Raw genomic sequence first — 57671 nt, forward strand, 5'->3', positions numbered from 1 at the left:
GCCCTGATTTTGCGGAATAATGATTTGCGCAGTCAATTGAATTTGGTTGTTCTCCGCCTTGTCGAATACAAGCGCCGTAACGAGAGCGAGATCGTTCAGCTCCGTACGGTCCCAGCAGCCGGGCAGCAGCGACAACAACGCGCTGAAGATCGCGAGCCTGATCAACGATTTCATGGGGCTTGCTCCCCCTTACCGGTTCTTTGGGGTTTGCGCAGAACGGCCGCAATAAGGAGAACGAGCGGAATGACGACCAAAAACGCCGGCAGGTAGAAAGGGATTGCGTATCTGATAACGGATGCCATGACCGGGAAGCTCGGCAAATCGAACAGGCTGAACGCAACGATCAGAATGCCGATCGGTAAAACCGTGGGACGGTAATCCGATAAAGTAAAGCATTGTGCGAAAGAAAGGACGGTCGCATAAAAAAACATGCTGATTTTCACAAAATTGCCGACGACCCACATGGCTAACAGTACTGCCTCCAGATTTTCGAAGAAATCGCCAAGCCGGATATAGCGGAAAGCGATCAGCATGGGGGAAGTTTTATTGCCTGTATCGATACCAAACACAGAATAAGTCATCAAATTCACATACGTCATACTTAACACAATGACGATGAGCGAAATAAGGCCCCATTTTTTTCCTTGATCCGGACAAGTCAGGGTAGGGAGCAAAAAGGTCATTAAAAAGAACTCCGAAAGCCAAGCCTGCGGTGTGGCCGTCCCCTTCAGCACAGGAACGAATCCGCGATGAAGAACGGGAAGCAGGTTTCCTGTGTCGAGGTCGGGGATGAGAAGCAAAAGAAAAAATAGAGGCAAAATAAAGATTGGCGTGAAGATCACCGCGCTTCTGGCCAACATTTCCACTCCGCCTCGCACGGCTAATGCGGCGAGCAGGACGATCGAGGCAATGATGAGTATAATCGGGGTTTTGAACAGAAAATTTCCTTTCACGAATTCGGCATACTCCCGGGAAATGAAGCCGGTGACATGCATAAAAAACAGAAAGTATGCGATGCCGAGCATTTTTCCGGGTATTTTCCCGACGATATGCTCGCTGGACTCGATTATCGTTTGTTTCGGGTAAAGCTCGTGGAGCCGGGTCGTCACAAAAATGGCGAGAAAACCCGATAACGAGGCGACAATACCCGTCAGCCAAAGATCGTTGTTGGCATATTGGGCCGTGATGGTCGGAAGTGCAAGGAATCCCGTTGCCAAGACAGTCGGATACATCATAATCGCCATTTGGAAGGCCGAAATTCGCCCTTTCTCCAACATCGCCTTTCACCACTTTTCGGATTATGAGTCATCTCCCCGCGCTGGTCCAGGCTTTTGCCCGGTTGGCTGCCGGTATTTGTTATACTTCCCCGTCAAACGGGGACGCGTATCCAGTTTCCACCAAGGAGCCCGGACCAAAACATCCTTCAATTCGGACATATGGGGAGTGGCTATGGTCGACAAGTAAGGAACGCCGAACGAACGCAAGCTGCACAGATGGAGCACGAGGATGATAATGCCCATCATGACGCCGAGCAAACCGAGCGACCCCCCCAATAGGATGAGCGGAAAACGAAGTAGCCGTACGGCGATCCCGGCGATATAACGCGGAATCATGAAGGAAGCGATGCCGGTGATGGCAACCACGATCACCATCGGCGCCGACACAAGGCCGGCTTGAACCGCCGCTTGGCCGATGACGAGCGCACCGACGATGCTGACTGCGGCACCTACCTGCTTGGGCAAGCGCACGCCCGCTTCCCGCAGCGCCTCGAAGGCGATCTCCATAATGAGCGCTTCGATCAGCGCCGGAAACGGCACCGCTTCCCGCGAGCTCGCCATGCTGATCAGCAGGGAGCCCGGGACCATTTCCTGATGATACGTAAGTATCGCCACATACAGCGAAGGCAGCAGCAGGGAAATCAAAATAAAGCTGTAACGGAGCCACCGAAGAACGGTGGAAACGAGAAACCGTTGATAATAATCTTCATGCGACTGAAATAAAGTGAAAAGCGTGATGGGAGCGATTAAGGCAAACGGCGACCCCTCCGTCAAAATGGCAATCCGCCCCTCAAGCAAACAGCTGCAAACGACGTCGGGCCGTTCGGTGTTCAGCAGCTGCGGAAACGGCGAGTACCCCTGGTCCTCGATCAGCTCCTCGATATACCCGCTTTCCATGATGCCGTCGATCCGTATGCGGCTCAGCCGGGTTCTGGCTTCCTCCACCAGCGTTTTGTCCGTGAGTCCTTCAATGTACACGAGAACGACATTGGTGCGCGTGTATTCGCCGAGTTTTACCGCTTCCATTCTCAGCAGGTGGCTTTTGATGATACGGCGGATTTGCGACGTATTGACGCGCAGCGTTTCGGTAAAGCCTTCGCGCGGTCCCCTGATTCCCGTCTCCGCCACAGGCTCTTCAATCGACCGTTTTTCCCATTTCGTGAGGCCCAAAGCGGCGCCGCATGCTTCGTTATCCCACAGCAGAACCGGGTACCCGTTCGAAAGATGCTCAAGGCATTCCGCAAACGTGGTGAATTCCTTCGTTTGGGAGACGAAAATGCACGCGGCGGCAAGTTGCCCGATGCCGTCGACTACGCCGAGGTCTTCCCGCATGAGCGGAGCGATGACATACTCTTCAATTCCGGACGTATCGGACAAGCCTTCGATATAGACGAGCAGGGCGTTCACGGTGCCGCCGACGAGAAAAGAGCGGTAGACGACATCCGAACAATTGGGATATAGCGAGCGGAGCATTTGCTCATTTTGCTGCAAATCCGGGAAAAGGTTTTGCTGTAGGTCAATCATTGGGATAAGTTCCCTTCGACAAGTTCGATACTTTGTAGAGTAAACGTTCCTTTCCTTTTTATGCATGGAGCCGGCCGAAATTTAGGATCGAGGAGGGAGGCGCTTGTATGACATACTGGATTGACAACTCAACTCGCTGCGCATATTATTGAAACTATGTTTCGTATATAAAACAACCTAAAAGCGGAGGAATACAAGATGCCTTACGCACAAGCGGGAGACCTGTCGATCTATTACGAAATTAGCGGGAACGGATTTCCTCTGCTGCTGCTTCATGGCATGAGCAACAATTCCCAGTCCTGGGTGCAGCAGCTTGCCGAATTGCAGCATCATTTTACCGTCATAGCCTGGGACGCTCCCGGTTACGGCCGGAGCTCGGACCCGAAGGAACAATTCCGCAGCTTTGAGCAGTTCGCTGACGTCTTGAAAGCGTTTATCGACAAACTTGGATACAAAGCTATCTACCTGCTTGGCCATTCGATGGGCGCCGCCATTGCCATTGAGTTAAGCAGCCGGTACCCGGAGCTGGTGAAAGCGCTTATTCTGGCCGATGCCACGCGAGGGGCTTCCGCTTTAAGCGCAGAAGAGAACGAGCGAAGGCTGCAAAACAGGCTGAAGAACATCGGTACGCTGACTCCGGCGGAAATCGCCGACAGACGGATCGGCGACATGCTGGCACCGCAAGCAGCGGAGGAGGTTCGGGAACGGGCGAAGTCCATCATGGCCCAAATTCGGCCCGCCGGGTATAAATCGGTTGCCTATTCGCTGTCGAACGCCTATCAGACCGAGCTTTTGCCGCGCATCTCCATGCCTGCGTTGCTCATCTACGGGGAACTGGACAAAGTAACTCCGGTTAGCGACGGGCTCATTTTCCATCGCCAAATAGCCCATTCCCTGTTTCGCATCGTTCCTAACGCCGGCCATTTGTGCTATCAGGAAGATCCGAAAACGTTCAACGGGTTCGTTATCGAATTTCTGACGGGAAAGCAATCGTGACGGGTTGCGGCAGCCGCTTCCTCTTGGTTAGCGTTTAAAATATTGGTATGATAAAGGTGCTTTTGCGGTTTTATTCATGTTCATTCATTTCCGAAATAAGGACGTGACGGTCGTTGTGACAACGGAAAAAGACCGGTATTCCTCCAACGCTTTAATACGGGGGCTGGAAATACTGAAAATGTTCAGTGCCGAGGAGCCGACGCTCTCGCTGAACGAAATCGCCAGCAAGCTTGGCGTGAACCGGACGGTGCCTTTCCGTTTGCTGAGCACGCTGCAAAGCTTCGGGTACGTGCATAAGGACGAGCAAACGAAACGGTATCAGCTCGCTCCCAAAGTGCTGGAGCTCGGCTTTTCGTACTTGCACTCGCTTCAGCTGCCGGAAATCGCCCAGCCGTATTTGGAGCAGCTGCGCGACGATACGGGGGCATCGGTATATTTGTCCATTCTCGACGGGGCGGAGGTCGTTTATGTCGGCCATGCCCGGATTGTCGGGTTTAAGGGGATATTCGTGAATACCGGAATGCGTTTTCCGGCCCATGCGACCGCAAACGGCAAGCTGCTGCTGGCGTTTCAGCCGCCAGACAAGCTGAGGAGCATATTACGCGGCGCGGAATTGAAGCCTTATACGCAGCAAACGAAGACGCTGATCGCCGATTTGGAAGCCGAGCTGCGTCTCATCAGGGAGCGCGGCTACGCGATGACGAACAGCGAATTCCAGCAAGGCATCAGCTCGATTGCGGCCCCGATCTTTAACCAAAGCGGAGCGGTGATGGCAGCGGTCAACGTCGTTGCCGCGGAAACATTTTTCGATGACGCGTTTATTCGCGAAAAGGCTTTGCCCAGGCTGCTGGACACGACCGGCAAGCTGTCGGGATTTATGGGCTTCGGCCATCAATAAAACGATATGAGGACCAGGATAAGCGGCTGCTTATATCCTGGTTTTTCTTTTTGCTATAAATTTGTTATCGCTTACATATTGACACGTTCGTTGCAGTGGATTTACAATTGATACATATACGAAACATTGTTTTGTATATAAAACATAATACTGATGCTGAAAGGTGGACACTTCGATGTCTGTACAGAAAATGACGGCTGAAGAATTCGAAAAAACATATGTGGCACGACTGAGCAACCGCAAGCTGGACTGGAACGTTCTGAAATTCCAGGAGGAGATCGACCCGCGCTACAAGCGCGCGCAAATGCGTTACATCGGCCGCGGTGCAACCGCTAACAACGATGCGAACGTCATCCAGGCGGACCATTTTACGCTCAGCACGATGGTGCTGCCGCAAGGCTGCATTGGGCCGCTTCATCTGCATGACGACGTCGAGGAAGTGTTCTTCGTTATCAAAGGAAAAATTAACGCTATGGTGGAGCTGAACGGCGAGACGGTCGAAATCCCGCTCGGCGAAAGAGACTGCATCAGCTGTCCGCCGGGCGTGCAGCGCGGCGTCAAAAACGTAGGCGACGAAGAAGCGCTCATGCTCGTTATGCTGGGAGCAAGCAAGCCGAACCTTCCGACTTACCCGCCGGGAAGCGCGCTGGAAGAGCTGCGAATCAAGCGGGCGAAAGAGCGCGAAGCGATTATCAAAAATTCATAACCTCGAACTATTCCCTATATGGAGGTCCGCAAGACCTCCATCTTTCACAAAGAGCCGCGGCGTTCCGCCGCTTGGCCCGAGATTTCGCAAAAAGAAGGCGGTGTTGCACGTGATTGGCATCACTCATTTGAGACATATAGCATTACGCACCCCCGTGCTGAAGGAGCAGGCCGATTTCTACGAGCAAGTATGGGGGCTTGACAAAGTGGACGAAACGGAAGACGCCGTCTGCTTTCGCGGAGCGGGCCCGGAGCATCACATTTTGAGCCTGCACCGCGACGATTCGGTAGGCCTGCACCATCTATCGTTCGGCATGGTGGATAAGCAAGCGGTCGACCGGGCCGCGGAGCTTCTTGCCGCGAAGGGCGTGCGCATCGTAACGCCTCCGCAATATTTGGACGAAGCGGGCAAAGGCTACGGGCTTCGCTTCGCCGATCCGGAGAACCGGGTCATCGAACTGTCGTGCTGGGTCGAGATTCATACTTCCGAATGGAAGCGCAAAAACATGAATCCGGTCTATTTGAACCATGTCGTCCTCAATACCGTCGATATCGACCGGGCGGTTGAATTTTATACCGGCGTGCTCGGCTTCAAGGTGTCGGACTGGAGCGAGCATCAGATGGTGTTTATCCGCTGCAACAAGCGCCACCACTCGATTTCCTTTAACCAGGCGGCGCATACGTCCGTCAACCATATCGCTTATGAAGTGGGTACTGTCGACGAATTGATGCGCGGGATCAGCAACGTCAGAAAAGCCGGGCTGAAAGAAATTTGGGGTCCGGGCAGACACGGTCCCGGCAACAACGTGTTCTGCTATTTTCAAGATCCTGCGGGCTATGTGATGGAGTACACGTGTTATTTGGACACGATCGAGGACGAATCGAAATGGGAAGCGAAAGTGTGGAAGCGCGTTCCCCATCTGATGGACCGCTGGATGGTCGCAGGTCCTCCGTCGCCGGAAACCCGCGCTGCGATGGCGGGAAAACCGGACCCGGGCTGGGCGTAAAAACGGCTCCGGCATACAAGCAATCGGCCGGAGCGAGAAAAGGAGTCGTTTTGCGATGGATTTGGGATTGCAAAATAAAACGGCCGTCATTATGGGCGGAACTTCGGGCGTCGGCCTCAAGGCGGCGGAAATGTTTTTGCAGGAAGGAGCCAAGGTCGCGGTATGCGGACGGAGTCCGGAACGGATGGAGAACGCCCGCCGCCATTTGCTCGCTTTCGGCCCGGAAGAGCGCATTTTCGCCCAAACGTGCGACGTTACGAAAAAAGCCCGATGTAAACGCATTCGTCGAAGCGGCGGCCGGTGCCCTGGGCGGCATCGATATTTTGATCAACGCGGCGGGACAAAGCGTGATGGGTTACTTTTTCGACATTACCGACGAGCAGTGGCAGGAGCAAATCGATCTGAAATATTTTTCCGTGATTCACGCGGTTCGCGCCGCCTATCCTTATTTGAAGCAAGCGGGCGGCGGCCGAATTGTCAACATTAACGCTACTCTCGCGAAAGAGCCGGAGCGCCACATGGTGGCAACCGCCGCGACAAGAGCGGGGTTGCTGAACTTGAGCAAGACGCTGGCCCACGAGCTGGCGCCCGACAACATTTTGGTCAATTCGGTCAGCCTGGGGCTGATTCGGACGGATCAATGGGAACGCAGACGGAAGAAGAACGCTCCCGATATGGCCCCCGCCGAGTATTACGCCGATCTGGCGCAGAAGCGGAATATTCCGCTCGGCCGAGTCGGGGAGGCGGAGGAAGTGGCTTCGGTTATTTTGTTCCTGTCCTCGGCGCGGGCCAGTTATGTGTCGGGCAGTACGGTCGAAGTAGCCGGAGGCATCGGCAAAGCGTTGTAAAGCTATGGAGAAGGAAGGAACCATAATGACCACGCAACAAGAGCAGGCAGTGTTTACTACAGCGGATGCGGTCGTAAGGGAGCTGGTGCGCGCCGGAGTCGGCATCGCTTTCGGCATCGTCAGCATTCACAATATGCCGATTTACGATGCGATTCTCCGCGAAGGCAGCATCCATCTCGTTTGCGCCAGAGGGGAAAGCGGCGCGGTAAATATGGCCGACGGCTATGCCAGAGCGACGGGGAAGCTCGGCGTCGTCATTACGAGCACGGGAACCGGAGCGGGCAATGCGGCAGGTTCGCTTGTCGAAGCTTGGGCCGCGGGAGTTCCGCTCCTGCATGTGACGGGGGAAGTGGCGTCTCCGTACCTGGGAACGGGAAGAGGCTACATTCATGAAATGAAGGATCAGCTTGCGATGATGGAAGGCTGCTGCAAACGGGCTTATCGTTTGACGAGGCCGGATCAGGCCGCCGCCGTCACGCGCAAAGCGATCGGCGAAGCGCTGAGCGCGCCGTCCGGACCGGTGACGCTGGAAATTCCGATCGATTACCAGTCGGCGATCATTCCGGACAGCCGGGTGGAACAGATGAGCGTTCCCGTTTCCGTACAGGATAAAGCGCTTCCGAAGCTGCCTGCCGGACTTTTGGACCGAATCGCCGCCGCGAAACGGCCGGTTATTTGGGCCGGCGGCGGGGTCATTTCGGCCGGGGCGTCCGCCGAAATCAAGCAGCTTGCCGAAACGCTCGGCGCTGCCGTCATCACGAGCCAATCGGGCAAAGGCTCGATCCCGGAAGATCATCCGCAATGCATCGGCCATTTTGCCGCGATGGAACTCACGAAGCAGCTGCTGCAAAAGTCCGATTTGCTGATCAGCGTCGGCGTCCGGTTCAGGGGAAACGAAACGTCCAACTGGAAAGTGACGGTGCCGGAGATGCACGTTTCCATCGATGCCGACTGGCATGCGGTCAACCGGAACTACGGCGCGGCGTACGGGCTTGTCGGAGATGCCAAGGAGATTTTGCAAGCTGTGCTGCAGTCGCTTGAAGCATACAGCTTGAAGCCGGACGCCGCTTACTTGGCCGAAGTGAAAGCTGTGCGTGACGAGCTGCGCGCCCATTTGCGGGCAACGCTCGGCCCTTACGAGCAAATGCTTGACGGCATGCGAAGCGTCCTCCCCCGCAATGCGATTCTCGTGCGCGACGTAACGGTGCAAGCCAACGTGTGGGGAAGCCGGCTGTTCGACATTTACGAGCCGCGCACGTCCATTCATGCTTCCGGCGGCGGCATCGGGCAAGGCTTGCCGACAGCGATCGGAGCGCAAGCGGGCGACAGGGACAGGGTAGTTGTGCTGATGGCCGGCGACGGCGGATTTATGGTCAACGTCGGCGAAATGGCGGCTGCCGTCCAGGAAAATTTGCCGATTATCGTCGTTCTGTTTGACGATGCCGGCTACGGCGTGCTGCGCAACATTCAGGAAGCGGCTTACGGCCGGCAAGTCGCCGTCGATTTGCTCAGCCCGGATTTCGTGAAGCTGAGCGAGGCGATGGGGTTTGACGCGGTCCGAATCGGATCGCCCGAAGCTTTCGTCGCCGAGCTGAAGAAAGCTGTCGCGGCAAGAAGGCCTTCGATGATCGTCGTCGATATGAATGCGGTCGGACCGATGGCGAAGCCGTTCGGCGGCCCTCCGGGAGCTGCCGAGTCGTTCAAACCGAAAAAATTGTCATAAAAAGGAGGGCGCGCCATGACTACAGGATGGCCGGACGTTTCCGCGCGTTACTTGATCGGCGGACAATGGCGCAAAGCGTCCGATGCGGCAACAGTCCATAACCCGGCTAGCACGCGCGAGATTGTCGGCGAAGTTGCGCTATGCACGAAGCAGGACGTAGCGGAGGCGATCGACAGCGCGGCCGATGCGTTCGCATCGTGGTCCCGCTCGGAGCTTGCCGACCGGGCGAACCGGATGAGCGCCGCAGCCCGCGAGCTGCAGGCGGTTGTCGAGCAAAACGTGCCGCTCTTTGTCCGCGAGAACGGCAAAGTGCTGGTGGAAGCGAAAAAAGACTTGCTCCGCTGCGTGCAAATTATGGCGGGGGGAGCCGAAGAGCTGCTGGAGTGGTGGCATCCGGAGAAGCTGGAGAGCGGAGCGCAAAAAGTACAAATCCGCAAACGGCCGCGCGGCGTTACGGCGGTCATCACCCCTTGGAATTCGCCGCTCATTTTGACCTTCAAGCGGGTCGTACCGGCAGTGCTTGCCGGCAATACGGTTATCGTCAAGCCGGCGACGAACTGCCCGCTTACCGTCATGACGTTTCTGCAAATTGTCGCGGCGCATTTTCCGCCCGGCGTCATCAATATCGTGACCGGCTCCGGCAGCATGATCGGCGGCATGCTGTGCACCGATCCGCGAGTGCGGACGATTGCGTTCGTCGGCGGCACGGAAACCGGCAAAGAAATTATGCGACTGTCGGCCGGAACGGTGAAAAAGCTGTACATGGAGCTTGGCGGCAACGATCCCGCGCTTGTGCTGGATGACGCCGTCCTCGATGCGGACACCGTGCAGCGCCTGCGCTTCGGCATACTGCGAGCGGCCGGACAAGTATGCTCCGCGGTAAAACGCGTCTACGTTCACGAATCGCGATACGAAGAGCTCGTAGACAAGCTGGCCAAGGAATTTGGCCGGGTTGTCGTCGGCAACGGAATACAGCCCGACGCGACGATGGGGCCGCTCAACAACAAATCGCAATTCGACTTCGTCCGGTCTTTGGTGGAGCGTGCGCAGCAAAGCGGCGCCCAAGTGATCCGAGCAGGACGGAAGCTGAATCCGGAGACGTGGGAAGACGGCTACTTCATGGAGCCGGCCATCGTTACCGGCGCGGACCAGGGCAGCGAAATCGTGAAGGAGGAGCAGTTCGGCCCCGTCATTCCGGTCATCCCGTTCTCCGATGCGGACGAAGCGGTTGCCCTTGCCAACGATACCGAATTCGGGCTGCGCGCCTCCGTCTGGACGGCGGACGAGGCCCGCGCTGCGGAGCTTGCGGACCGGCTCGAGGCAGGCGCGGTGTTCCACAATAACCATACGATTTTTCAGGATCTCCATCTCGATTTCCCGGGCCTGAAGGAGAGCGGGCTCAGCAGAGAAACGCGCCACTGTGCGCTGGAGCTGTTTACGGATACGTACGGTTTTGCGAATTAAGACCGCGAAGCAACGAAGGGAGGGAATTCGGATGAATATCGGGTTAATCGGGTGCGGGAATATCGGCAAATTTTTGCTGGAAAGCCTCAATGCAAGCGCCGTCATTCCGGGAAGCCGAATAGCGGCTGTGTACGACCCGAGAAGCGATTTGTCCGCAGACAGCGTGCAGCGCTTCGGCGTCCGCCAGTACCGCGAGTTTGACGACTTTATTCGCCACGACATGGACCTGGTCGTCGAAGCGGCCAACATTCAGGCTGTGCGGCAATATGCGGCGGCGATTTTGAAGCATGGCAAAAATCTGGTGCTCATCAGCGTCGGGGCGTTGGCGGACCGCCATTTCTACGACAGCCTGAACGAAGTTTGCCGCAGCACCGGAAAGCAAATCTATTTGCCGTCCGGCGCTATCGGCGGCTTGGACGTGCTGAAGGCGGCTGCTTCGATGGGGCAGCTCGATTCCGTTACCATTACGACCCGCAAGCCTCCGAAAGCGCTAACCGAAGAGACGATCGACAGCGAAACCGTGCTGTTCGACGGCTCGGCCGGCGAGGCGATCGCGCTATTTCCGAAAAACATCAACGTCTCGATTATTTTGGCGCTCGCGGGCCTCGGTCCCGACAAAACGAATGTGAAAATTATCGCCGATCCGAATGTGGAGAAAAACAACCACTCGATCGAAGCGACAGGTTCATTCGGCAAGCTGCATCTGCACGTGGAGAACGACCCGATGCCGAGCAATCCGAAAACGAGCTATTTGGCGGCGCTAAGCATTTTGTCCACGTTAAAAAACCAAAGCCAAGCGATTCATATCGGCTGACTGAGAGAAGAGACAAGACTCGATCGGATAAGATTGGTGATACCTACTCATAACTAATGTGAAGGGATGTTCCTATGGTGAACGTACAAAAGCGGTGGGTATATATTGCATTGCCGATCTTTACTTTCTGGTTTTTTGGACAAATCGACAAATTGGGACTTTCCGTTATCCAGACCGATCCGGGCTTTTTGAAAGATTTGGGGCTGACGGGCGCCAACAAGAATGCGCTGCTAGGATTGCTAACGCTTATATTTACGATAGCCTATTCGATTTCCAACCTGTTTTGGGGCTTTGTCATCGACAAGCTGGGCGCGAGGAAAACCGCCATTCTCGGCTTGATCGTCTGGTCGCTGACGATGATCATGGGCGCCTTGCCACCTCGTATCACCTCTTTTTAACCAGCCGCATTATTCTCGGCTTGGGCGAAGGCATGATGATTCCGATCTCCAGCAAGTTTATTTCCAACTGGTTTAACAGCCGCGAGTTCGGCCGCGCTCAGGCGGCATGGGTTTCCGGCAACTACCTCGGCCCGGCTGTAGGCGCGATCATATTGACCTATGTCACCGCTGCGTTCAGCTGGCACGTATCGTTCTATATGCTCGCAGCGTTCAACCTGCTGATTACGATTCCGATGTTCATCTTCCTTGCGCGCAACAAGCCGGAGGACCATCCGAACCTGAGCCGGGAAGAACTCGCTTACATCCGCAGCAGCGAACCGAAGTCAGACAAGGAAGGCGCGGTTTCCTTCGTGCAGGACTTCCGCTATTGGATCGTATTTGTCGGCATGCTCGCCGCTTCCTTCCTGTTTTTCGGGATCAGCATTTGGCTGCCGACTTACCTGGTGCAGGCGAAACATTTTACGCGCGACGCGATGGCCGGCATTACTTCGCTTTCGTGGGTATTTGCTCTCTGCTTCGTCCTCGTTTGCGGCTTTTTGTCAGATAAGACGAGAAGGCCGGGGCTGCTCGCAGCCATTTTGTTCGGTCTGTGCGTTCTGTTTTTGTCGGCCGCTTATGTTGCGGCCAATCCGGTTATCGCCGGTTTCGCCCTCGGTCTCGCGATGGGGACGCAGGGCGGCGTATTCCATCTGAGCAACTTGTTTGTCGTCAAATTTTCGACGAAGGAAACGGCGGGGCGCGCGGCTGGACTTATGGGCTTCACCAATCTGCTCGGCGGCTTTTCGAGCTATATTATGGGCTGGATGAGAGATATCGCGGGAGGCGATTTTACTCCGTCGATTATTATGCTCATTGCTGTATCGGCGGTCGGATTGGTTGCTTACTTGACCACGCTGAAAAAAGAAGCCGCAGAAGCCCGTCAGGCATAATGCGGTAAAGTGCAAGGAGGGAATTGGGATGAGAAACAAGGAGCTGTCGCTCGGGGAAATGACCCGTGAAGAGGCGGTTGCTTATTTGAACGAAACGATGCGCCCGGAGGAAGGCGTCGTTCCGGCCTATATTTTGGGGGATCCGGCCATTTATAAGCTGGAGCACGAAAAAAGTGTTCATGACAACGTGGCTGCTCCTCGGGCACGAATCGGAAATTCCGAATGCAGGCGACTATATGACGCGGGACTTGGCGGGGTATTCCGTTATTGTGTCGCGGGATGACAGCGGAAACATGAACGCTTTCTATAATATGTGCACTCATCGCGGCATGAAGCTATGCCGTGCGGATAAAGGGAACAAGGGCAGATTCACCTGCCCTTATCACGGATTTACGTTCAAAAACACCGGCGAACTGATCGGGGTGCCGATGCAGAAAGAGATTTATGGCGGCCAGCTGGACACGGCCCGCTTGTCGCTGCATAAGGTCACGATCGGCACGTACAAAGGGCTCATATTCGGCACGTGGAACGAAACGCCGGAGCCGCTCGAACAGTTCCTCGGCGATTTCAAATGGTACCTCGATCTGGCGGTCGGGAGAGCCGAAATGGAAGTGATGGGCCCTCCTCAACGGTTTGTCGTCCATTCCCATTGGAAAATAGGCTCCGACAATTTCGTCGGCGACTCCTATCATACGATGGTGACTCACGGCTCGATCGCCGAGCTTGGCATGGTGCCGAACGCGACGTATTCGAAAAAAGGCTACCAGGTTTACACGTCTCACGGGCACGGCTGCAATATCGGCTATCCGAATCCCGACTTCGCCTTTCCCGAGGAGCTGAGGGACGAGTACAAGGCGAATTTGTCCCCGGAGCAATACGAGCTTCTCGGCAGCCTGAAAAACCTGATCGGCACCGTTTTCCCGAACTTATCGTTCCTGGTCTCGCATACGAAGGTGAAAGGGCAGCTCATCTCCAACACATCCATCCGTCTGTGGCGGCCGATTTCCCACGACAAGATGGAAGTCATCACCTGGCTCCTCGTAGAGAAGCGGGCGAGCGAAGATTGGAAGCGCCGTTCGCGGGAAGCGTTCGTGTTTACGTTCAGCCCGTCCGGCATTTTCGAGCAAGACGACACCGAAGTGTTTACCGACATTACGGCGGCGGCTGCAGGATCGCTTCCTTTCAAGAAAAACTTCACCTACAACTATACGATGGGCCTGCACCGGGAACCGGAAACGGATTTTCCGGGGCCGGGAACCGTCTATGCGGATAAATTCAGCGAAGCGAGCCAGCGCAATTTTTACCGCTACTGGCTCGATTTAATGAGCGAGCCGGAAGGAGGCGCCGGCAAATGAACGAAGAACGGATGATCGCGACGTTCATGTTCGAGCAGTGGCTGTACAAAGAAGCGGAGCTGCTCGACGCCATCGACTTTGACGGCTGGTTCGCGCTGCTGCACCCCGACATTCAATACAGGATGCCGGTTCGCGTCAATAAAGAAGGGATCGAGCGCCCCGACTATTCGACCGACATGTATGCGTTTCAGGACGATACGCATACGCTGAAATGCGCGTCGAGCGTCTGAAGTCGGACTATGCGTGGGCGGAAATTCCGCGTCCCGCACCCGCCGGTTTGTCAGCAATGTGCGGGTCGAAGAATATGTTCCGGGCGAAAAAGCGCAAGTCAAAAGCTACCTGATGATTTACCGCAACCGGACAAACGACATTCACCACGATATCATCTCCGGGGAAAGAAGAGACGAGTTCGCCTGCGTGAACGGCGAGTGGAAGCTGCTGAAGCGGTTTTTTATTATCGATCAAACGACGATCAATACGAGAAACTTGGCGATTTTCGTCTAGGAAGCGGGGGCTGGAATATGGGACAGCTGCTGGGAAAGTCCGTCTATTTGACCGGCGGAGCGACCGGAATAGGCCGGGCCGTGGCCGATGCTTTTGTCGCCGAAGGGGCCCGGCTGACCGTGCTTGACCGTTCCGTCGAACAGCTTCGCGAATTGGCGGATCGTTACGGAGACTCGGTGCAATGCATCGAAGGGGACGTTACTTGGTATGAAAATCACGTTCGTGCGGTCCGTACAGCGGTAGATGCGTACGGAAAGCTGGACGTTTTGGTAGCCAACGCGGGCGTGTTCGACGGATTCGCCAAATTTGCCGACGTTACGCCGGAGGCGTTGACGGACGCGTTCGACATCCTTATGAACGTTAACGTAAAAGGCTACTTTTATGCGGCGAAAGCTTCCGTCGAGGAGCTGCGGAAAACCGGGGGCAACATGATATTTACCGTCTCCGGAGCCGGGTTTTATCCCGATGGCGGGGGAGTCTGGTATACGGCCAGCAAGCATGCGCAAATCGGTTTGCTGCGACAGCTCGCCTTCGAACTCGCTCCCGACGTGCGGGTCAACGCCGTTTCGCCAGGCGGCACGCTAACGGCGCTGAAGGTTATTCCGCCGCTTCAGCCGTTCGTGAAGACGGTCGACAACGAAACGAAAGCGCAAAATGTGAAGCGCCGCAATCCGATGCGCATGGTCATGGAGCCGGAAGATCATGTCGCGGCTTACGTGCTGCTCGCTTCGGACAAGTCGAAAGCAATTACCGGCGAAGTGATTTCCAGCGACGGCGGTCTATCCGTCAGGGGGCTCGGTTAGGCGGAGCGGGCCGGATCCGATTGAACCGGACCGGGCAAAAGGAGGGAGCCATGAAAGCTCTATACGGTACGAACGAAATTAACCAAATCGCTTTTGTCGTACGCGATATCGAGCAAGCGGCGGAAAGCTTCGCCAAGCTGCTCGGCATCCCGAAGCCGGACTGCTTTTTAACCGGAGCGAGCGATATTTCCCGGGTAATCTATAACGGCAAGCGTTCCGAGGCGCGGAACAAGCTCATATTCATCCATACGCCCGGCGTACAGATCGAGCTGATCGAGCCGGACGAAGCGCCAAGCACGATGCGCGATTTTTTGGACGAACGGGGCGAAGGCATCCATCATATCGCATTGGAGGTCGACCGGATCAAGCGGCAAGTCGAGCTGTCTGGAGATCGTGGCTACCCGGTCGTTCAGACCGGCGAATTTACGTCCAGCAAAGGCCGCTACGCCTATGTCGATACGTTTGGCCGCTGCAAAACGATGCTGGAGCTGCTGGAGAGGGAAGAACCGCAAGCGGTGACAGCTGCGGCGGAAGGAGAGCGCGAAGGGCGGGAGCCGCTGCTCGGCACCGGCGTTGTCAAGCAAATCGCCTTCGTTGTGCGCGATCTGGAAGCGACGATCGATGCTTACTGCGAGCTGCTCGGCGCAGAAAAGCCGCGAATTATAGAAGCCGGAGCGCCCGAGGTCACGCAGGTCGTATTCCGCGGCGAGCCGACCGACGGCAAATCGCGCTATGCGTTTATCGATACGCCGCTCGTCCAAATCGAGCTGATCGAGCCGGACCCTGCTTCGCCGAGCACGTGGCTCGAGCATTTGGAACGGCACGGGGAGGGCGTGCATCATATTTCGTTTGTCGTGCACAACCTGGACGAAAAAGCGGCCATGCTGGAGAACATGGGCTTTCCCGTCATTCAGAAGGGAAACTTTTGGAACGGGAGAGGAAAATACGCATACATGGATACGGTCTCGGAATGGAAAGTCATCATCGAGCTGTTGGAGAAATATGACGGCTAGCGGAAGGGGAATATCATGAAAGGCCAAACAAGCGGCAGCTACACGATTATTTTAAGGTTGGAGATTGAACCGGCCGTTCCTTTCATTCGCATCGCCAACGCCGTTCACGAAACGGGCGGCGAAATAGCGGCTGTAGATATTGTCAGCAAAAGCAAAAATATGACGGTCCGCGATATTACGGTTTCCGTATCGAATGCAGAGAACGAAGCGGAATTGATCGAAAGCGTTAGCAAAATACCGGGAATCGGCGTTGTCAACGTATCCGATCGCACCTTTCTCATGCATTTGGGAGGCAAGCTGGAAGTCCATTCGAAAGTGCCGATCAAAAACAGGGACGATCTTTCCCATGTGTATACGCCCGGCGTAGCCCGCGTCTGCATGGCGCTGCACGAAGACCCCGCCAAAGCGTATTCGCTGACGATCAAGCGGAATACGGTGGCAGTCGTGACCGACGGCACGGCCGTGCTCGGCCTGGGGGATATCGGGCCGATTGCGGCGATGCCTGTCATGGAAGGGAAGGCGATGCTTTTTAAAGAAATGGCGGGCATCGATTCTTTTCCGATTTGTTTAAATACGAAAAATACGGAAGAAATCATCGCGATCGTCAAATCGATCGCTCCGGTATTCGGAGGAATTAACCTGGAGGATATTTCCTCGCCCCGCTGCTTCGAAATTGAAGAGCGGTTGAAGCGGGAGCTGTATATCCCGGTTTTTCATGACGACCAGCACGGAACGGCTGTGGTGATGCTGGCTGGACTCATCAATGCGTTAAAAATCGTCGGCAAAAACATGTCGGACATTAAAGTCGTCTTCAGCGGCATCGGCGCGGCAGGCGTAGCTTGCACGAAAATGCTGCTGGCTGCGGGCGTCAAGCATATCGTCGGGGCAACGAGGTCCGTAGGCATCGTGCACCGGGGCGCAGCTTACGACAATCCGATGTTTCAATGGTATGCGCAGCATTCCAATCCGGACAATGTGACGGGCAGCCTGTCCGATGCTATCGATGGCGCGGACGTGTTTATCGGCTTGTCCGGCCCGAACGTCATTACGGTAGAAGATTTGAAGAAAATGGCGCGCGATCCTATCGTGTTCGCCATGGCCAATCCGACCCCCGAAATTTTGCCGGAAGTAGCTGAACCGTACGTGCGCGTAATGGCGACGGGAAGATCCGATTATCCGAATCAGCTCAATAACGTGCTGTGCTTCCCGGGGATTTTCAGAGGCGCATTGGATTGCCAAGCGACGGCAATTAACGAGGAGATGAAGCTTGCTGCCGCTTATGCGATCGCGTCGATCGTCGGGGAAGACGAACTGAACGAGCAGTATATTATCCCGAGCGTTTTCAATAACCGGGTTGTCGAGACCGTCAGGAAAAAAGTCATTGAGGCCGCGATGAAATCGGGTGTCGCGCGCAAAATTCCGCACGGTTTCGCTTGAACGAATCATGGCGGTGCCTGCAGGCACCGCCATTTTTTGCCGTTCTGACTCATCTTGAGCTCGGAAGCTTTCTGGCGAGCGAATCGTCTTCTGCGAGAAAAGGCCAAGCCGGATATGCGATGGGGGGCCGGCTCACTTCATCTGGCCACGCCAATTTGCCGTCGCTCAAGACGATGCCTCTCGCTTCGAGATTGTCCTGCGGCTCGACAGAACGGAGCCATTGTGCGGACCGTTGTTCCGTTATTTCTCCAGAGAGAGTCTAGACGCGTGTTGCGCGGACATTGGTTCCGTTATTTACACTTGAATCTATCGTCTTGTTCCGTTTTTTCGGCAGTTCTGCTTTATTTCTTTCTACGATTCTTTCGTTTCGAAGATGCACACGTTCTTAAAGTCGGCAAGCCGAGAGAGAATATCGAGAAGCTGGCTGCGCATTTCCGGCGGCAACGGCTCGAGCAGCTTCTCTTTCACGCGTTTTGCGGCTGCGCGCGCTTGTTCGACGAGGGGCGGAGCGGCGTCGGTCAGCTTCACGAGCGTGGCGCGGCGATCTTTCGGATCGGGCATTCGTACGAGCAAATGTTCTTTTTCTAGCGCGTCCACGAACTGGGTCACCGTAATCGCCTTGATGCCCATAATTGCGGCCAAATCGCTCATTCTGATTTGGCCCGCTTCGGAAACGGCGAGCAGCAGCCGCAGCCGCGGACCGGTTAAATAGGCAGGGATGTCCATGGATGAGAGGCGCGTCTCGAACTCGCGTTTTACATAATGGGCGGTGCGAATGAGCGCATCCAGCACATCGACGTCCGAGGATCCGGAATCGTTATGGGAAAGCGGCGGATTAGACATAATATTTCCTCCTTGACGTCCAGGTATTTAGTAAGTATACTTACTATCAGTAACAATTTATTAAGTATACGTATAATAATTTTGCTTCGTAATTTTATTGTACAACACGGTCCGCTCGAAGTGAAGCAATGACGGACCAACCGCCAAATCCAATACGTGGGGAGGATTGTCCATGCCTGCGCAAGCAAACAAAATCAACTTTGTTGTTGCAGGATTGATGCTCGGAATACTCATGTCGTCGATGGACAATACGATCGTCGCTACATCGATGGGGACGATCGTATCGGACCTCGGAGGTTTGGGGCAATTCGTTTGGGTGACTTCGGCTTACATGGTGACGACGATGGCGGGCACGCCGGTATTCGGCAAGCTGTCCGACATGTACGGCCGCAAACGTTTTTTCGTGTTCGGCCTCCTCTTATTTTTGATAGGGTCCATCTTGTGCGGGCTCTCGTCAAGCATAGCTCAGCTCAGCATGTTTCGGGCGATTCAGGGCATCGGCGGCGGAGCCATTATGCCCATCGCGCTCACGATATTGTTCGATCTGTTTCCTCAGGAACAACGCGGGAAAATATCGGGAATAACCGGGGCCGTATTCGGCGCTTCCAGCATTTTCGGTCCGCTCTTGGGCGCCGTCATTTCGGACCATCTCGGATGGCACTGGATTTTTTACGTCAATGTGCCGATCGGCGCGGTCTCGTGTTTGCTTATCGTTTTGTTCTATCGAGAGTCGGTCGCGCATTCCAGGCAAAAGATCGATTGGTGGGGGGCGGCTACGCTGATCGGGTCGATCGTCTGCCTCATGTTCGCACTGGAGCTTGGCGGCGGCGAGTACGCCTGGAATTCCGGCGCGATGATCGGCCTGTTCCTGTTATTCGCGATTTTGTTCGCCGGCTTTGTGTTCGCGGAAACGAAAGCGGAAGCGCCGATCGTTTCGTTCCGCATGTTCGGCAACCGCCTGTACGCGGCCAGCAACGCAGCGGCATTTTTTTACGGGTCCGGCTTTGTGATTGCTACCGTGTATATTCCCATTTTTATACAGGGGGTATTCGGGGGATCGGCGACCAATTCGGGCATGATTTTGATGCCGATGCTCATAGCCGGCGTCGTGTTCAGCCAAATCGGAGGAAGGCTGACGGCGAAAACAAGCTACCGAAACATTATGATCGGCTCCGCGGTGTTGTTCAGTGCCGGAATGTTCTCGTTCAGCACGTTATCGCCCGCTTCGTCGCGTTTCCTGACAACGATGTTCATGATTGTCACCGGGATGGGAGTCGGTATGTCCATGTCCGTGCTGACTCAATCGGCCATTCACCACTTCGAAATGCGGCAGCGCGGCGCCGCGACTTCGTCTGTCGTATTCCTGCGCTCGCTGGGCATGACGATAGGAATTACCGTTTTTGGCATTGTACAGCGGAACAGCTTTGCGGGCAAGCTGGCAGAGGCGTTCGGGACCGCCGCGGGTATCCCGGATGGCGCCGCTCTCGACCCCCGCTCGGCATTGACGCCGGAGAAGCGCGTGCAAATACCGCCGCAAGCGTTGGACAAAATCGTCGACGCCCTCGCTTCCTCGATTGCCCACACGTTCCTGTGGGCGCTTGTTCCGGCGGCGCTTGCAACCGTCTCCGTCCTCCTCATGTCCGGGGACCGGGCGTCAGCGGCAACAAGGAAGGCAAGCAAAATGGAGATTACATCTGCAGAGAATCAGTCTTCGTAAGCTGTCGGTAAATCAATTTGCTGCGAGTCCCTGTACCCCTTTCGAAGCAAAAAGCCCTCGTTCCGGCACCGGCCGGAAGCGAGGGCTTCGTATTATTTTATGGACGCTAACGCTTCCCTCAGAAAACGCCCGGTATGGGACGATGCTCTATCGGGCGATCGTCGGCCGAAGCGCATAGCGTTACTGTGGCGAACCGAGCGCATGGCGAAAACCGTCCCGCCACGAACGATATCGCGGCTTCCAGCCGTGCTGCAGCGCTTTGCCGTTCAGAGCGCCTCGTTCCCACCTGTCGAATTGTTGTTTGACTGCCGGTGCAGGAGCGCCTAAGGCATCTGCATAGACCGGAAGCCACTCGGTTCCGGCAGCCGGTTCGTCATCGACGATGTTGAAGCAGCCGGACGGCCAATGCAGTGCAAGCAATGCAGCGTGAGCGGCGTCATCGATATGCACGAAGGAACTGACCCCTGGTGTCGCAGCCAGCTGCTGCTGACGCACTTGCTCCGCCATAAAGCCGTCTGGAGCGTACCAGGTGCCGGCTCCGTAAAATAGGCCATAACGAAGAATCACATACTCCGGCATTTCGGCAACAGCGCTTTCCAAAGCATGCACGCCTTCAATCGTCGATTTCCTCGGCAGAGGAGCTTCCAGATCAAGCGGACAGTCTTCAGCTGCCGGTCCTTCGCCCGGCGCATAGGCGAACGATATACTTTGCGCAATCATTTTGCTCACGCCGGCTGCCCGTGAAGCGTCGACGAGATTGCGCGTGCCTTCCTGGCGGATTCTCGTATTGTCAGCGAAGTTTCTTGTGCCCAGCGAGGTGAGCTGATGAATCACGGCGTCCGGCCTGGCTTCGCGGATAGCCGTGAATACGGCCTCGCGATCAAAAACATCCAGAATTACGGGCTGCGCTCCGCTGTTTTTCAGCTCGGCCGCATACTCGGGGTTTCGGGTGAATCCGACTACTTCATGTCCAGCCTGGACCAATAATGGGATAAGAGCTCGGCCGATCGCTCCGCTCGCTCCGGCTACTGCAAGTTTCATTTCGCTTCAACCTCCGGCGGATGACTATTTGCGTTACAGGTATGCTTATCAGGTCATTATAAGACACCGATGGATATACTGTAAACACTTGCCAAAGAGCGCTGAGGAGGCTGCCGGCGTCGGCCAACATATATGCGTGACGGTCGTGGGCTGCGAGCGGATTCCGGCGGGATATTTCAAAGTGATGAGCGGATCGGGAGAAAGTGGTTAGGTGGAGGACATTTTTACGGGATGGCACATAGCCGAATGAATTGCGAAAAGTTAATAGTTTTTAATAGTCAGACTTTCCAAGCTTTTGAATTCGTAGCCTTGTTGCCGGGCATCGTCAATAATTTTGCCTAGAGCTTCCGCATTATCTTTGGAGACGGTATGGAGCATGATAACGGCACCTGGGTGAAGCTGTCCAATCACACTTTTGTAAGCATAATTCCATCCTTTTTGATCATTAAGATCCCAATCTTTATAAGCAACAGACCATAATACACATGTATATCCTTCTTCCTTGCTTACCTCCAACAATCGATCGCTGAATATCCCTGCAGGCGGGCGCATAAAACGCATTTCCTTTTGGTTAGTCAAGCTTGCAACTTCTTCCTTTAACCTGTTCAGCTCCAATTTTATTTTTTCGTTTGAAATTCGGGTCATATTCGGATGGCTCCACGAGTGGTTCCCGATTAAATGCCCTTCGTTAACCATTCGCCGGGCTAATTCCGGTTGGCTCCTTACATAATGTCCGGTAACAAAAAAAGCAGCTTTAACCTGCTTTTCCTTTAATACATCCAATACTTCGTCCGTATATCCGTTTTCATAACCGTTGTCGAAGGTGAGGTAGAGCTCCTTTTTACTGATATCTCCCAAAAAAATGGCCCCATGTTTCTGTACAATGTCTTTAAACCCTTCTTGGTCAATAGAAGGAAACGATCCGTTTTTACTTAGTTTGAAGCCAAAATGATACGGTCTCTCCTGGTCTTTCGCTTTGGCAATGGCGGGGAACAACGCGATCGTAAGAATAAGCAATGCAATTAACATATCGAACCGTTTCATGGATGAATCCCTCCACAATAAGAATCCCCTAGAGACTGTAGGTAATTTACCCTTGAGAAAATTCATATATGCAGCGAGTCATGTGGAGTAGCTTTCCAAATCGTAAATGGATCCTTGTTCCATTTATTGGAATATATTTTACTTTTAACAATTGCCCAAATTCCAAGCTCCTTAATAAATGGCCTTACATCCGTTCTGAATTGCACGGCGTATCTTTTCGGCCAGTTTACATCAAACAATAGCAATATAGGTGCGTGGTTATCCCCTAAATAAAGGTATACATCTTGAATAACCACATTCATCATATCGTTTTCGACCCTAATGGGGTAAGTTGGAATCCTTAAACAATATTCGCCCTCTTTAAAATTCAATTCCGAAAGGTCCCCTCTATAAAAGCAACTGATGGAAGAAATCCATTGGAGTGTTTCTTTTTGTATCGCCTGTGAATTATTTATGGACCATATGGGCTTTCCGCGCTCCATATCGAATAAATCAACGTCACCGAATTCCGGTGCAGCCCATGCGTAATGGTATACGAAAGTAAAAAACGCGAACGTCAATGCGATTACTGTTTTTTCCAATGATCGAACAGCCCCCAATAATAGATATCACCTCTCTCGACCCATAAAAGAGAATCATTCACGAAGTCGGTTTTGCCGGTATGACATCGCCGTTCGCATCCAAATCCGCATTGATTTCCTCAGGCAATACCTTGGAAGCGCTTGGCACGTTGCGCTGTTTGTATACAATATGGTCCGAGGACGATATCGTAACCGTCAACTTCCCTCTGGAAACAAAAGTACGGATCACAATCGGCTGATTGTACTTATTCGTAAAACTGAAATCAGGCCCACCCCAACTAACCGTTGCATCCCGTCCCGGAGGGACATACGGCACCCTCCGGCTGTGGGAATAGCGCGCTCCTATCTGTAAGCCAGCGTGATCCACAGCATTGAATAACGTCGAAGATACTTGGCAAATTCCCCCGCCGATACCTTCTGAAAATTCCCCCTTCACGATGACGGGAGCACGTCTGTAACCTTTGTCGACCGTGCGCATCCCGACCACACGGTTAAAGGAAAATGTTTCACCCGGGAATAAGACGTAAGAGTTAATCGCATCGGCGGCAAGCTTAATGTTATGATACCGGCTCTCGTTTCCTCCGTTAAAATAAGTTACATAGTACCCGATGGTGCGCTCGCAAATTTGGACCAACAGCTCGCTGTCTACCTTCGAATAAATCGGTGATACAGGTACTTCCAGCCGGGATGTAGTGCTGCCGTAAAAAAAGCCGTAAAACTTTTCTGTAAAGGCTTTGCGATTCAATTGCGCTCCTGCGCGTTCCGGCAAAATGTTTCCCCCGCTTTCAACCCGCGCATTAAACGGCTTCCTATACACTTTTTTGGCCAAGCCGTCCATAAGCTGATTCAATTTTACAGTGTCGACAATAGGGGGACTAATGAGAGGGATCGCATAATCAGCCCGGTTAACCTCGATCATATTTGCTCCTTGCTGCTCCTGCCGTATCGGTTCGGATTGCCCGGCTAGTCCCAGCAATAGCCATAACCCCGCGAATTTCCATAAGCTGCTCATATTCTGGCGTCCCCCCCAAAAATATTGTGAACACTGCCTGCATGGTTTATCCAGATAAAACAAAGCAATCACGATGCGATTCCGTGATAGATTCGGATATATGGAAATCCGTCGAAATATAGCAATCGAAAAGAAATCGCGGCTCATTTGTTAAGCTAATATGGGCTTACCGGAAATTAAGAATGAAGGAGCTCGATAGCGATGACGAACAACATTTCCAAAAGCCGGCTATGGACGGCCCGAATCATGAGAGGACTTGTCATTTTGTTTATGCTGTTTGACAGCATATCCAAATTTTTAAAGCCCGCTGCTGTTGTGGAGGGGACCGTAGGTCTCGGTTATGCCGAGCATCATATTAGCTGGATTGGGGCACTCGGTCTGCTTGCCACCATTCTTTACGCCATCCCTCGCACATCTGTGTTAGGTGCCGTATTGCTGACCGGATTTTTCGGCGGGGCGATCGCTGCGAATTTACGTTTGGACCTCCCGCTTTTTTCCCATATCCTGTTTCCGGTCTATATGGCTGTTTTAGCTTGGGGAGGCATTTGGCTGAGGGACGAAAACGTGCGCAAGTACATTCCGTTAAAGCGAGGATAGAACATGGCAAGAACCGGTGTCCGGGGTTCTTACCATGTTCGCAGCTCTTTCAAGCATTCTGCGGCGGCGGCCAGGTCCTGTTTCAGAAGCTCTCTTTTGTTTTCGTCGCGGAAGACGGCGGACGGATGGTAAGTCGGCATGATGCGGATCCCGTCCTTTTCCAGCCACGCGCCGCGGATTTCCGTAATTTTCGCTTTTCTGTCCACAATGGCCTGCACCGCTATGCTCCCGAGACATACGATGACCGCCGGGCGGACCAGCTCGATTTGCCGGAGCAAAACCGGCAGCGCATCCTGGACCTCGGATGCCCGCGGCGTCCGGTTGCCGGGGGGCCTCACTTTCATGACGTTCGTGACATACGCCTCTTCCCGGCGGATGTCCGCCCGTTCCAAATATTTATCGAGCAGCCTTCCCGCATTGCCGACAAAGGGACGGCCCGACTTGGCTTCCTGCTCCCCGGGAGCTTCCCCGAGCAATAGCAGGCGAGCTTGTGCCGGTCCTTCTCCGAACACAAGCCGCTCTCCCGGTTCCGGCAAAAATACGCGCAAACAGAAAGATTTCAATGTCTCCAAATCGCCGATCGCTTGCAATTCGGGAGGGGCGGTTGTGGCGGCGGTCATGTCGGAACAGCCTCCATCTCCAGCAATTCCCGCAGCATCCGGCCGTTGATGACGGCTTGCGCCCGGTAATGATTGTTCATGCTGACGAACGTCTTTTCCGTCTTCGCGGCGAGTTTGCGGATGTTCGGCACCCAGTTCTGCAGCTCGTTTTCGCTGTACAAATAGTCATACCGTTCGTGCGGCTCTTTATGGTGCCACCATTTCTTATAGTTCCTGCCGTGAAACCGGACATAGCCGATCGGGCCGGTCGCTCTGACGATCGGCGGAACGAGCGTTTTGAACTGCGGCTCGTCCACGCACACATAACCCAGCTGCTCTTCTTCGAGCAAGTCGAAAATGCGTTCGTCGATCCATTCCTCGTGGCGAAATTCGACGACGACCGGTATGTCGCCCATCATCTCTTTGAACTCCTTCAAATAATCCCGGTTTTCGTCCCGGTTCCGGAAGCTGGTCGGAAACTGCGCCAGCACGCACCCCAGCTTGTCTGCCTCGATTAGCGGCTTCAGCGCTTCCTTGAAATCCTCGAAGTGTTGCTCGTTATTTTCCCGTTTGTGGGTCATCCCCCGGTATGCTTTCATGACGAATTGGAAATGTTCTGGCGTTTTTTCCCTCATATGATACAGCATGAACCGGTTGGGCATCGCGTAAAACGACGAGTTCACCTCGGTAAACGCAAATTCCCGGGCGTAAAAGGACAGCATCTCTTTCTTGTCCAAATCTTCCGGATAAAAAGTCCCGCGCCAATCGTCATAGCTGTAACCGGCCGTTCCGATCAGAAGCATAGTCATCCTCCAAGCGCCTTGATTTTGTGTGCAACGACGCGTACTTGCCCGTTCTGCATCCGGACGATGCCTTCCAGTAATATGCCCTGCGGGTGCAATTCGTATAAAAACGCCTTGTAAGTAGTGGGATACAATACGGCTTCGATCATATCGGTATCGTCCTGCAAGACGAGCGTAAGCATGTAATCCCCATCACCCGCCGGGTACCGCCGGCTGTGTATAATGGTTCCGCATATCCGGATACGGGCATTGTCGCTGCAAGCGGACAGCGCTTCGATCGGAACGATGTTGAAGCGCCGCAAAAACTGCCGCCATTTCCCGGTTGGAGTTCGCTGCAACGGGAAGCCGAGCAGCGCCTTTTCCATCTTTCGTTTTTCCGGCTCGGCAAAATCCGGAATCGCCGCGGGCACCGCGTTACCGGCCATCTTCTCCGGCGCTTCGTTCAAAGCCGCGATCATCCCGCGCCGATGGCCGCCAAATCGGTCGCAGGCGCCCGCAGCGATCCACGCTTCGAGCACCGGCCGTTTGATCCGGTTCGCCTTCATCCGTTTCAGCCAATCGGGAAAAGCGCGAAACTCGCCGTCGCGGCGGCGGGAGCGCAGCAATGAAATGACCGATTCCGGCCCCGAGCCCTGAACCGCTTCGAGACCTGCGCGGATTCCTTCATCTTCCGCTTGAAACCCGAACCCGCTTCGGTTGACGTCGGGACCAAGCAGGGGGATGCCCATTCTGGCGATCTCCCTGACGTATACTTTTTTATCGTAATATCCGCCTTCCCCGCTCAGCACAGAAGCCATGTATTCTTTCGGGAAATGGGTTTTCAAATAAACGGTCCAATAGGCCACGTACGCGTAGGAGACGCTATGGGCTTTGTTGAAGCTGTACCCGGCAAACCGGGCCAAAAAGTCGAATACGGCCAGAGCGTCCCCGTTCGCCACGCCTCGCTCCGCCGCCCCGCGGGCAAAACGCTGCCGGTAGTACGCCAGCGCATCGGCCGATTTGGCGGCGAGCGCGCGCCGCAGCAAGTCGGCTTCGCCCATGGAGCATCCCGAGACGGCTTGAGCAACAGCCATCACCTGCTCCTGGTACAAAATCAAGCCGTACGTCGGCGAAAGGATGGGCTCCATCTCAGGCAGCGGAACTTCGAAGCTTTCTTCGCCACGGCGCCGGCGCAAATACGTTTCCACGATGCCTTCGTTCCACGCGCCGGGCCGGTACAAAGCGAGCAGATCGGCTACATCGCCGATGCTGCACGGCTGCATAGTGCGCATTAAGCGGCGGATTCCCATGCTTTCCAGCTGAAAGCACCCGAGCGTATGCCCGCTCCCGATGGTCCGGAACGTTTCCGCATCGCCCAGAGGAATATCGTTCACCTCGAGACGGCCGCCTGCTCGTTCGCGGATCGATGCCAACGTATCGTGAATGACCGTCAAGTTGCGCAAACCGAGCAGGTCGATTTTCAACAAGCCCAGCGCTTTTACATCGTCCTTGGTCAACGGAGTCATCGGCTCCCCGTTCGGCCTGAGCTGCAAAGGAATCGTCCGGGCCAAACGGTCATCTCCTAGCAACATGCCCGACGGGTGGGCGGAGTGCTGGTGCGGCATGCCTTCAAGCCGTTCGGCCAGCTGAAACAGCGACTTAAACGGCTCTTTGCCGAGCGGCAGCTTTTGCAATTCCGGCAACGTCTGCAGGCAGTGGCGAATTCCGCCTTTGCCTGAAAAAGAGGGAAGAAGCTTGGCCAATACGTCGACCTGTTGTTTCGGCATGCCCAGGCACGTCCCGGCCGCCCGTACCGCACCCCGCGTCCCGAACGTGCTCAGCACGCCGATATGCGCAATCCGCTCCGCTCCATACTTATCTCTGACATACTGCAGCAGCTCGCCCCGCCTTCGTTGGCAAACGTCCACATCGATATCCGGCAAATCGGCGCGGTCCGGACTCAGAAATCGTTCAAAGGACAAGCCGTACAGGAGCGGATTTACCTCTGTTATGCCGAGTAAGTACGCTACGAGCTGCCGGCGGCGGAACCTCTGCCGGGTCCGACGGGAATGCCCTGGCTGCGCGCATATCTTACAACGTCCCACACAATCAGGAAGTAGTCGGAGAGCCCTCGCGCCGTAATGACTTCAAGCTCCCGGTTCATTCGTTCCGCGGCTTTCTGCCGCTGCGAATCGCCCGGAGCGGATATGGCCGAATCAAAACGGCGCCGCATCCCTTCCAGGCACAGACGGCGCAATGCCTCGTCCGGATGGCGACAGGCGTCCCACTCTTGCGGGACGGGGAAGCTCGGCAGCCTCAGCTCTCCCGATACGAGCTCAAACCGGCATCTCCGGGCGATGCGGACCGTATTGGCCAAAGCATCCGGAAGATGGCGGAATTTTGCTTTCATTTCGCGGGGCGAGGGAAGATAGAACGGCCCTGCCGATGCTTCGGATAGGGGCCGCTGCTTATTTTTGCCGGACTGGATCATATGCAGCAAAACGGCGTCTTCGGGAGTCACGTAATGCACATCGTGGGTCGCCACAACTGGAATATCCAGCTCGCGGGCAAGCTGAACAACGCGTTCAATCCGGACATCGTCGCCCTCTAATCCGTGGTGTTGGAGCTCCAGAAAGAAATTGTCCTTTCCGAACCACTGAACGTACAGAAGCGCTTGCTTGGCGGCCAAATCCTTCTGGCCGTTCGCGATGAGACGATGGATCGCTCCGGTCGTTCCTCCGCTAAGCGCGATGATATCCCCGCAGAAGGACGGCGGATGGAACGTGCCGCGGTTCAACTGCTCGACAATGTGCTCGTATCCCCGCTTGGAAGCGGCCAATAAAATGAGAGATTCCCCAGCATCGCCGACTTGCATTTCACAGCCGACAATCGGGCGGATGCCGTGTTCTGCGGCAAGCTTGCAAAACGGAATCGCCCCGCTCACTGCGCCTTTATCCGTTATCGCCAGCGCCTCCATATCCCACGACTTGGCAGTTTGCGTCAGCTCATCCAAGCGGCATGCCGCTTCCTGCAAACTATATTCGGTATGCACGTGCAAGTGTACGAAGCCTGCTCCCAGCTTTTCCATGGCAGATCTCCTCTGAATGAACGAGAACATTTGTTTCTATCATATCGGAAGGAAGCGTCCGTTGTCATTGGAGGTTGTTTCCTTCCATATGCCGCAACCGGTTTTTATACTTTTTTTAGAATTGGTTTAGAGGCGTTTTAGACATGGCGGTTATGATGGATACAGAAAGCTCAAATAAAGTATCTAGGAGGATTACGATGAGAAAAAAATGGTTGACGGTAGGAGCCGGTTTCGGAATCGGCGCGGTGATGCTTGTTGCAAGCGGGATGTCTGCGATGGCGAGCACATCCGGATACGACGCCTACAAAACGGCACTGAACAATACGAAAGCGGAAAAGAGCTTGACGGCTATTGCGGAAGTGACAATTACCGATAACGGGGCGAAGGTGCTTGCCGGCACGGCGAACATCAAGCTGAACCATGATCTCGATGCCGGGAGTGTAGCCGCAACGATCGAGGGCGGCACTCAGACGCATTCCGCGAATGTGTATCGGCAAGACGGGAAAGTCGTGTTCAAAAGCGGCGACGATGACGTTTATCGGGTGATGGAACACAATGCTCCGAAATGGCAGCATGAAGGTGTTGCCCCGAATCCCCCAAAAGCAGTTGAGCAAGTATTCGACGCGCTCATGGGCAATGTCCGGGAGCTGGCGACGGTGGAAAGCGAAGCGGACGGAAGCAAACTGGCTGCACTGCATCTTTCCGGCAGCCAAATTCCTGCAGTAGTGAATGCGCTTGGCTCGATGGTCGTTTCCAAGGCTGCCGACGGCAAAGAATGGGACCACGGCAAATGGAATCACGGCAAAAACGATGCCAATCCGCCGTCGGCAATGAAAGTGGACCTACCGAAGCTGACGGACAACGTTCAAGTGCAGACGATCAATCTGGACGCCAAGATTAGTCCGGACAACGTGCTGGAGCAGCAGCAGGCCGAAATCAAAGTGACCGGCACGGATGAAGCCGGCAAACAACATGTTCTCGTTATCCAGCTGCATGTCGATTTAAGCGGCTTTAATCAAACGACGCCCGAACGGATCGACTTGACCGGAAAGCAGACCGAGGAAATTCGGCACGATGGCGCGGGACGGGGATGGCATCATTAACAACGTGCTGGAGAGTGAGTCCAATTGAGCGTAGTGGAAGTGAAGCAAGTTGCCAAGCTGTATAACAACGGCCGCGGAGTCCGGAATGTCAGTTTTGATGTAGCGCAAGGCGACATTTTCGGGCTCATCGGCCCGAACGGCGCAGGCAAAACGACCCTGCTCAAAATGTTGACGGGATTGATGCGGCCGGACCGGGGAACGATCCATATTTTCGGACATAGCGTAACGGAACGTTTCGAACAAGCGATGGAGCGCGTCGGTTGTATCGTTGAAACGGCGGATGCCTACGACTATATGAGCGCGTACGACAACCTGAAGCTGTCCGCCCGTTTTTATCCCGATTTGCCGCGGTCCAGAATCGGCCAGGCGCTCGAACAGGTCGGTCTTGCCCAATACGCGAACGAACGGGTGGGCGGCTATTCGCTCGGCATGAAGCAGCGGCTGGCGCTGGCTTCCGCCTTGCTGTCGAACCCGCGGATGGTCGTCTTGGATGAACCGACAAATGGCCTCGACATCGAGGGAATGGTCGATATCCGCAATACGATCCGCCGGTTGGCGCAGGAACATGAAATCACGTTCCTCATTTCCAGCCATATGATCCACGACTTGAGCCTGATCGCGAACCGCGTCGGGATAATGAACAAAGGCAGTTTGATCCGTCTTGGCGAAGCGAATGAATGGTTGCGGGACGGGATGACGCTGGAGCAGTACGTAGTCACACACCTTCAAGCTTCAAAGGAAGCGGATGATGATGATGAATAGTTTATATGCAAATACGCTCAATGAAATGGAAAAACTTTGGAAACGCCGCAGGACGAAAGGAAGCTTGCTGCTTACGCTCCTCGTACCGGCCGCGGCCGCCATGCTGCTGTCCGCGCTGCAAACGAACGCTGGCGTCCTGGGCAGTCTCGGAAGCAGCCTGCCGCTCATGATGCTCAGCCTGTTCACGTTCGCTCCGCTGCCGGTAGTTCTGTTTATGGCTGCGGCGGATTCGTTTTCCGGCGAGGCGGCGGCCCGCACGATCAAACTCGTACTCGTCCGCCCCATTGCGCGTACCAAAGTGTTCGCCTCGAAAGTGCTGGCGATCGCCGTCTACGTTGCCGTTCTTCTCGCGGCGCTTTGGATCGCTTCCGTCATCTCGGGCTTGTTTGTGCCGAAGGCGAATGTGGCCGGCAGTTTGCTGGAAAGCGCGATAGCTTATACAGCCGCTTTTGTGCCGATGATGGCGGTCGGCTTGATGGCGGTATTCGTGGCCCAGTGCTTCAGCAATACGACCGGCGCCATGACGCTGAGCCTGCTCATCTATGCCGCGGCTAAACTTTTGCCGTTCGTTTTGCCGCAAGTTTCCGTATGGTCCGTCTTCTCCTATACGGACTGGCATGTGCTGTGGATCGGAAACGCGGTATCGGCGGTGAAACTGCTTTCTTCATTCTTTCTGCTGCTCGCATATTGTATAATGGCTTATACGGCAGGATGGATCGTATTCGATAGAAAACAATGGTAATGAGCCGCCATACGAGGAGATTTGCCCATGTCCATCAAGACGAGACTGCTGCTTTCCTATATCGCCATGACCTTCATTCCCGTTGTGTTATTCGCATTGGTGTTCTCTGTGCTGAGCACCGTACTTTTCCAAAATGCAGCGGGAACCGGGGACAGGAAAGGACCTCCGGCAGTGTGGCAAATGGCGAACGCGCGCGACGAGCTGATCGCCGGCGTCAAGTTTATGGCCAGAACCGATCCCGACCGGTTCGCCGACAGCGCGTTTGTGCAAAACACGGACAAACAACTGAATGAGGTGCAGGCAGGACTCGTTGTCGTGAAAAATGGCCAGGCGGCGTTCGTTTCTCCTTTTGTCGCGATTCCCGACCTGCTCAACGAGCTGCAAGGAGTGCAGGCGGAGCAGAATCACCGTCCATGGGGCAATAAAGTAGGCGGCCGCTTCACGGCGGTAAAGTACGATGTCGCATTCGGCGATCATAGCGCCGGCACGGTGTATGTGCTGTCCGATTTGAGACCGTTGTTCGATAGCGCACGGAAATTTTTCCCGCTTCTCGTCTTGTCCCTGCTTGTGGTGATCGGGTTAACGAACGGCGTGCTCACGTTTCTTGTCTCCCGCAGCCTCATCAAGCCTTTATTTGCTCTGAAGCATGCAGCGGAACAATTCAAAGAGGGAAATTTGGACCATCAGGTGAGGCTGAACCGCAAAGACGAAATCGGCGAGCTGGGCGCGGCGTTCGAGGAGATGCGCAGCCGGCTGAACGACTCGATCCGTCTCCAATTGCAATACGAAGAAAACCGCAAACAGCTCATCTCCAACATTTCCCACGATCTCAAAACGCCGATTACCGGCATTAAGGCATGCGTCGAAGGGATACAGGACGGCATAGCGGACACCGGCCCGATGCGGGACAAATATGTGAGCATGATCGCCAAAAAAACGGATGAGATGGACCGGCTCATCGACGAATTGATGCTGTATTCCAAGCTTGATTTGAACAGGCTGCCGTTTCATTTGGAACCGGTCGATTTTGCGGCATATTTGCACGACTGCGTCGAAGAGCTTCGCCTCGACCCGCGTCTGGCCGGAGTGCGCATTTCGTTCACCCGTTCCGGCAACGGGCCGGTTTCGGTTATGGCCGACCGCGAGAAGCTGCGCCGGGTCGTCGTGAATATTATAGACAACAGCTTGAAGTATATGGATAAGGAACATAAAGAGATTGCCGTGGAATTGATCGAAGGCGAGACAGAAGCGACGGTGCGCATTCGGGATAACGGGCCGGGGATCGACAGCGCTGCGCTGCCGCACATTTTCGACCGCTTTTACCGGGCGGAGCCGTCGCGCAACACGGCAACGGGCGGCAGCGGCCTGGGCCTTGCGATTGTGAAACAAATCGTCGAAGGGCAAGGCGGCAGCGTTGGGGCGGAAAGCCGCAGCGGGGAAGGAACGACCGTGTATTTTTCGTTGCCAATAAAACATGGCGGTGAGCAGTCATGAAGCGAATATTGCTGATCGAGGACGAGCAGGTCATTGCGGAAGTGCAGAAAGACTACCTGGAAGCGGGCGGCTTCCGGGTAGACGTCGCGGCAAGCGGGGATATCGGCCTGAACAAAGCGCTGGCGGAGCATTACGACCTGATCATTCTTGATCTGATGCTGCCGAAGACGGACGGGTTCGAAATATGCCGGCAAGTCCGCAAGGCGAAAAATATTCCGATTTTGATCGTCTCCGCAAAAAAAGAAGACATCGATAAAATTCACGGGCTCGGACTCGGCGCGGACGATTACATGACCAAGCCGTTCAGCGTGGGCGAGCTGGTGGCCAGAGTAAAGGCGCATCTTGCCCGTTACGACCGGCTAACGGCGGATTATCGGCCTGCGCAGCAAGACGTGCTCCGCGTGCGCGGCGTCCGCATTGACAAAATGTCGCGGAAAGTGTTTGTGAACGAAGCGGAAGTTCCGTTAACGTCCAAGGAATACGACCTGCTGCTGTTTTTGGCGACGCACCCGAACCGGGTGTTCAGCAAAGACGAGCTGTTCGAGAGAATTTGGGGATTGGACGCTTTGGGGGACAATGCCACGGTGACGGTCTATATCAGCAAGCTGAGGGAAAAAATCGAAGCTGACCCGTCCAAGCCGCAGTATATCGAGACGATATGGGGCGTCGGGTACCGGTTCAATTTATAGATGCGTCTAACTTCAAATGCTGCAGTCTCTGAAGCGATCCCTTTTTACTTTCCGGTAGAGAGGATCGCTTTTTTCTATATCTTTCAAATTTTATACTTTTTTTAGATTTCGGTTAGATTCCATTTAGAATCGGATATTAACATGAGAGAAGGAAACGGTTTGGAAGGCGGGAGGTGAATGGTTTGGGGAAACTCGGCGCAACCGGGAAAAAGTGGCTGCTGACGCTCCATCTGTTGTTTTCCGGGCTCATGCTCGGCGAAGCGTTTGTCTTTCTGATTTTAAGCATTACAGCGGCAAATACGAGCGATGCAGGCGTGCTTCTGGGGTGTTACACCAGTATGCATGTTTTATCCAAAACGGCTGTTCGGTATTCTGTTATTTTCGTTATGATTACCGGGATTCTACTCTCTGTCCGCACCCACTGGGGTCTCTTCAAATTTAACTGGCTTATCGCCAAGGAAATCTTGACCCTTCTTTCCGTCGCATTGGGACCGATCGGTATGTATGTCTGGACGCTCAAAGCGGTTAAGTTGACTTCGGCAGAAGGGACAGGCGTTTTTCAGGATCCGTCGTTTATCGTGAACAGAGGCGAGCTGTGGACCGGCATTATTCTCCAGATCCTTTCTCTTTCCGCGATATTGGTGCTGTCCGTCTTCAAGCCGTGGGGACCGCGAAAAAAACGCCACAATCCTGAATGAACGAAAGGAGCAATGAAGCATGGATAACGAAAAGGGAAAAAGAACGGAAGACGACAGAAAGGCGAGCTCTGTAATGAAGGAAGGGGAAGAGGCAAGCCTATCCGCACGAATTCGATCGGTACGGTTCGTTTACGGGCTGCTGGCGGCGGGTTACTTTGCGTGCGTCATTCTTCAAGTCTTTTTTGCCGGATTGGCGGTTTTTGTGAAAAGCGATTATTTGCAGCTGCATCGCACATTCGCGAACGATTTCGAATTCGGATCGATCATCATGTTCCTGCTATCGTTTTTCGGCCGAATCCGCGGGGGGCTTCGTTGGTGGACATTGGCATTGTTTGCGCTCACTTCCTTGCAGCATATGACGGTCCGAACTTTCTCCGGATTTCTCCCGGCGTTCCACACCGTTGATGCCCTGCTTTTGTTTTGGATTTCGCTGCATGTTAGCAAGCGGTCATTGCCGTGGCTCATGCTGCGGAATGGACCGGGCAGGCTCCAAAAAGAAGCGGGCGCAATTAAGGGGTAAAACCGGGAGGGGTCACGTTCGATTCCTTGCGTACGAATTCGCCCTCCGCCATGGCTGAAATATCGCAATCGATAAGAAATGATCGTGTGCGGTTTATGCTAAAGTGAAGGAGGAAAGTCCATTAATTTGCGAGGCGAGGGGAGTTTTTAACGTGGCTGTCAAACTGGGAAATATTTTTGTGAACTTGCCGGTCAAGGACGTGAAGAAATCGATCGACTTTTTTACAGCGGCAGGTTTTGAATTTAATGCCCAATTTACCGATAACAACGCTGCGTGTTTGGTGATCGGCGATAACATTTTTGCTATGCTGGTGAGCGAGCATTTTTTTAAAACGTTCACCAAGAAGAACATTTCCGATGCGGCCAACAGTACGGAAGTCATCGTCGCCTTATCCGCCGACAGCAGAGCGCAGGTCGACGAGATTGCGGATAAGCGCTCGCAGCCGGAGGGAAGCTTTCCAACGAACCGACGGATCATGGCTTTATGTATGTAAGGAGCTTTCAGGATTTGGACGATCACCTTTGGGAGATTCTCTACATGGATCCGGCCGCAATTAACCAAGACTAGTATTCAAAATTATGGAAAATCATATATAATAGTCTCATCCTTAGGAGGAAGGTGGGACTTATATGCGCAAATATCCGTTGAAAAAAGAGCCTCGCGATTTGCGGGACTACCATTTCATGAGCGCCACGTATGTCAGGCCCGCGGATCTGCCCGAACAGATCGACTTGCGGCCGCATCTGTCTCCCGTCGTTGATCAAGGCCCGCTCGGCAGCTGCACGGCCAACGCGATCGTAAGCGGGCTTCGCGAATATTTGTTGCTGCAAAGCCGAGACAGCTTCACGCCGCTGTCCCGGCTGTTTCTGTATTGGCATGAGCGGGAGCTGGAAGGGCATATCGGGGAAGACTCGGGCGCATACATTCGCGACGGCATGAAAGTGCTGCAGCAGCTCGGCGTATGTCCGGAACGGGATTACCCGTACCGTGTCGACCACTTCGCCGACCGGCCGACGGTGCAGGCGGAAACCGATGCCAGAGCGTACCGCATCGCCGAATATCATCGCGTGCTCGATCTCGATGCGCTGAAGGCGGCGCTGGCGGAGCAGCAGCCGGTCGTTATCGGGCTCCTGCTGTACGAGAGCTTCGAATCGCCGGAAGTAGCCAGCACGGGCAAAGTGCCGCTGCCGCGCAAAACGCGGGAACGGGTGCTCGGCGGGCATGCGATGCTGGCTGTCGGCTACAAAAACCAGGCGCGGGGCCAAGGGTATGTGATCGTGCGCAACTCGTGGGGCGAAGGCTGGGGCGATCATGGTTATTGCTACATTCCGTACCGGATGTTTCGCGATCCCAGCCTGATGCTCGATATGTGGACCGGGAAGTAAGGGGCCGAGGAGGGCGAACGCGTATGAATACAGTTATCGGACAATGGCAAGACGCCGAGCCCGGGGTAAGGAGAAAAATTACGGCGGTCGGGCAGGCGATCATGAGCATGGTCGTCGAGTTCGAGGCGGGGGCGGAAGGCTACATGCATTCGCATCCGCATGAGCAGCTCACATACGTCGTGCGCGGGGAGTTCGATTTTACGATCGGCGGGGAAGTCCGCCGCGTGCGCGAAGGAGACAGCGTGTATATTCCTGGCGGCGCGAAGCACGGGGTAAAAGCGCTCGCCGCGGGGGCGCTGTTCGACACGTTTACGCCGTTGCGCGACGATTTGCTGCAGCGCATATAACGTTCCGCTTGCGGAACGCTTGCATAGAAGATTAGGCCCGGCGCGGGAAAACTTGCGGCGGGTTCTTTTTTATGCCTATATAGTCTAATTATGTCGATTCATGTTATAATAAGTAACACGCAATAAGAAGGGCAGGGGGAAGCGATGCTGTTCAAAGAGCAATACGCCGAAATAGCAACGATTGCGCGGACGATTTTTGACAATCCGGAACTCGGCTACAAAGAAGTCAAGACGCGGCAAACCGTCATCGATTTTCTCCAGAAGGTGAACCCCGCCATCGAGCTGGATTCGTTCAGCACCACGGGGCTGAAAACTTCTTTGGGGAGCGGGAAGGAGCTGAATATCGCCTTCATCGCCGAACTGGACGCCGTGTATGCGCCTTCGCACTGGCGCGCCGACAAGTCGACGGGTGCGGCCCACAACTGCGGCCACTATACCCAGGTTGCGATCGCCCTGGCGCTGTATCGCTATTTTTTCGTCTCTGGCGTTTACCGGTCGCTGGACTACAAGCTGACGTTCATTTTCGTGCCGGCTGAAGAGTATTTGGACTTGGCGTATCGGGACGAGCTGTTGAAAAGCAAACAGATCTCCTATTACGGCGGCAAACCGGAAGCGATGAAGCTGGGAGTGTTCGACGACATCGATATCGGCATTTGCGTGCACGCCATGGGCGGGGAATTCTCGGAGCGGACGATCGAGACGAATTGCGATTTGGCGGGATTTTTGTACAAGCGGTATACGTTCGGGTCGGAAAAGCGACGCATGCGGGCTTTGACCCGTTTTCCGCGAAAACGCTTACAGCATGTCCACGCTGTTCAACGTCGCTCTGGGCCTGAGCCGCCAGCAGCTGAAAGACTCGGAGAAGGTCAGAATGAATCCGATCGTGATGGAATCCGACATGTCCACGAACGTAATTCCGAACCGCATTACTGTCGGGTCTGATTTACGGACGCTAACGGTCGAGTACATGAAAGAAGCCGCCGCCAAAATGGACGATGCCGCCAAAGGCAGCGCCCTTGCCTTGCAAGGTGAAGTGTCGATCGAAACGCAAATGGGCTATTTGCCTTTCGTCCAGAACCGCTACTTGTCCGAGTTCGTGATAGAGGCGTTCCGCGAGAACGGGGAAATCGCCCAAATCCGCAATGAATCGGCGATAAGCGCGGCGGGGGACATCGGGGATTTGTCGTTCATGATCCCTTGCATCCAGATCGGTTACAGCGGCTTTACGGGCACGATCCACGGGGACGACTTCAAAGATATCGATCCCGAATTCATTTATGAAGTGTTCCCGCGCTTTCTGTCCCAAGTATTCGAACGCTTGAGCGGCAGGATCGACAAAACCAAGCTGTACAAAAGAACTTACGAGCAGTATGAAAAGCTGATCGCGTCCATCAGCGGATGACAGATTAACAGAAAAGAGGAGCTGCCCATGCAATCTGAAACTGCCAAGTCACCAAAGTCGTATTTTATTCTTTTGCTTGTATTCGCGCTTTTGGTCATTACAGCGTCAGAGTATATCGGTATCCAGTCGATCAAGTTCGGAACGGTCAAAATCAGCTTTCTGCCTCTCGTGTACGCCATTTTGATTACGATGGTGCTGGGCATCACCGTTTTCCGCAAAGGCATATTGAAGAAAGTGTACAGCGCGGAGAACGTGAACTTCTCCGGCAAATATTTGATCTTCATCATGCTTCCGCTGATGGCGCGGTACGGCGCGGACGTAGCGCCGAAAATTCATGAGATTTTGCGCGTAGGCTGGATTTTCTTCATTCAGGAATTCGGGCATTTGTGCACCGTGCTGATCGGGCTGCCGATCGCGATCCTGATCGGATTAAGGCGGGAGGCGATCGGTTCTACGCTCGGCATCGGCCGGGAAGGGGAGCTTGCGTACATCTCCGAGAAATATACGCTGGATTCGGACGAAGGCCGGGGCGTGCTGTCTTTGTACATTATCGGCACTTTGTTCGGGACTTTGTTTTTCAGCATTCTCACCCCGGTTCTCATTTCGCTCGGCTTTTCGGTCGAAGCGCTGGCGATGTCGGCCGGCGTAGGCTCCGCCAGCATGATGACAGCCGCTTCGTCCTCGCTGGTGGCCAGCATTCCGGCCAAAGGAAGCACGATAACGGCGTACGCTTCGGCCAGCCAGCTGCTGACGAGCTTCATGGGAACTTACACGATGGTGTTTTTGGCTGTGCCGCTGCAGCGCTTCATGTACAAATTACTCGTTAGGGGTGGCAAGTAATGGCTGTCGGCTTGAACAAATACGCGAAATATGCGCTCGTTTTGCTGCTTAGCATTTGCCTCATCTTATTTACGCAGGAAATCAAGCTGCTGAAAAATCCGCACGGCACGCCGATTTCCATGACGACCGTTTACGGTCTTTGCGTGCTGTGGCTGTTCTCTTTCATTGGCATTCTCATTTCCGGCCTCATGAAAAAAGTGCCTCTCAAAATCGTTCAGGATTTTCCCGTTCTGGGCTGGGTATCGATCACTTCGCTTGTGTTTTGCCTCATTTCCGACTCGTTCATCAAAATGATCCAGGCCGTCGACTTCTTGTCGATCACGACGCCGATCCTTACGTTTGCCGGGATTTCGGTGGCGAACCGCCTCATCGACCTTAGAAAAACGTCGTGGAAAGTCGCGATCGTAGCAGTGTTCGTGTTCAGCGGTATGTACATCGGAAGCGCCCTTCTGGCGCAGTTCGGCCTGCACGTTTCCGCAAAATAACAATAACGTGAAAATGAAACAGCCTCCGCCCATCATTCGGGCGGAGGCTGTTTCATTTTATCCGCCGGTTCCATTTCTTTACAAAACCTTCATGTTCAATTGACGTAACGTTGCCTTCGCGTTTACCGTGCGATGACATAAAGGGGCTATTCTTATGTACAGAACTTCAGGCTGCCCGGTCCCGGGCAACCCGAGAACTTCATTTTACATAAGAAAGGTAGAGAGAATCGATGCTCAATAAAAAGCTGCTCGCCCCAGTTATCGGACTTGCCCTGCTCGCTCCGGCCGCACTTCCGGCTGTAGCCGCCGCGGACGGCGTGAAAGTGCAATCGGTCGAATTCGTCGGCATGCCTGCTCCGTCCACGCCGGACGAAATGGCCAAGCTGTACACGACCGCCTCCCTGCAAGTGACGTACACGGACGGCTCCGTCCGCTCGTTCCCGCTCACGTACAAGACGCTGTTCAAGTCTACCGACAAAGTAGGCGGCACGATCGCCGGCGTCGCCGTCGACGCCAAAGGAAACCCGATCATGGACACGAGCGTGCCGAACAACCCGGTTCCGTTCGTATCCGACGACCCGGATTCCAACAGCCTGATGAAAATCGACGGCCAGAAGCCAACTGCCAAAGGCGGCAACCCGCTGACGCTGATTACGCACTATGAATACATAACTAACAACAATGCGGGCAAATCCGCTTACGGCGTCGTCCCCGCTTCGATGAGCCGGACCACGATCGACCAGAACAAAAAGACCGGCGAGCTCGTCGCTACCGATCTGCACAAAATCGACTTCTCCGGCGTAGACGGGCTGTGGATTCCTTGCAACGGCTCCTTGACGCCTTGGAACACGCATCTGGGCTCCGAGGAATACGAGGCGGATGCGCGCGCGTTCGAGGCCGATCCGACGCAAACTTACGTCGGGCCGTTCGCCAAAGCGTACTACCAGGACGACAAAAAGACCGGCAATCCTTACGCTTACGGCTATTTGCCTGAAGTTACGGTGAAAGCGGACGGAACGAACTCTGTCGTCAAGCACTACTCCATGGGCCGTTTCTCGCACGAGCTTGGCCGCGTGGCTCCGGATCAGAAGACCGTCTTCTTCGGCGACGACGGCGGCAATACGATGCTGTTCATGTACGTAGCCGACAAGGCGCAAGATTTGTCCGCGGGCACGCTGTACGCGGCGAAATTCACGCAGACGGCCGACGATGCGAACGGCGGCGCGGGTACTTTGTCCTGGATCAATCTCGGGCATGCGACCGACGCCGAGATTAAAGCCTATATCGATAAAGGCGTCAAATTCAGCGACATTTTCGATACGGCCGACAAAGACACGGACGGCTTCTCGAAAATCAAAACGTATCCGAGCGGCAAAACCGAGTGGCTGAAAGTGAAGCCGGGGATGGAGAAGGCAGCCGCATTTCTGGAATCCCGCCGCTACGGCGCGATGCTGGGCGCTACGGCGGAGTGGAACAAAATGGAAGGCGTTGCCGCCAACGCGAAAGACAAGAAGATGTACGTCGTCATCTCCTATATGGAGAAAGGGATGGAAGCCGACACGAAAAAAGCCGATCCGGTCGACGATATCCATATGAAGAAAATCAAGGCCGGCGTCGTGTACCAGCTCGATCTTAAGGGCGGTGTAAAGGATTCCGCAGGCAACGCCATCCACAGCGAGTATGCGGCGGCAACGATAAGCGGGCTCGTAGCCGGCAAAGACCTCGCCAAAGCGGACGAAAGAGGCAACACGGCTGACGACAACCTCATCGCCAACCCGGACAACATCGCCTATTCCGAAGGGCTGCGCACGCTGTTTATCGGCGAGGACAGCGGCATGCATGCGAACAATTATTTGTGGGCTTACAACATCGACACGAAGAAGCTTTCCCGCATATTGACGACCCCGGCGGGTGCGGAAGTGACGGGCCTCCAGAGCATCGACAACCTGAACGGCTTCAGCTACATCATGAGCAACATCCAGCATCCCGGCGACGAAATGATATTGCCGGACGCCTGAAAGCGCAAGTGTCGCCGCTCATCGACAAGTATTGGGACGGCAAACGCTCCGGCGCGGTAGGCTACATCAGCGGCTTGCCATCGATGGAGCAGATGATCGAGTGGAAAGATACGGACAATACGCTGTCGATGCTGCGCGACATGGCGGAAGCGAAGGGCGCGAAAGTGACCTGGAACGACAACGACCGCAGCGTAACGGTGACCAAAGGCAGCAACACGCTGACCGCTAAGCTCGGTTCCGTAACGGCGACGGTGAACGGCAAAGAAGTGAATTTGCCGACGGCCGTGAAGCTCGAGAACGAGAAAACCGTATTCCCGACGGCAACGCTCATGAACTTCCTGAGCAAGTAATCCGCAGCAAAAATATGGTATGCGGCAAAAGACCGTCGAGAGCCGTTAGCGGCTCTCATGGTCTTTTGCGCTTCCAATCCGACGATGAAAGGGATAACCGGATGATGCGCAAAAAATATTGGGTCGTTGCAGGGGTACTGCTGGCGTTATTAGCTTCAGGCGGGGCCGCCTTCGCGCACGGCGGCGGGCATGACGGCGCCGCCGCCTCGGCGGAAGCGGAGGAGGGCGCAATGGCGGTTACCGTAGACGGACATCTTGTCCCTGGACAAGCATCGCTCAGCAAAGATTTATCCGAGCTTTACTTGCCTGCTCGCAGCGTCGCAGAAGCGCTCGGGGCGACGGTGAAATGGGATGCCGAGCATGGGGCGCTGCTGATCGATACACCGGATTTGCCGGATATGTCGGGACACGGACATACGCCTAATCATGGACCGGTCGTCGTGTACAAAGGCCAAATGCTGGCGCCGAGCCTGGAACCGAAAATGATGAACGGAACGTTGATGGTATCGGCCGATACGATAGCAGAAGCTTTCGGCGTGCAAGTCAAGTTCGATGCGAATTCGAACCGCGTGCTGGTGACGACGCCCGAAGCGGCGGCCCAGTTCGCCGGCGAAGAGCAGCAGGTGAAAGACGCGCTTGGCGGAGTCGGCATGAAACCGGTTATAGCTGCGGACGGAGCAAGGAGTTCACCCTGACCGCCGAACTGCATGCATGGTCGCCGCTCAAAGGGGTGCTGACAACTGCATGGACCTATAACGGGCAAGTGCCTGGGCCGGTTATTCGCGTCACCGAAGGCGATCGCGTGCGCATCACGCTCGTGAACAAGCTGCCGGAGCCGACGACGATTCACTGGCATGGCTTGCACGTGCCGAACGCTATGGACGGCGTGCCGGGATTGACGCAGGATGCGGTGCAGCCGGGCGAATCGTATACGTACGAGTTTGTCGCCGGCCATCCGGGCACCTACATGTATCACTCCCATTACGACGACATGAAGCAAATCGGAAGCGGCATGTACGGCGCTTTTATTATCGATCCGAAGGATCCGATGTCGGAGCCGCATTACGATCACGACTACACGATGATGATCGGCGGCTTTCAAGTGAACGCGGCAGACGAGGAGAAGGACTATTGGACGCTGAACGGACGCAGTTATCCGGACACGCCGCCGATCGAGGCGAAGAAGGGCGAGACGGTCCGCATCCGGCTCCTGAACATCGACACGACGGACGTTCATACGATGCATTTGCACGGAATGGATTTCCGGGTCGTGGCCAAGGACGGCCATCCCGTGCCGCAGCCGCAGACGATGAACACGGTGCTGATCGGTCCCGGAGAGACGTACGATATCGCCTTTACGGCCGAAAGCGCCGGCACATGGATGTTTCACTGCCACATTCTCGACCATACGATGAACGGCGGAGATCTGGCCCGCATGGCCCACGGCGAAATGGGGGGCCTTATAACGCTGATCAAAATAACCGAGTAAACGGCTGCATTGCACCGCTAGCAAGCCCCGCGCCCGCGGGGCTTTTTTCGTTGAACGAGCTTGCAGCCGAGCGAATTCACGGCCTGCACCATTGCTGCCTTTGACGGCATAAAATACTTCGTGCCCCTGCGGATCCATAAGTTTCCTTATCGCCGAAGTCAACAAAAAAAAGGTTGCCAGCCATCATTTCCCTGTTAAAATGAGAATAGAACCAATTTTCTTGCACTTCTACTAACATACAATTTGGAGAGGAGTCTTGGGAGTGGTCAGTTTGCCTAAAATGAACGAACTCGGCTTTTTCGAGATTCGTTTGGAATCGATCGGCGGCCTGGGGGCCAACCTTGCCGGCAAAATGCTGGCGGAGGCGGGCGTCATGGGCGTCGGGCTTAACGGCGTCAGCTTTTCGTCGTACGGTTCCGAGAAGAAAGGGTCAGCCGTAAAGGCGCACATCCGCTTTTGCGACATCGACACGAACATTCGCGATACGTCTCCCATCGAGCGCCCGCACGTGGTAGGCGTTTTTCACGAGCAGCTGGCGAAGACGATCAACGTCATCAGCGGCATTTACGAGGACAGCACCGTGCTGGTGAACTCGACCAAGTCGCCGGATGAGCTGAAGGACAAGCTGAAAATGATCGGCGGTACGCTTGCCGTCGTTGACGCTACGGGCATTGCGCTCGAAGAGAAAAACCGCGTCAACATGGCGATGCTCGGCGGTCTTTTTCGGCTGTGCGAATTCCTCGATCCCGAGTTTATGAAGGGCGTCATCCGCAAATCGCTGGAGAAGAAGTACCCGCAGGCGGTAGCACCGGCGATCCGCACGTTTGAAAGGGGTTACAACGAAGTTCAATTCAAGACGTTCGCGCTCCCGGAAGGGCAGTCGATGCCGGCTTTCACCCGTCACGATACGCCGGTGCTCGGCTACGAGACGCAGCCGATCGGCGGCACGATCACGAATCCGGGCAACTCGATTCTCAAAGACCTCAGCATCTCCCGCGCCGGCATGATGCCGCATTTTGCCGACGACAAATGCATTCACTGCGCTGCCTGCGACAACGTTTGCCCTGACTTCTGCTTCGTATGGGAAGAGCTGCCGGACAAGAAGGGGCGGTCGCAAATGTTTTTGCAGGGCATCGATTACCAATATTGCAAAGGCTGCCTGAAATGCGTGCAGGCGTGTCCGACCGAAGCGCTCAGCTCCGCCCGCGAGGAAGACGGCTATGCCGAGCAGCACCGCGTGCCGCACCGTTTCGCGCTCGCTCAGTAAGGACGGATATTCTTTAACGAAAGGTGGTTACCCTCATGGCGATAGACGTCAAAAAAGAGCTCGGCCAAGCGAAAGTCGAGCAGCGCATGGTGTACGAGTCGGGCAATGAGATGGCCGCGTACGCCGCGCATCAAATCAACTACCATATTATGGGCTACTTCCCGATTTCCCCGTCGACGGAAGTGGCGCAGTTCCTCGATCTGATGAAAACGAACGGCCAGCACGACATCGTGCTCATCCCGGCGGACGGCGAGCACGGCTCGGCCGGCGTATGCTACGGCGCTTCCACCGCCGGCGGCCGCGTGTTCAACGCGACGAGCGCGAACGGCTACCTGTACATGCTGGAGCAGATGCCGGTGCAGTCCGGCACGCGCTTCCCGATGGTCATGAACCTCGTATGCCGGTCCGTATCCGGTCCGCTCGATATTCACGGCGACCATTCCGACTTGTACTACGCGCTGAACACCGGCTGGCCGATTTTGATGTGCCGCGACCCGCAGGCCGTGTACGACATGAACATCATGGCGCTCAAGCTGGCCGAAGACCCGGAAGTGCGTTTGCCGGTCATCGTCGCTTCGGACGGCTACTTTACGTCGCACCAGAAGCGCCGCGTGCAGACGTTCGCGCACCGCGAAGACGTGCACAAGTTCGTCGGCGAGAAGCCGCCGGCCGGCTTCCCGATGACGCTGGACCGCAACAATCCGATTACGGTCGGCCCGTACATGAACGAGCCGGACTACATTAACAACTGCTACCAGCAGTCGATGGCGATGTACCGCGCCGGGGACGTGTTCGACCGCATCCGCAAAGAATACGCCGATTTGACGGGCCGCGACTACCCGATTCTGGACCTGTACCGGATGGAAGACGCGGAGGTGGCCGTATTCCTGATGAACTCCGCCTCGGAAATCATCAAGGACGTCGTCGACCAGCTTCGCGAGAAGGGGATCAAGGCCGGCTCCATCGCGCCGAACATGATCCGCCCGTTCCCGGCGAAGCAAATCGCCGAAGCGCTGAAGAACGTCAAAGCGATCACCGTCGGAGACCGCGCCGATTCGTACGGCGGCCACGGCGGCAACATGGTCAACGAGATCAAGGCCGCGCTGTTCACGCACGGCAACAAAGATACGCTTGTGATCAGCCGCATTTACGGCCTCGGCGGGAAAGATTTTTACGCCGAAGACGGCCACAACCTGTTCCAGTTTGCGATCGACGCCGCAGCCAAGGGTTACGTCGAGAAGCCGTTCGACTACTACGGCCATACGCCCGGCGACCCGGCGAAGGCGCCGAAGCGCGTGCTCGAGCCGATGCCGTACGAATCGCTCAAGACCGGGCTCATTACGGTGACGCCGGACGAAGAGACGGGCAAGCTGAACGTAAGAATCCCGCCGCTTCGTTCGCTGACGAAGAAGCCGAAGCGTCTTGCTCCGGGGCACGGGGCTTGCCCGGGCTGCGGCATTTTCTCCGGCCTCGAGCTGTTCTTCAAAGGCATCGAAGGCGATATCGTGGCTCTGTACCACACCGGCTGCGCGATGGTCGTCACGACGGGTTATCCGTATTCCGCCCACAAGGCGACGTACATCCACAACTTGTTCCAGAACGGTGCGGCTACGCTGTCCGGCGTCGTGGAGATGTTCTGGGAGCGCAAGCGCCGCGGCGAGCTGGATGAGTTCGGCCTGAAGGACGACTTCACGTTCGTCATGATTACCGGCGACGGCGGCATGGACATCGGCATGGGGCCGGCCATCGGTGCCGCGCTGCGGAACCACAAAATGATCATTCTCGAGTACGATAACGAAGGTTATATGAACACGGGTGCGCAGCTGAGCTACTCGACGCCGATGGGACACCGCACGTCGACGTCCAACGTCGGCAAGCATCAGGGCGGCAAGACGTTTCATCATAAGGATACGGCGCAAATTATGGCCGCAACGCACATTCCGTACGTGTTCACCGGCTCCGAGGCGTTCCCGCAAGATTTGCTGAAGAAAGCCGCGAAGGCGCAATGGTATGCTCAGAACGAAGGCATGGTATACGGCAAAATCCTGATTACGTGCCCGCTCAACTGGCTGTCCGAGGACCAGGACGGCTCCAATATCGTCGAGGCGGCCGTAAACTCCTGCTTCTTCCCGCTGTACGAGGTTGAGCACGGCGTGACGACGCTCACGTACAACCCGGAGGAGAAGAACAAAAAAATCCCGCTCGGCGACTGGCTCAAGATGATGGGCAAGACGAAGCATATGGGCAAGCCGGAATACGAAGCGGCATTGAAGTCGTTCGAGGGCGAAGTGGAGCGCCGCTGGAACATCCTGAAGGCGAAGCACGAGAACCCGTACTTGTAAGTAACGAAATGAGACGAGCTGCAGAAGCCGGCGGCGCCTTCGGGGCGCGGCCGGCTTTTTGCCGGCGCGAGGCAGGAAGGAGCCGCGAAAATATGCCTTATGTTTTAAAACAGCGCGAAACTGCGCAAATTTATACGTGCATGCTGGTCAACCATTATCAATTGGAATATTACGGCGTGAAGTTTTGGCAGGACGAGGCGGCGGCGCGCGGGGAAGCGGCGGCGTTTTTGACCGCTCAAGGCGTAGCGATCCGGCTCTGTGGGACATCGCCTTTCTCGACGAATCGGCGATGAAGCTCGGCAACGTGAAGCTGAAGAACAACCCGTCCTACGTTCTTTATTTGGACGAAGCGTCCCGCCCTGTGGCCAAGAAGATAGGCGGTTAGCGCGAAAAATAGACGCTAATCCCTCGAACCGGCTGGATGCATTTGTCATTGGGGATGCTTATACTGTTGGTAATAAAGCGAGATAGGAGCTGAAGCATGAGATGGATGCGATAGAGGCGATCCGCACGAGGCGCAGTGTCGGGAAGGTGAAGCCGGATCCGGTCGAGCGGGAGCTGATCGAGCAGATGCTGGAGTCGGCGATATGGGCGCCCAATCATTATCATACGGAGCCGTGGCGGTTTTTCGTGATGACGGGCGAGGGAAGGCGCGTGTTGGCACGCATTTATGCGGATATTGCGGCTGAACGCGCAGAAGGGCTGGATGCGGAGCAACTGGCACAATTGCGAAGCAAGGAGGAGCAAAAAGCTTTCCGCGCCCCGGTTATTATCGCCGTGGCTGTAAGTCCTGCACCGGATAAGCCGGAGGTTGAGGAAGCGGCGGCGGTAAACGCCGCTATCCAGAACATGCTGCTCACGGCGCACGCGCTCGGCTTAGGGGCGATTTGGCGAACGGGCGAAGCGGCGTACCGCGAGCTGGCGAAGCAAGCGTTCGGACTCCGTCCGGAAGATCGCATTGCCGGGTTTGTTTTCGCCGGTTACCCTGATATGGCGATCAAACCGGGCAAACGAACGCCCTTTGAACAGAAGACGCAATGGATAACCGAGGCTTAGCGATTTCGATTACGCTTACCTCAGGGGGCATGGACTGGAATTCCCCGCCAATTCCACCGAAAGACGTATGGCTAAAGAAAAAGCAGGACGGGGCTTCAGTCGAGGCCTCATTCCTGCTGCCTTAACGGAACGCAGTTCCGTTGTTGTACCGATAGAGAGGTACCGGATCAATGTTAACGGAACGGAGTTCCGTTATCGGGCCGAGGCAAGAGTGATTCTCCCGCAAATTGCGGAAATAACGAACCCCCATTCCGCTATTTTGGGGAAATGTCCGGGAAATAAGCCAATAACGGAACAAATTTCCGCTAACCGGGGCAAAGAGAACGATCTGCTTCCCGCCCTCCCATTTTGTGTCAGCCTGCAACAATCATTCATGTAAGCCCTTACGGAGGCATATACTCGCAGTATCAACACCGCCAACTAGCCTAAGGAGGACGAGCCGATGTTTGTGTTCGTGCTGCTGGCCATCGCATTCTTGCTCATGATGGCGCTGTTTTGCTTACTGCTATATGCCGGCTTGCAGAAAGATACGCTGAACTACGATCTCAATCATTTGTGGGAAAGCCGCCCCGACGACGTGCGCCTGAAAATTCGAAAAACGTTCGAATAGCCCCCAACGGTGCAGTTGTGCCGCATCTTCGATCGTGCTAACCTAGAGAGCGAACAGGTTCAGCAGATCGGAGTGACGGGAAGCATGTCGGGCAGCATTATGTATTGGAGCTTTGTCGGCATTGGGTTTATTTTGACGATAGGAGCCGGCATTACGCTCATGCGGAGCACGAATCGTTTAGCGCGTTCGTTCCTCCTCTCCAGCATTATCAACGTGCTTACTTTCGCCCTGGCTTCGCTGTGGTGGTTCGGCCAAACGTCCGAAAGCTTGCAGCGCAGCCTTGGCATTGCTTTTTACGGCATTGCGTTCGTGAACGTGGCGGCGTTCGATTTTTTTGCTTTGGCGAGCATGCGGAAGCAGCCGCCCGATTCAGGCGAGAACGGTAAGCCAGGGCAGGCGCAATGACGGGCGGGCGCAACAGCTTTCCAACGGACGCGCCTCCGGCGGCAAAACGGCGCCGCAATGCCGTATGGCTCGCACTGACGCTGCTATGGATGGCGCTTATTTTCAGCAAATCGTCCGAGCCGTACGCGCAGCAGGATATGCGGCCGTGGCTTGCCAATGTCATTAGCGAGGCAAAGCTGAAGGCGCTGCTGCCAAACTGGTCGTTCACGTACGACGGGCAAAGCGTAGCGCACGGACATCCTTACGAGATGGCGGAGTTTTTCATCCGCAAGGCGGGGCATGTGGCCGAATACGCGCTGCTTGCCTGGCTGTGGATGCGGACGATGCGCACCTGGCCGGCGGGACGCAGCCGGCTGCAAGCCGCCGCCATAGCCGCAGCGATCTCGATCGTTTATGCAGCCAGCGACGAGTGGCACCAGACGTTCGTGCCCGGTCGCACGGGACACGCCGTCGATGTGGCCGTCGACGCCGCCGGAGTGGCGGCAGCTATGTTGGCGGAGGCGGCCGCTAGCATCGTCTTGAAGCAAAAAAAGAAGTGAACGGCAAGGGTTACTTGTCGTTCACTTCTTTTTTGACGGGCGTCCGTTCCAGCCTGCGTCGGGGCGACCATTTCCACAATTCCCGCGCCGTCCGTTCCATCTCCTTGCGCTCAAGTTCGTACATTTTCTCTGCCGTGTATGGGTTGAGCATCATTCGTTCTCCCTCCTGAAAATCGCTTTGTGTTACATTTCCAATTATATCTGGTTTAAGGGGAACAAAAAGAGTATAATTGCTTATAATCATTTCCTCTTTTATGTGAGCTGAAGAGAGCGAGGGGCTGCCCATGCAATTGACAAATTACTATTTACAGCTTCGCACGTCTTTCGGACGCGATGTCGAAGGCGAGCCGCAGCGGGTGACGCTGGAGGAGCTGGCGGCGCTGCTCTTCTGCACGACCCGCAACGTGAAGCTGCTGCTCAAAAAAATGAGCGATCTTGGCTGGATCGTATGGGAACCGGGCCGGGGCCGTGGCAACGCCTCGCTGCTCACGTTCCTCGTTCCGGCCGGAGAGATCATCTCCAAAGAAGCGGTCGAGCTCGCGCAGAAAGGCGACTTCAAAAGCGCGATGGAGCTCATCAACCGGTATGGCGACCGTTATCCGCTCAAAGAGTCGTTCGTCGAGTGGCTGTTCAGCTACTTCGGCTACAAGGCGGAAGAGAAAGAGGAACGGCGCCTCGACTCGCTGCGTTTCCCTTTGTTTCACCCGATCCAAACGCTCGATCCGATCCATCTGCACTTTGCTTCCGACGCGCATGTGATGGATCATGTGTTCGATACGCTGGTGAAGCTCAACACGGTAACCAAACAGATCGAGCCTCGCCTCGCGCATTTTTGGGAAGCGAATGCGGAGCACACGGCGTGGACGTTCTATTTGCGCAAGGGCGTCATGTTTCATCACGGCCGCGAGCTGACGGCGTACGATGTCAAATATTCGCTGCAGCGGCTGCTCGACCCGGCGAACGGCTCCAGCCATCGCTGGCTGCTCGATGGCATCCGCGATATCGTCGTGCTCAACCGGTCGACGCTGCGCATCGAATTGAAGCGCCCGAACTATATGTTTCTGCAGCATCTTAGCGATGGCTGCACGTCGATCGTGCCGGAGGAAATATGCCGCGAGCAAGGCGGGCTGTTCGCCCGGATGCCGATCGGCACCGGGGCGTTCCGCGTCGAATGCCACGACGATTACATTTGCCGGCTGCGCGCCTATGACGGGTATTTCGGAGGAAGGCCGCATCTCGACCAGGTGGAGCTGTGGGTGCTGCCGGAACAAATGCCGGCCTGGCGCAAAGAGCCGCAAATCGTTCAAACCATGTGCGATTTCAAAGGCTTAACGAAGCCGCTCGGCATTTTGCCGGATGGGCCGGGCTGGAAGCGGTACAAGGAAATCGTGCCGGGCTGCTCGCTGCTTACGTTCAATTTGCAGGCGCCCGGGCCGCAGCGTCACGCCAAATTCCGGACGGCTGTCGATCTGCTCATCCATCGCGAGCAGATGGTGCGCGATCTTGGCGGGAACCAGTTCAGTCCGGCGTGGAGCTTTTTCGCTCATAGCAGCATAGAGTCAGCGTCGAGCAGACAAAGCGATTATGCGGCCGATGTGGAACGGGCGCGCCGGCTGCTGGACGAAATCGGCTACGACGGCGAGCCGCTGCGCGCCTATACGTATAAAAGCAAAGGTGAAACGTTGGAATGGATTCAGGGCCGCTGCGCCCTTGCCGGCATCAAGGTCGAGATCGGGTTGCTGTCGCGGGAAGAAATGATGAAGCCGCAGCGCATAGCCGAAGCCAATATGATCCATTGCTCTTACGTGCTTGAGGAGCTCGAGTTCACCATGCTCGGCATTTTGCTGCAGACGAACAGCGTTGTCGGCGCACATCTGAGCTCCGAATTGAAGGAGGCCGTAAGGCGGGAAGTGGAAGGGATCCAGCAGCTGCCTGCGCCGGCTGACCGGCTGCGCAAGCTGCAAGAGCTTGAGCATTTGCTGAAGGAACAGCGGGCGTTCCTGTTCTTGTTCCAGTCTTATCATGAAGTCGCCCATCACGAATCGCTGAAAGGCGTTGCCGTTAACTCGCTCGGCTGGGTCGATTTCCGCAAGTTGTTTTTCACGCAGGCCATTGCGGAGTCCGAAATGGAGAAGTCCCGGTTCGCAGTTTCATAATCGAACCGCTTTGCGGAAATGCTAACCATCAGTCCATGATGGGAGGAATCGCCGGTGGGAGCGATACAAGACGCGAAGTTTGTGCAGCTGGCGGAGCGGGGCGACGTGAAATACGCCGATATCGAAGTGCGGCTGAGCGGGCACGAGACGCCGCTGCTGGCCTCGTTCGCCTGGAACGGCGGCGATCCGCAGCTCGCCAGTGTGTACAGGAAGGAAGCGAGCCGGGAGCTCGATTGGTACGACAACAGCCTGCACAGCGCTTACGTCGATTTGACGGCGGAGCTGTTCGACAACGGCCGCGGCGAGCTTGGCATCGGGTCGCGGGATGATTTTGCCGCAGAGGTGTTGTCCCATCCGAACGTGAGGCGCGAGCTGGGCGAATTAGGCCGGTCATAATGTAAAAAGCGATCGTCCCGGATCTGGGAAACGATCGCTTTTTGCTGTGCGCGGCGGCTACCGGCGGGACGGCTTCGGCTGCTGCCCGGCGTTGTCGCCATACTTGCGCTGCAGCTTCAGCCAGCGCGCGTTGGCGATGAAGAAGCCGATTACGCCGAAGACGATAAAACGGGCGATCAGGTAACGCAAGGACAGAGCATCGGCGTCCGAAGCGTTTTGCGTCAGCACGAATTGGATGGCGCTGGTAACGGCGGTGAGAAGGATGCCCCACAGCAGGACGCCGTAGATGAGGACGTATTTGTCGCGTCCGAGCTTGCTGATGCGTTGCCAGGCGGCGGCATGGCGGTCGGTCATAGTCGATTCTCCTTCGGCAGGTTTCATTAGCGTCTATTATACCGGGCCGCGCGGCCGTAGTCTAATGTGTACTTGATCAGACCGCTTTGGTACAATCTTACATGAACATGCGTTGAGACTGAAAGAGGAGGGCAAGCTGATGTGAGCAAAGTTTTCTTGTTTGCTATATTGGTGTACCTGACGGGCAATCCGCTGCTGGCGCTCGTCGTGCTGCTCATTATATTGTACGCGGCGGACCGACGCTTCGTCGGGCTGATGCCGAGCGTGACGAGGCCGCTGCGGCTCGGCCGCAAGCTCGGGCAGCTGCGACAGCACATCCAGGCGAGCCCGCACGATACGTCGGCAAAGCTGGAGCTGGCCCGCGTCTATATCGAGAAGAAACGTTACGCCGAGGCGGAGCGGCTGCTGGAGGGCATTTTGCCGATCATGGATCAGTCCGCCGACGTTCACTTCGAGCTCGGCTTATGCAAGCTGAAGCTGGGCCGCATCGAAGAAGGCAGGTCGCTGATGGATCAGGCGCTCGAGCTGAACCCGCGAGTGCGGTACGGCGAGCCGTACTTGCGGCTGGCAGAGGCGCTGGCGGCGGACTATCCGGAGCAGGCTGTGCGCTATATCGAACGGTTTCGCGACGTGCAATCTTCATCCTGTGAAGCTTATTACCGGCTCGGGCAGCTGTATGAGAAAATGGGCCGCAAGCAAGAGGCGAAAGCCGCTTACCTCGAAGTTCGTGACGTGTACCGGACGCTGCCGGGGTACAGCCGCCGCATGCAGCGGCGCTGGGTTGTGCTCGCCTGGTGGAAGACGCTGGTTTAGGCGCCGGTTCACCGGACTGCTTCAGCTTTTCACGGCGTGCACGTACACCGACTCGCCCGAGAAGCTGAGGAGGCGTTCCGCATCGTCTATCTCGACGGCAAAATGGCGCTGCACGTCCGCCGGCGCGCGCAGCAGCTTCATCTCCAGGCTGATTCGCTCCGTTTCCGGCACGCCTGCCCGGCGGCACCAGTCGGCGAACACGAACGTCTTCGGGAAACGAATCATCGCTTCGACCGCGAAGCCGGCCGTTTCCAGCATGCGGATCCATTCGGATTTTTTCCACGCCCTGACATGGCTCGGGTCGCGCTGCTTCTCAATGTCGTTGTAAAACCAGTCCAGACCGTCTCGCTCCGGCGCAACATTGTCGATGAGCAGCAAGCTTCCGCCGCGCTTCAGGACGCGGTGCGCCTCGGAGGCAAAAGCCGGCACGTCGGTAAAATGGTGCGCGGCGATGCGGCACGTGACGATATCGTACGCTTCCGCAGGGAAGGGCAAATGCTCGGCATCGGCGGCGACGAATTCGACGTTCGTCCGTCCGTTTGCGGCTATAAACTGCTTCGCGGTGTCCAGCATTTCCGGCGTCAAGTCGCATGCCGTGACTTGGCCTACGAGCGGAGCAAAGGCGTTCGCGACATGGCCGGCGCCGGTCGCGACATCCAGCAGCCGGGCATCCGGACATACCGGCGCGTTCGCCGCCATGTAAGCGAGGTCGACGCCTGCGGCATGATTCGCGCTAGTAACGTAGCCGGCCGCATGCTGCCCGAATTGCCGGCGCACTTGTTCTTTACGGGGATCGAGGGCTTCGTTCATTTAAACGCACCTCCAGTTGTTTCGCATTGTGAAACTTGGTTTCACAAGGCGGTTTAACCATATTGTAGCACAATATGGTTCCGCTGCATATAGGTGCGAGCAAACTGCCTTGACTGAGCTGTGAGCGGCGGCTACACTGTTACTAGGCGTTTGCTTTGAGGAAAGGAACTGCTATCCGCGGTCGGGAAGTGGGGTTCCGGCTCCGTTAAACTCGCATTCCCCGACTTGATCGGGCGGACGGAACACGAGTTTAAAAGCCGCTATTCACCTCCATATCCCACCCTTCATTGCGCCATTTCTCGAACGATGCCGGCTCGAAACGCCAGGCCGTTTAGCTTCGGACGTGGCGCTCCGGCATAACGCTCCAGTACATCGTCGGACAAGCGTCCGATCTAGGGCAGGGGGGCACCTTCCCAATTATGAGTTTGGAATACGTCATGCAGGTCATCACACTGCTGTTCGTCGTCGTGGTCACGTTCGCCGGCATGCTCGTGTGGACCGGATGGAAAAAGAAGAAACGGAGATAACAAGCGATGTATTTCGTGAACGAGGAACAAATCGGCTCGCGCCTAGCATTTTTGCAGCGGCTGGCAGAGACGGCGCGGGAGCTTGCCGTCCGCTGGCAGGACGGCGATGCTGTGCTGGCGCTGGCTCAGGAGCGGGCGCTTCATCTCGCGATTGAAGGCGTCACGGATGTCGGGTCGCTGCTCATTGACGCGTTCATTTTGCGGGATGCGAGCTCCTATGAGGATATCGTCGACATTTTGCGCGGGGAAGGGGCGTTCGATCCGGATACGGCGGGGCAGCTGCTCGATCTGGTTAAGCTGCGGCGGCCGCTCGTTCAAGATTATACGTCATGGGACGCCAGCGGGCTGCATGCTTTGACGCTTCGTCTGCCCGAGCTGCTGCCCCGTTTCGTGGAGCAGGTGCGCGCCTTTATGGCTAAGGAGCTCGGCGGGAGCTGATCTGCGGCAGTTTCCATACATAATTGTTTCCTAATTTACGAAAACCCGCGAATACGGTACAATGAAGGCAGCGACAGTCAAGGAAGCGGGTGACAGCATGGAGCAAGGACCGGAGCGCTCGACACGGCAAGTCATACTGACGCTCATCAAGACGCGCGGCGAGCGCAGCGTCGCTGAACTGGCCAAGCAGCTCGGAGTGACCGAAATGGCGGTGCGCCGCCATCTGAACGTGATGGAGCGGGACGGGCTCGTGCGCACGAAGCTGGTGCGGCAGGCGATGGGCCGGCCCACGAACGTGTACTCGCTGTCGGATGAGGCAGACGAATTATTTCCGAAAAACTATCACCAATTGGCGCTCGATTTGCTCGAAGAGCTGGATACCACGGAGGTGGAGGCGCTATTTGCCAAACGGCAGCGCAAGCTGTATGAGCGGTACCGGGAACGGATGCAGGGCAAAACGCTGCCGGAACGGGTCCAAGAGCTTGCCGGCATCCAGAACGCGAGCGGCTATATGGCTCATTGGCGCGAAACGGAGCCTGGCTTGTACGAGCTCAGCGAGCACAATTGCCCGATTTCGCAGGTGGCCGCTCCGTACCAAGAGGCGTGTTCGTGCGAGCTGGCGCTGTTCCGGCAGCTGCTGGAAGCCGAAGTAGAGCGGACGGAGTGCCTCGCCAAGGGCGGCGGCAAATGCGTGTATCGAATACAGGACATCGGCTAGGCGCTAGACTGGAGATGTAACGGCGAGCAAGGCGCCGGGCGTCTCACAGCCAGCTTAACGTCTAAACGGTGAAAAGGCTGCAGCCGCGCCTCGTGCGCAGCTGCAGCCTTTTTTTCTCCCAGTAGCCGGTCAGCCGTGCGCGGCTGTGAGCAGCCGCCTGGCTTTGTCCGTGATCACGTGAAGCCGCCCGCTGCGAATATCGTCCAGCCGCACGAGCGATCCGCCGATGCCGACGGCATAACAGCCGGCGTCCATGAACTGGCGGATGTTGTCTTCCTTGACGCCGCCGACCGCGATCATCGGGATATGGCCGAGCGGCCCTTGCAGCTCTTTGATGTAGCCAAGTCCGAGACTGGCGCTCGGAAAAAGCTTCACGGCCGTCGCCCCGGCCCGCCACGCTTTCACGACTTCCGTCGGCGTCATCGCGCCCGGGAAAATCGGGACGCCGCGCGCCGCCGCCAGCCGGATGACGTCCTCTTCCATATTCGGCGTGACCAGGAACGATGCTCCTACCGCCAAAGCGCGCTCCGCGTCTTCCGTATCGAGCACCGTCCCCGCGCCGATGTACATCCGGTCGCCAAGCTTGTCCTGCAGCTCGCCGATCGCCTCCAGCGCGCCGGGCGTATTCAGCGTCACCTCCATGACGCGAATGCCGCCTTCGTACAGCGCCTCCGCCAGCCCTGTCATGTGCTCCGGCTCCAAGCCGCGCACGATGACCACGATGCGCGTCCGTTTGAGTTCCTCCAGCCCTTGTTCCCGATTCATTCCGTTCATCCTCTCTATGCAAAACAGCTGAGTTTATTATAGCAAAAGATCGCAATAGCTTCGAATAGAATAGGAGTTTGCGCCTCGTACCGTGCAGCTATACTTTTTTCGTACTGCCTCTTATGATCAGCTCCGGTTTCTTGATCAAGGCGACCGGAGTGTGCTCCAGGCCGTTGATCCGGTCAAGCAGCATCTCGACCAGATTGACGCCTTGCCAGATGGTGTCCTGTCCGACGGTTGTCAGGCTGGGGCGCGTATTTCGAAAAAACTCCGGGTAGCCGAACGCGATTAACGATACGTCATCCGGCACGTGGAAGCCATTGTCGGTTAATGCATTCAGGGCGGCGATCGCGGTGAGCTCGTTGGAGAGCAGCAGCGCACTCGGGCGCTCGCGGGAAAACAAGTTGCTGATGAAATGGTAGCTGCTGTCCATATCTCCCGGCGTTCTTAAAACCATCGACTCTTCGAACTTGATCTGATACTCGGCAAGAGCTTTTTTAAAGCCTGCAATACGTTCGAGGTTAAAAGAAAGAACTGTGCCCCTGACGTCCCCGACAACGAGCTTGATGTGCCTATGTCCAAGATCGAGCAAATATTTGGCCGCGATATAGCCTCCCTCGAAATCGTCGAAGGTGACATAGCAATGATCGCGTTTTTCCGAGTACCTCATGTTAAATACATAAGGGATATTGGCGTTATCAAGCACTTCATGCAGCGGATCGTCGATCGTAGCTCCGAGTACGATAAAACCGTCGACCGCATGCCGCGTCAAAATGCTGTCATACGTTTGGTACTCCACGCCGGCGGAGGTGATCAGCAGAATGTGATAGCCTTCGTTCTGCGCCCTTTCGGAAATCGCCTTAATGACCGCGGGGTAATTCGGATTCATAATAACCTGGCTGATTTGCTGTTGCGACACAACGAGGCCGAGCACGTTGTTTTTTCCGGATTTCAGAGAACGAGCGGCCTTACTGGGCATGTAGCCCAAGGTGCGAATCGCCTCGAGAACTTTCATTTTCGTCTTATAGTTGACGAGGGGGGAATCGTTCAGGACACGCGATACGGTAGATTTCGTCGTATTGGCATATTTCGCTACATCGTTGATCGTAACTCGACTCAAGGTGTGTTCACCGCCCTCTAATGAATGAGATC

59 protein-coding genes and 4 pseudogenes are annotated in these 57671 nt (G+C 55.6%); 47 read left to right on the forward strand and 16 right to left on the reverse strand.

Annotated features, from left to right (window positions below; all coding sequences use genetic code 11):
* The 3 genes from SD70_RS40675 to SD70_RS22215 form a co-directional block, all read right to left on the reverse strand.
* On the reverse strand, positions 1-174 hold a 174-nt coding region (locus SD70_RS40675), incomplete at its 3' end, for a Ger(x)C family spore germination protein (RefSeq protein ID WP_449267218.1).
* Complete coding sequence (locus SD70_RS22210; protein ID WP_041049816.1) at positions 171-1277, reverse strand: GerAB/ArcD/ProY family transporter; 1107 nt, start codon at positions 1275-1277, stop codon at positions 171-173. The genes SD70_RS22210 and SD70_RS40675, both read right to left, overlap by 4 nt.
* A gap of 21 nt (positions 1278-1298) precedes the next feature.
* A complete protein-coding gene (locus tag SD70_RS22215) occupies positions 1299-2801 on the reverse strand; it encodes a spore germination protein (protein ID WP_156158137.1) in 1503 nt (500 codons plus the stop codon).
* Between the two features lie 198 nt (positions 2802-2999).
* Here SD70_RS22215 and SD70_RS22220 point away from each other — a divergent pair, with 198 nt between their 5' ends.
* From SD70_RS22220 to SD70_RS22285, 16 genes and pseudogenes are all read left to right on the forward strand, one after another.
* Positions 3000-3797, forward strand: a complete 798-nt coding sequence (locus SD70_RS22220; protein WP_041049820.1) for an alpha/beta fold hydrolase — start codon at positions 3000-3002, stop codon at positions 3795-3797.
* A gap of 115 nt (positions 3798-3912) precedes the next feature.
* A complete protein-coding gene (locus tag SD70_RS22225) occupies positions 3913-4695 on the forward strand; it encodes an IclR family transcriptional regulator (protein WP_041049889.1) in 783 nt (260 codons plus the stop codon).
* A gap of 175 nt (positions 4696-4870) precedes the next feature.
* A complete protein-coding gene (locus tag SD70_RS22230; RefSeq protein ID WP_041049822.1) occupies positions 4871-5401 on the forward strand; it encodes a cupin domain-containing protein in 531 nt (176 codons plus the stop codon).
* A 109-nt stretch (positions 5402-5510) separates the two neighbouring features.
* Complete coding sequence (locus SD70_RS22235) at positions 5511-6407, forward strand: VOC family protein (protein ID WP_052487754.1); 897 nt, start codon at positions 5511-5513, stop codon at positions 6405-6407.
* A 203-nt stretch (positions 6408-6610) separates the two neighbouring features.
* Positions 6611-7255 (forward strand): SDR family oxidoreductase, encoded by a 645-nt coding sequence (locus SD70_RS22240; RefSeq protein ID WP_269432507.1) that lies wholly within the window; start codon positions 6611-6613, stop codon positions 7253-7255.
* 25 nt (positions 7256-7280) lie between these two features.
* Complete coding sequence (locus tag SD70_RS22245) at positions 7281-8978, forward strand: thiamine pyrophosphate-binding protein (protein WP_041049825.1); 1698 nt, start codon at positions 7281-7283, stop codon at positions 8976-8978.
* 15 nt (positions 8979-8993) lie between these two features.
* The gene (locus SD70_RS22250; protein WP_041049826.1) at positions 8994-10442 is read left to right on the forward strand and encodes an aldehyde dehydrogenase family protein; all 1449 of its coding nucleotides are present in this window, start codon (positions 8994-8996) and stop codon (positions 10440-10442) included.
* 31 nt (positions 10443-10473) lie between these two features.
* Positions 10474-11256: an aspartate dehydrogenase gene (locus SD70_RS22255; RefSeq protein WP_041049828.1), complete on the forward strand. Its 783-nt coding sequence runs from the start codon at positions 10474-10476 to the stop codon at positions 11254-11256.
* 74 nt (positions 11257-11330) lie between these two features.
* Positions 11331-12583, forward strand: a pseudogene (locus SD70_RS22260) (MFS transporter).
* 28 nt (positions 12584-12611) lie between these two features.
* A complete protein-coding gene (locus SD70_RS38395; RefSeq protein ID WP_231571404.1) occupies positions 12612-12866 on the forward strand; it encodes a hypothetical protein in 255 nt (84 codons plus the stop codon).
* On the forward strand, positions 12820-13938 hold the full coding sequence (locus tag SD70_RS22265; protein WP_231571406.1) for an aromatic ring-hydroxylating dioxygenase subunit alpha: 1119 nt from the start codon (positions 12820-12822) through the stop codon (positions 13936-13938). Before SD70_RS38395 ends, SD70_RS22265 begins: the two co-directional genes overlap by 47 nt.
* Entirely contained in the window at positions 13935-14168 is a 234-nt protein-coding gene (locus SD70_RS39375; protein ID WP_269432505.1) for an aromatic-ring-hydroxylating dioxygenase subunit beta, read from the forward strand. The genes SD70_RS22265 and SD70_RS39375 overlap by 4 nt, the downstream gene beginning before the upstream one ends.
* Before the next feature lie 13 nt (positions 14169-14181).
* Positions 14182-14442: an aromatic-ring-hydroxylating dioxygenase subunit beta gene (locus SD70_RS39380; protein WP_269432506.1), complete on the forward strand. Its 261-nt coding sequence runs from the start codon at positions 14182-14184 to the stop codon at positions 14440-14442.
* A 17-nt stretch (positions 14443-14459) separates the two neighbouring features.
* Positions 14460-15245, forward strand: coding sequence for a 3-(cis-5,6-dihydroxycyclohexa-1,3-dien-1-yl)propanoate dehydrogenase (locus SD70_RS22275; RefSeq protein WP_041049830.1), 786 nt, complete (start codon positions 14460-14462; stop codon positions 15243-15245).
* Between the two features lie 50 nt (positions 15246-15295).
* Positions 15296-16258 carry a VOC family protein gene (locus SD70_RS22280; protein ID WP_041049832.1) on the forward strand — a complete coding sequence of 321 codons (963 nt, stop codon included), beginning with the start codon at positions 15296-15298 and terminating at the stop codon, positions 16256-16258.
* A 15-nt stretch (positions 16259-16273) separates the two neighbouring features.
* The gene (locus tag SD70_RS22285) at positions 16274-17695 is read left to right on the forward strand and encodes an NAD-dependent malic enzyme (protein ID WP_041049833.1); all 1422 of its coding nucleotides are present in this window, start codon (positions 16274-16276) and stop codon (positions 17693-17695) included.
* A gap of 351 nt (positions 17696-18046) precedes the next feature.
* On the opposite strand, the gene SD70_RS22290 is transcribed toward SD70_RS22285, so the two are convergent.
* The gene (locus SD70_RS22290; RefSeq protein WP_041049834.1) at positions 18047-18538 is read right to left on the reverse strand and encodes a MarR family winged helix-turn-helix transcriptional regulator; all 492 of its coding nucleotides are present in this window, start codon (positions 18536-18538) and stop codon (positions 18047-18049) included.
* Positions 18539-18710: 172 nt separating this feature from the next.
* Between SD70_RS22290 and SD70_RS22295 the strand changes: the two genes are divergently transcribed.
* A complete protein-coding gene (locus tag SD70_RS22295; protein ID WP_041049836.1) occupies positions 18711-20255 on the forward strand; it encodes an MDR family MFS transporter in 1545 nt (514 codons plus the stop codon).
* Positions 20256-20435: 180 nt separating this feature from the next.
* Here the strand turns inward: SD70_RS22295 and SD70_RS22300 are convergent, their stop codons facing one another.
* From SD70_RS22300 to SD70_RS22315, 4 genes are all read right to left on the reverse strand, one after another.
* Positions 20436-21296 (reverse strand): NAD-dependent epimerase/dehydratase family protein, encoded by an 861-nt coding sequence (locus tag SD70_RS22300; RefSeq protein WP_041049838.1) that lies wholly within the window; start codon positions 21294-21296, stop codon positions 20436-20438.
* Between the two features lie 261 nt (positions 21297-21557).
* A complete protein-coding gene (gene pdaA / locus SD70_RS22305) occupies positions 21558-22340 on the reverse strand; it encodes a delta-lactam-biosynthetic de-N-acetylase (protein WP_041049841.1) in 783 nt (260 codons plus the stop codon).
* A 62-nt stretch (positions 22341-22402) separates the two neighbouring features.
* The gene (locus tag SD70_RS22310) at positions 22403-22921 is read right to left on the reverse strand and encodes a hypothetical protein (RefSeq protein ID WP_041049843.1); all 519 of its coding nucleotides are present in this window, start codon (positions 22919-22921) and stop codon (positions 22403-22405) included.
* A gap of 58 nt (positions 22922-22979) precedes the next feature.
* Positions 22980-23933: a VanW family protein gene (locus tag SD70_RS22315; protein WP_052487756.1), complete on the reverse strand. Its 954-nt coding sequence runs from the start codon at positions 23931-23933 to the stop codon at positions 22980-22982.
* A gap of 201 nt (positions 23934-24134) precedes the next feature.
* On the opposite strand from SD70_RS22315, the gene SD70_RS22320 reads away from it, so the two are divergent.
* Complete coding sequence (locus SD70_RS22320) at positions 24135-24530, forward strand: DoxX family protein (protein WP_041049844.1); 396 nt, start codon at positions 24135-24137, stop codon at positions 24528-24530.
* Positions 24531-24559: 29 nt separating this feature from the next.
* On the opposite strand, the gene SD70_RS22325 is transcribed toward SD70_RS22320, so the two are convergent.
* The 3 genes and pseudogenes from SD70_RS22325 to SD70_RS33805 all read right to left on the reverse strand — a co-directional run bounded on the left by SD70_RS22325 (position 24560) and on the right by SD70_RS33805 (position 29029).
* Positions 24560-25150: a uracil-DNA glycosylase gene (locus SD70_RS22325; RefSeq protein WP_052487757.1), complete on the reverse strand. Its 591-nt coding sequence runs from the start codon at positions 25148-25150 to the stop codon at positions 24560-24562.
* A complete protein-coding gene (locus SD70_RS22330; protein ID WP_041049846.1) occupies positions 25147-25932 on the reverse strand; it encodes a DUF72 domain-containing protein in 786 nt (261 codons plus the stop codon). Before SD70_RS22330 ends, SD70_RS22325 begins: the two co-directional genes overlap by 4 nt.
* A gap of 454 nt (positions 25933-26386) precedes the next feature.
* Positions 26387-29029 (reverse strand): annotated as a pseudogene (locus SD70_RS33805) (PHP domain-containing protein).
* Between the two features lie 167 nt (positions 29030-29196).
* On the opposite strand from SD70_RS33805, the gene SD70_RS22340 reads away from it, so the two are divergent.
* The 24 genes and pseudogenes from SD70_RS22340 to SD70_RS22450 all read left to right on the forward strand — a co-directional run bounded on the left by SD70_RS22340 (position 29197) and on the right by SD70_RS22450 (position 49542).
* A complete protein-coding gene (locus tag SD70_RS22340; protein ID WP_041049848.1) occupies positions 29197-30102 on the forward strand; it encodes a hypothetical protein in 906 nt (301 codons plus the stop codon).
* Between the two features lie 33 nt (positions 30103-30135).
* Positions 30136-30864, forward strand: a complete 729-nt coding sequence (locus SD70_RS22345; protein WP_231571413.1) for an ABC transporter ATP-binding protein — start codon at positions 30136-30138, stop codon at positions 30862-30864.
* A 25-nt stretch (positions 30865-30889) separates the two neighbouring features.
* On the forward strand, positions 30890-31606 hold the full coding sequence (locus tag SD70_RS22350) for an ABC transporter permease (protein ID WP_269432508.1): 717 nt from the start codon (positions 30890-30892) through the stop codon (positions 31604-31606).
* A 27-nt stretch (positions 31607-31633) separates the two neighbouring features.
* Positions 31634-33100: a sensor histidine kinase gene (locus tag SD70_RS22355; protein WP_041049854.1), complete on the forward strand. Its 1467-nt coding sequence runs from the start codon at positions 31634-31636 to the stop codon at positions 33098-33100.
* On the forward strand, positions 33097-33789 hold the full coding sequence (locus SD70_RS22360) for a response regulator transcription factor (protein WP_041049856.1): 693 nt from the start codon (positions 33097-33099) through the stop codon (positions 33787-33789). The genes SD70_RS22355 and SD70_RS22360 overlap by 4 nt, the downstream gene beginning before the upstream one ends.
* 182 nt (positions 33790-33971) lie before the next feature.
* On the forward strand, positions 33972-34487 hold the full coding sequence (locus SD70_RS22365; RefSeq protein WP_041049858.1) for a DUF2269 family protein: 516 nt from the start codon (positions 33972-33974) through the stop codon (positions 34485-34487).
* A gap of 19 nt (positions 34488-34506) precedes the next feature.
* A complete protein-coding gene (locus SD70_RS22370) occupies positions 34507-35007 on the forward strand; it encodes a DUF6220 domain-containing protein (RefSeq protein ID WP_041049860.1) in 501 nt (166 codons plus the stop codon).
* 151 nt (positions 35008-35158) lie between these two features.
* A pseudogene (locus SD70_RS22375) lies at positions 35159-35574 on the forward strand (VOC family protein).
* 62 nt (positions 35575-35636) lie between these two features.
* The gene (locus tag SD70_RS22380; protein WP_052487760.1) at positions 35637-36392 is read left to right on the forward strand and encodes a C1 family peptidase; all 756 of its coding nucleotides are present in this window, start codon (positions 35637-35639) and stop codon (positions 36390-36392) included.
* 23 nt (positions 36393-36415) lie between these two features.
* Positions 36416-36739, forward strand: a complete 324-nt coding sequence (locus tag SD70_RS22385) for a cupin domain-containing protein (RefSeq protein WP_041049861.1) — start codon at positions 36416-36418, stop codon at positions 36737-36739.
* Positions 36740-36883: 144 nt separating this feature from the next.
* A pseudogene (locus SD70_RS22390) lies at positions 36884-38141 on the forward strand (M20/M25/M40 family metallo-hydrolase).
* A 27-nt stretch (positions 38142-38168) separates the two neighbouring features.
* Positions 38169-38981: a DUF3100 domain-containing protein gene (locus SD70_RS22395; protein WP_052487761.1), complete on the forward strand. Its 813-nt coding sequence runs from the start codon at positions 38169-38171 to the stop codon at positions 38979-38981.
* A complete protein-coding gene (locus SD70_RS22400) occupies positions 38981-39466 on the forward strand; it encodes a hypothetical protein (protein ID WP_041049863.1) in 486 nt (161 codons plus the stop codon). Before SD70_RS22395 ends, SD70_RS22400 begins: the two co-directional genes overlap by 1 nt.
* Before the next feature lie 230 nt (positions 39467-39696).
* A complete protein-coding gene (locus SD70_RS22405) occupies positions 39697-41484 on the forward strand; it encodes a PhoX family protein (RefSeq protein WP_041049865.1) in 1788 nt (595 codons plus the stop codon).
* A gap of 8 nt (positions 41485-41492) precedes the next feature.
* A complete protein-coding gene (locus tag SD70_RS38400; RefSeq protein ID WP_041049866.1) occupies positions 41493-41834 on the forward strand; it encodes a copper amine oxidase N-terminal domain-containing protein in 342 nt (113 codons plus the stop codon).
* A 101-nt stretch (positions 41835-41935) separates the two neighbouring features.
* Entirely contained in the window at positions 41936-42529 is a 594-nt protein-coding gene (locus SD70_RS38405; RefSeq protein WP_041049868.1) for a copper amine oxidase N-terminal domain-containing protein, read from the forward strand.
* An 8-nt stretch (positions 42530-42537) separates the two neighbouring features.
* Positions 42538-43323: a multicopper oxidase family protein gene (locus tag SD70_RS22420; RefSeq protein WP_269432509.1), complete on the forward strand. Its 786-nt coding sequence runs from the start codon at positions 42538-42540 to the stop codon at positions 43321-43323.
* A gap of 262 nt (positions 43324-43585) precedes the next feature.
* On the forward strand, positions 43586-44590 hold the full coding sequence (locus SD70_RS22425) for a 2-oxoacid:acceptor oxidoreductase family protein (RefSeq protein WP_156158138.1): 1005 nt from the start codon (positions 43586-43588) through the stop codon (positions 44588-44590).
* Between the two features lie 35 nt (positions 44591-44625).
* Positions 44626-46932 carry a thiamine pyrophosphate-dependent enzyme gene (locus SD70_RS22430; RefSeq protein ID WP_041049869.1) on the forward strand — a complete coding sequence of 769 codons (2307 nt, stop codon included), beginning with the start codon at positions 44626-44628 and terminating at the stop codon, positions 46930-46932.
* Positions 46933-47024: 92 nt separating this feature from the next.
* On the forward strand, positions 47025-47225 hold the full coding sequence (locus SD70_RS22435) for a hypothetical protein (protein ID WP_156158139.1): 201 nt from the start codon (positions 47025-47027) through the stop codon (positions 47223-47225).
* Positions 47226-47418: 193 nt separating this feature from the next.
* Positions 47419-47988: a nitroreductase family protein gene (locus tag SD70_RS22440; RefSeq protein ID WP_041049871.1), complete on the forward strand. Its 570-nt coding sequence runs from the start codon at positions 47419-47421 to the stop codon at positions 47986-47988.
* A 442-nt stretch (positions 47989-48430) separates the two neighbouring features.
* Positions 48431-48598, forward strand: coding sequence for a hypothetical protein (locus tag SD70_RS36260; protein ID WP_156158140.1), 168 nt, complete (start codon positions 48431-48433; stop codon positions 48596-48598).
* 84 nt (positions 48599-48682) lie between these two features.
* The gene (locus SD70_RS22445; RefSeq protein ID WP_052487764.1) at positions 48683-49003 is read left to right on the forward strand and encodes a hypothetical protein; all 321 of its coding nucleotides are present in this window, start codon (positions 48683-48685) and stop codon (positions 49001-49003) included.
* A complete protein-coding gene (locus tag SD70_RS22450; RefSeq protein ID WP_082053577.1) occupies positions 49000-49542 on the forward strand; it encodes a VanZ family protein in 543 nt (180 codons plus the stop codon). The genes SD70_RS22445 and SD70_RS22450 overlap by 4 nt, the downstream gene beginning before the upstream one ends.
* 10 nt (positions 49543-49552) lie before the next feature.
* On the opposite strand, the gene SD70_RS36265 is transcribed toward SD70_RS22450, so the two are convergent.
* Positions 49553-49696, reverse strand: coding sequence for a hypothetical protein (locus SD70_RS36265; protein WP_156158141.1), 144 nt, complete (start codon positions 49694-49696; stop codon positions 49553-49555).
* Between the two features lie 130 nt (positions 49697-49826).
* Between SD70_RS36265 and SD70_RS22455 the strand changes: the two genes are divergently transcribed.
* On the forward strand, positions 49827-51698 hold the full coding sequence (locus SD70_RS22455) for an ABC transporter substrate-binding protein (RefSeq protein ID WP_041049872.1): 1872 nt from the start codon (positions 49827-49829) through the stop codon (positions 51696-51698).
* Positions 51699-51752: 54 nt separating this feature from the next.
* On the forward strand, positions 51753-52094 hold the full coding sequence (locus SD70_RS22460; protein WP_041049873.1) for a hypothetical protein: 342 nt from the start codon (positions 51753-51755) through the stop codon (positions 52092-52094).
* Between the two features lie 57 nt (positions 52095-52151).
* On the opposite strand, the gene SD70_RS22465 is transcribed toward SD70_RS22460, so the two are convergent.
* Entirely contained in the window at positions 52152-52448 is a 297-nt protein-coding gene (locus SD70_RS22465) for a hypothetical protein (protein WP_052487765.1), read from the reverse strand.
* Positions 52449-52589: 141 nt separating this feature from the next.
* Between SD70_RS22465 and SD70_RS22470 the strand changes: the two genes are divergently transcribed.
* Positions 52590-53261 (forward strand): tetratricopeptide repeat protein, encoded by a 672-nt coding sequence (locus SD70_RS22470; RefSeq protein WP_041049875.1) that lies wholly within the window; start codon positions 52590-52592, stop codon positions 53259-53261.
* A 21-nt stretch (positions 53262-53282) separates the two neighbouring features.
* On the opposite strand, the gene SD70_RS22475 is transcribed toward SD70_RS22470, so the two are convergent.
* A complete protein-coding gene (locus SD70_RS22475; protein ID WP_041049876.1) occupies positions 53283-54071 on the reverse strand; it encodes a class I SAM-dependent methyltransferase in 789 nt (262 codons plus the stop codon).
* Positions 54072-54604: 533 nt separating this feature from the next.
* Between SD70_RS22475 and SD70_RS22480 the strand changes: the two genes are divergently transcribed.
* Positions 54605-55036, forward strand: a complete 432-nt coding sequence (locus SD70_RS22480) for a DUF86 domain-containing protein (protein WP_041049877.1) — start codon at positions 54605-54607, stop codon at positions 55034-55036.
* A gap of 61 nt (positions 55037-55097) precedes the next feature.
* Complete coding sequence (locus tag SD70_RS22485; protein WP_231571407.1) at positions 55098-55754, forward strand: helix-turn-helix transcriptional regulator; 657 nt, start codon at positions 55098-55100, stop codon at positions 55752-55754.
* Positions 55755-55883: 129 nt separating this feature from the next.
* Here the strand turns inward: SD70_RS22485 and SD70_RS22490 are convergent, their stop codons facing one another.
* Both SD70_RS22490 and SD70_RS22495 read right to left on the reverse strand, forming a co-directional pair.
* The gene (locus SD70_RS22490) at positions 55884-56519 is read right to left on the reverse strand and encodes a bifunctional 4-hydroxy-2-oxoglutarate aldolase/2-dehydro-3-deoxy-phosphogluconate aldolase (RefSeq protein ID WP_041049880.1); all 636 of its coding nucleotides are present in this window, start codon (positions 56517-56519) and stop codon (positions 55884-55886) included.
* A gap of 97 nt (positions 56520-56616) precedes the next feature.
* Positions 56617-57639, reverse strand: coding sequence for a LacI family DNA-binding transcriptional regulator (locus SD70_RS22495; protein WP_041049882.1), 1023 nt, complete (start codon positions 57637-57639; stop codon positions 56617-56619).
* Positions 57640-57671 lie beyond the last annotated feature (32 nt).

Origin of the sequence: Gordoniibacillus kamchatkensis (assembly GCF_000829455.1) — a bacterium.
GTDB lineage: Bacteria > Bacillota > Bacilli > Paenibacillales > NBRC-103111 > Gordoniibacillus > Gordoniibacillus kamchatkensis.

Coding starts and splice junctions, on each gene's coding strand:
- SD70_RS22385 (WP_041049861.1), top strand. CDS start 36,416: ATGAATACAGTTATCGGACAATGGCAAGACGCCGAGCCCGGGGTAAGG.
- SD70_RS22445 (WP_052487764.1), top strand. CDS start 48,683: ATGTCGGGCAGCATTATGTATTGGAGCTTTGTCGGCATTGGGTTTATT.
- SD70_RS22290 (WP_041049834.1), bottom strand. CDS start 18,538: ATGTCTAATCCGCCGCTTTCCCATAACGATTCCGGATCCTCGGACGTC.
- SD70_RS22395 (WP_052487761.1), top strand. CDS start 38,169: ATGCAATCTGAAACTGCCAAGTCACCAAAGTCGTATTTTATTCTTTTG.
- SD70_RS22255 (WP_041049828.1), top strand. CDS start 10,474: ATGAATATCGGGTTAATCGGGTGCGGGAATATCGGCAAATTTTTGCTG.
- SD70_RS22350 (WP_269432508.1), top strand. CDS start 30,890: ATGGAAAAACTTTGGAAACGCCGCAGGACGAAAGGAAGCTTGCTGCTT.
- SD70_RS22300 (WP_041049838.1), bottom strand. CDS start 21,296: ATGAAACTTGCAGTAGCCGGAGCGAGCGGAGCGATCGGCCGAGCTCTT.
- SD70_RS22220 (WP_041049820.1), top strand. CDS start 3,000: ATGCCTTACGCACAAGCGGGAGACCTGTCGATCTATTACGAAATTAGC.
- SD70_RS22325 (WP_052487757.1), bottom strand. CDS start 25,150: ATGACCGCCGCCACAACCGCCCCTCCCGAATTGCAAGCGATCGGCGAT.
- SD70_RS22370 (WP_041049860.1), top strand. CDS start 34,507: ATGGATAACGAAAAGGGAAAAAGAACGGAAGACGACAGAAAGGCGAGC.
- SD70_RS22440 (WP_041049871.1), top strand. CDS start 47,419: ATGGATGCGATAGAGGCGATCCGCACGAGGCGCAGTGTCGGGAAGGTG.
- SD70_RS22450 (WP_082053577.1), top strand. CDS start 49,000: ATGACGGGCGGGCGCAACAGCTTTCCAACGGACGCGCCTCCGGCGGCA.
- pdaA (WP_041049841.1), bottom strand. CDS start 22,340: ATGAAACGGTTCGATATGTTAATTGCATTGCTTATTCTTACGATCGCG.
- SD70_RS22360 (WP_041049856.1), top strand. CDS start 33,097: ATGAAGCGAATATTGCTGATCGAGGACGAGCAGGTCATTGCGGAAGTG.
- SD70_RS22330 (WP_041049846.1), bottom strand. CDS start 25,932: ATGCTTCTGATCGGAACGGCCGGTTACAGCTATGACGATTGGCGCGGG.
- SD70_RS22405 (WP_041049865.1), top strand. CDS start 39,697: ATGCTCAATAAAAAGCTGCTCGCCCCAGTTATCGGACTTGCCCTGCTC.
- SD70_RS38395 (WP_231571404.1), top strand. CDS start 12,612: ATGAGAAACAAGGAGCTGTCGCTCGGGGAAATGACCCGTGAAGAGGCG.
- SD70_RS22475 (WP_041049876.1), bottom strand. CDS start 54,071: ATGAACGAAGCCCTCGATCCCCGTAAAGAACAAGTGCGCCGGCAATTC.
- SD70_RS22465 (WP_052487765.1), bottom strand. CDS start 52,448: ATGACCGACCGCCATGCCGCCGCCTGGCAACGCATCAGCAAGCTCGGA.
- SD70_RS22295 (WP_041049836.1), top strand. CDS start 18,711: ATGCCTGCGCAAGCAAACAAAATCAACTTTGTTGTTGCAGGATTGATG.
- SD70_RS22380 (WP_052487760.1), top strand. CDS start 35,637: ATGCGCAAATATCCGTTGAAAAAAGAGCCTCGCGATTTGCGGGACTAC.
- SD70_RS36265 (WP_156158141.1), bottom strand. CDS start 49,696: ATGATGCTCAACCCATACACGGCAGAGAAAATGTACGAACTTGAGCGC.
- SD70_RS22210 (WP_041049816.1), bottom strand. CDS start 1,277: ATGTTGGAGAAAGGGCGAATTTCGGCCTTCCAAATGGCGATTATGATG.
- SD70_RS22340 (WP_041049848.1), top strand. CDS start 29,197: ATGAGAAAAAAATGGTTGACGGTAGGAGCCGGTTTCGGAATCGGCGCG.
- SD70_RS22280 (WP_041049832.1), top strand. CDS start 15,296: ATGAAAGCTCTATACGGTACGAACGAAATTAACCAAATCGCTTTTGTC.
- SD70_RS22230 (WP_041049822.1), top strand. CDS start 4,871: ATGTCTGTACAGAAAATGACGGCTGAAGAATTCGAAAAAACATATGTG.
- SD70_RS22355 (WP_041049854.1), top strand. CDS start 31,634: ATGTCCATCAAGACGAGACTGCTGCTTTCCTATATCGCCATGACCTTC.
- SD70_RS22265 (WP_231571406.1), top strand. CDS start 12,820: ATGACGCGGGACTTGGCGGGGTATTCCGTTATTGTGTCGCGGGATGAC.
- SD70_RS22430 (WP_041049869.1), top strand. CDS start 44,626: ATGGCGATAGACGTCAAAAAAGAGCTCGGCCAAGCGAAAGTCGAGCAG.
- SD70_RS22285 (WP_041049833.1), top strand. CDS start 16,274: ATGAAAGGCCAAACAAGCGGCAGCTACACGATTATTTTAAGGTTGGAG.
- SD70_RS22250 (WP_041049826.1), top strand. CDS start 8,994: ATGACTACAGGATGGCCGGACGTTTCCGCGCGTTACTTGATCGGCGGA.
- SD70_RS22490 (WP_041049880.1), bottom strand. CDS start 56,519: ATGAATCGGGAACAAGGGCTGGAGGAACTCAAACGGACGCGCATCGTG.
- SD70_RS22455 (WP_041049872.1), top strand. CDS start 49,827: ATGCAATTGACAAATTACTATTTACAGCTTCGCACGTCTTTCGGACGC.
- SD70_RS22245 (WP_041049825.1), top strand. CDS start 7,281: ATGACCACGCAACAAGAGCAGGCAGTGTTTACTACAGCGGATGCGGTC.
- SD70_RS22275 (WP_041049830.1), top strand. CDS start 14,460: ATGGGACAGCTGCTGGGAAAGTCCGTCTATTTGACCGGCGGAGCGACC.
- SD70_RS22215 (WP_156158137.1), bottom strand. CDS start 2,801: ATGATTGACCTACAGCAAAACCTTTTCCCGGATTTGCAGCAAAATGAG.
- SD70_RS22480 (WP_041049877.1), top strand. CDS start 54,605: ATGTATTTCGTGAACGAGGAACAAATCGGCTCGCGCCTAGCATTTTTG.
- SD70_RS22435 (WP_156158139.1), top strand. CDS start 47,025: ATGCCTTATGTTTTAAAACAGCGCGAAACTGCGCAAATTTATACGTGC.
- SD70_RS22400 (WP_041049863.1), top strand. CDS start 38,981: ATGGCTGTCGGCTTGAACAAATACGCGAAATATGCGCTCGTTTTGCTG.
- SD70_RS38405 (WP_041049868.1), top strand. CDS start 41,936: ATGATGCGCAAAAAATATTGGGTCGTTGCAGGGGTACTGCTGGCGTTA.
- SD70_RS22320 (WP_041049844.1), top strand. CDS start 24,135: ATGACGAACAACATTTCCAAAAGCCGGCTATGGACGGCCCGAATCATG.
- SD70_RS36260 (WP_156158140.1), top strand. CDS start 48,431: ATGTTTGTGTTCGTGCTGCTGGCCATCGCATTCTTGCTCATGATGGCG.
- SD70_RS22315 (WP_052487756.1), bottom strand. CDS start 23,933: ATGAGCAGCTTATGGAAATTCGCGGGGTTATGGCTATTGCTGGGACTA.
- SD70_RS22485 (WP_231571407.1), top strand. CDS start 55,098: ATGAAGGCAGCGACAGTCAAGGAAGCGGGTGACAGCATGGAGCAAGGA.
- SD70_RS39375 (WP_269432505.1), top strand. CDS start 13,935: ATGAACGAAGAACGGATGATCGCGACGTTCATGTTCGAGCAGTGGCTG.